Origin of the sequence: Photobacterium ganghwense (assembly GCF_003025595.1) — a bacterium.
Classification (GTDB): domain Bacteria; phylum Pseudomonadota; class Gammaproteobacteria; order Enterobacterales; family Vibrionaceae; genus Photobacterium; species Photobacterium ganghwense.
Map to the genome: position 1 here is coordinate 1 of NZ_PYMI01000014.1, position 57168 is coordinate 57168.

Annotated in this window: 52 protein-coding genes and 5 tRNA genes; 43 read left to right on the forward strand and 14 right to left on the reverse strand. The window is 53.5% G+C overall.

The features are described 5' to 3' along the window. Positions 1–17: 17 nt before the first annotated feature. The 5 genes from C9I92_RS24395 (at position 18) to C9I92_RS24415 (ending at position 573) form a co-directional block, all read left to right on the forward strand. Positions 18–93 (forward strand) — tRNA-Gly (locus C9I92_RS24395). Between the two features lie 35 nt (positions 94–128). Further along, a tRNA-Gly gene (locus tag C9I92_RS24400) sits at positions 129–204 on the forward strand. A gap of 34 nt (positions 205–238) precedes the next feature. Further along, a tRNA-Gly gene (locus tag C9I92_RS24405) sits at positions 239–329 on the forward strand. A 35-nt stretch (positions 330–364) separates the two neighbouring features. Continuing rightward, positions 365–455, forward strand: a tRNA-Gly gene (locus C9I92_RS24410). A gap of 41 nt (positions 456–496) precedes the next feature. Further along, positions 497–573, forward strand: a tRNA-Met gene (locus C9I92_RS24415). An 817-nt stretch (positions 574–1390) separates the two neighbouring features. Here C9I92_RS24415 and queG read toward each other — a convergent pair. Further along, a complete protein-coding gene (gene queG, locus C9I92_RS24420; RefSeq protein ID WP_047887583.1) occupies positions 1391–2551 on the reverse strand; it encodes a tRNA epoxyqueuosine(34) reductase QueG in 1161 nt (386 codons plus the stop codon). 167 nt (positions 2552–2718) lie between these two features. Here queG and C9I92_RS24425 point away from each other — a divergent pair, with 167 nt between their 5' ends. The 12 genes from C9I92_RS24425 to motX all read left to right on the forward strand — a co-directional run bounded on the left by C9I92_RS24425 (position 2719) and on the right by motX (position 15920). After that, complete coding sequence (locus C9I92_RS24425) at positions 2719–4206, forward strand: bifunctional ADP-dependent NAD(P)H-hydrate dehydratase/NAD(P)H-hydrate epimerase (protein ID WP_047887584.1); 1488 nt, start codon at positions 2719–2721, stop codon at positions 4204–4206. An 8-nt stretch (positions 4207–4214) separates the two neighbouring features. Next, positions 4215–4679: a tRNA (adenosine(37)-N6)-threonylcarbamoyltransferase complex ATPase subunit type 1 TsaE gene (gene tsaE, locus C9I92_RS24430; protein ID WP_047887585.1), complete on the forward strand. Its 465-nt coding sequence runs from the start codon at positions 4215–4217 to the stop codon at positions 4677–4679. Positions 4680–4683: 4 nt separating this feature from the next. Continuing rightward, positions 4684–6402: an N-acetylmuramoyl-L-alanine amidase gene (locus tag C9I92_RS24435; protein ID WP_047887586.1), complete on the forward strand. Its 1719-nt coding sequence runs from the start codon at positions 4684–4686 to the stop codon at positions 6400–6402. Between the two features lie 2 nt (positions 6403–6404). Further along, on the forward strand, positions 6405–8609 hold the full coding sequence (gene mutL, locus C9I92_RS24440) for a DNA mismatch repair endonuclease MutL (RefSeq protein WP_047887587.1): 2205 nt from the start codon (positions 6405–6407) through the stop codon (positions 8607–8609). After that, positions 8602–9537 (forward strand): tRNA (adenosine(37)-N6)-dimethylallyltransferase MiaA, encoded by a 936-nt coding sequence (miaA, locus tag C9I92_RS24445; protein WP_047887588.1) that lies wholly within the window; start codon positions 8602–8604, stop codon positions 9535–9537. Before mutL ends, miaA begins: the two co-directional genes overlap by 8 nt. 86 nt (positions 9538–9623) lie before the next feature. Next, positions 9624–9890: an RNA chaperone Hfq gene (hfq, locus tag C9I92_RS24450; protein WP_047887589.1), complete on the forward strand. Its 267-nt coding sequence runs from the start codon at positions 9624–9626 to the stop codon at positions 9888–9890. A gap of 26 nt (positions 9891–9916) precedes the next feature. Then, positions 9917–11206 carry a ribosome rescue GTPase HflX gene (gene hflX, locus C9I92_RS24455; protein ID WP_047887590.1) on the forward strand — a complete coding sequence of 430 codons (1290 nt, stop codon included), beginning with the start codon at positions 9917–9919 and terminating at the stop codon, positions 11204–11206. A 57-nt stretch (positions 11207–11263) separates the two neighbouring features. After that, on the forward strand, positions 11264–12421 hold the full coding sequence (gene hflK, locus C9I92_RS24460) for an FtsH protease activity modulator HflK (protein WP_047887591.1): 1158 nt from the start codon (positions 11264–11266) through the stop codon (positions 12419–12421). Between the two features lie 2 nt (positions 12422–12423). Then, the gene (gene hflC, locus C9I92_RS24465; RefSeq protein WP_047887592.1) at positions 12424–13419 is read left to right on the forward strand and encodes a protease modulator HflC; all 996 of its coding nucleotides are present in this window, start codon (positions 12424–12426) and stop codon (positions 13417–13419) included. Between the two features lie 97 nt (positions 13420–13516). Next, a complete protein-coding gene (locus tag C9I92_RS24470) occupies positions 13517–13711 on the forward strand; it encodes a DUF2065 domain-containing protein (RefSeq protein ID WP_047887593.1) in 195 nt (64 codons plus the stop codon). A gap of 117 nt (positions 13712–13828) precedes the next feature. Further along, complete coding sequence (locus C9I92_RS24475; protein ID WP_047887594.1) at positions 13829–15127, forward strand: adenylosuccinate synthase; 1299 nt, start codon at positions 13829–13831, stop codon at positions 15125–15127. 166 nt (positions 15128–15293) lie between these two features. Continuing rightward, positions 15294–15920, forward strand: coding sequence for a flagellar protein MotX (gene motX, locus C9I92_RS24480; RefSeq protein ID WP_047887595.1), 627 nt, complete (start codon positions 15294–15296; stop codon positions 15918–15920). Between the two features lie 141 nt (positions 15921–16061). Here motX and hmpA read toward each other — a convergent pair whose 3' ends face one another. Next, the gene (gene hmpA / locus C9I92_RS24485) at positions 16062–17246 is read right to left on the reverse strand and encodes an NO-inducible flavohemoprotein (protein ID WP_047887596.1); all 1185 of its coding nucleotides are present in this window, start codon (positions 17244–17246) and stop codon (positions 16062–16064) included. Between the two features lie 105 nt (positions 17247–17351). Between hmpA and nsrR the strand changes: the two genes are divergently transcribed. From nsrR to rplI, 7 genes are all read left to right on the forward strand, one after another. Then, positions 17352–17783, forward strand: coding sequence for a nitric oxide-sensing transcriptional repressor NsrR (gene nsrR, locus C9I92_RS24490; RefSeq protein ID WP_047887632.1), 432 nt, complete (start codon positions 17352–17354; stop codon positions 17781–17783). A 117-nt stretch (positions 17784–17900) separates the two neighbouring features. Further along, on the forward strand, positions 17901–20453 hold the full coding sequence (gene rnr, locus C9I92_RS24495) for a ribonuclease R (RefSeq protein ID WP_047887597.1): 2553 nt from the start codon (positions 17901–17903) through the stop codon (positions 20451–20453). Positions 20454–20456: 3 nt separating this feature from the next. Next, positions 20457–21191 (forward strand): 23S rRNA (guanosine(2251)-2'-O)-methyltransferase RlmB, encoded by a 735-nt coding sequence (rlmB, locus tag C9I92_RS24500; RefSeq protein ID WP_047887598.1) that lies wholly within the window; start codon positions 20457–20459, stop codon positions 21189–21191. 301 nt (positions 21192–21492) lie between these two features. Next, entirely contained in the window at positions 21493–21879 is a 387-nt protein-coding gene (gene rpsF, locus C9I92_RS24505) for a 30S ribosomal protein S6 (protein WP_047887599.1), read from the forward strand. A 6-nt stretch (positions 21880–21885) separates the two neighbouring features. Beyond that, entirely contained in the window at positions 21886–22188 is a 303-nt protein-coding gene (priB, locus tag C9I92_RS24510) for a primosomal replication protein N (protein WP_047887600.1), read from the forward strand. A 16-nt stretch (positions 22189–22204) separates the two neighbouring features. Then, a complete protein-coding gene (rpsR, locus tag C9I92_RS24515) occupies positions 22205–22432 on the forward strand; it encodes a 30S ribosomal protein S18 (RefSeq protein ID WP_002539422.1) in 228 nt (75 codons plus the stop codon). 31 nt (positions 22433–22463) lie between these two features. Beyond that, positions 22464–22916: a 50S ribosomal protein L9 gene (gene rplI, locus C9I92_RS24520; RefSeq protein ID WP_047887601.1), complete on the forward strand. Its 453-nt coding sequence runs from the start codon at positions 22464–22466 to the stop codon at positions 22914–22916. A gap of 96 nt (positions 22917–23012) precedes the next feature. Here rplI and C9I92_RS24525 read toward each other — a convergent pair whose 3' ends face one another. Further along, positions 23013–23768, reverse strand: coding sequence for a DUF481 domain-containing protein (locus tag C9I92_RS24525; protein WP_047887602.1), 756 nt, complete (start codon positions 23766–23768; stop codon positions 23013–23015). Between the two features lie 219 nt (positions 23769–23987). Here C9I92_RS24525 and C9I92_RS24530 point away from each other — a divergent pair, with 219 nt between their 5' ends. From C9I92_RS24530 to C9I92_RS24540, 3 genes are all read left to right on the forward strand, one after another. Next, a complete protein-coding gene (locus C9I92_RS24530) occupies positions 23988–25385 on the forward strand; it encodes a replicative DNA helicase (protein ID WP_047887603.1) in 1398 nt (465 codons plus the stop codon). Between the two features lie 66 nt (positions 25386–25451). Next, positions 25452–26531, forward strand: a complete 1080-nt coding sequence (alr, locus tag C9I92_RS24535) for an alanine racemase (RefSeq protein WP_047887604.1) — start codon at positions 25452–25454, stop codon at positions 26529–26531. Continuing rightward, positions 26531–27862 (forward strand): BamA/TamA family outer membrane protein, encoded by a 1332-nt coding sequence (locus C9I92_RS24540; protein ID WP_248827400.1) that lies wholly within the window; start codon positions 26531–26533, stop codon positions 27860–27862. Before alr ends, C9I92_RS24540 begins: the two co-directional genes overlap by 1 nt. A gap of 212 nt (positions 27863–28074) precedes the next feature. Here C9I92_RS24540 and C9I92_RS24545 read toward each other — a convergent pair whose 3' ends face one another. Continuing rightward, positions 28075–29541 carry a RimK family ATP-grasp domain-containing protein gene (locus tag C9I92_RS24545; protein ID WP_047887605.1) on the reverse strand — a complete coding sequence of 489 codons (1467 nt, stop codon included), beginning with the start codon at positions 29539–29541 and terminating at the stop codon, positions 28075–28077. 75 nt (positions 29542–29616) lie between these two features. On the opposite strand from C9I92_RS24545, the gene C9I92_RS24550 reads away from it, so the two are divergent. Further along, on the forward strand, positions 29617–30729 hold the full coding sequence (locus tag C9I92_RS24550) for a GNAT family N-acetyltransferase/peptidase C39 family protein (RefSeq protein WP_047887606.1): 1113 nt from the start codon (positions 29617–29619) through the stop codon (positions 30727–30729). On the opposite strand, the gene C9I92_RS24555 is transcribed toward C9I92_RS24550, so the two are convergent. After that, entirely contained in the window at positions 30710–31129 is a 420-nt protein-coding gene (locus tag C9I92_RS24555) for a secondary thiamine-phosphate synthase enzyme YjbQ (RefSeq protein WP_047887607.1), read from the reverse strand. The two genes, C9I92_RS24550 and C9I92_RS24555, sit on opposite strands and share 20 nt — an antisense overlap. A gap of 289 nt (positions 31130–31418) precedes the next feature. Between C9I92_RS24555 and pgi the strand changes: the two genes are divergently transcribed. Next, complete coding sequence (gene pgi / locus C9I92_RS24560) at positions 31419–33071, forward strand: glucose-6-phosphate isomerase (protein ID WP_047887608.1); 1653 nt, start codon at positions 31419–31421, stop codon at positions 33069–33071. Positions 33072–33153: 82 nt separating this feature from the next. Here the strand turns inward: pgi and C9I92_RS24565 are convergent, their stop codons facing one another. From C9I92_RS24565 to zur, 3 genes are all read right to left on the reverse strand, one after another. Then, positions 33154–33366 (reverse strand): cold-shock protein, encoded by a 213-nt coding sequence (locus tag C9I92_RS24565; RefSeq protein WP_047887609.1) that lies wholly within the window; start codon positions 33364–33366, stop codon positions 33154–33156. 407 nt (positions 33367–33773) lie between these two features. Continuing rightward, positions 33774–34235, reverse strand: coding sequence for a chemotaxis protein CheX (locus tag C9I92_RS24575; protein ID WP_047887611.1), 462 nt, complete (start codon positions 34233–34235; stop codon positions 33774–33776). A gap of 34 nt (positions 34236–34269) precedes the next feature. Beyond that, positions 34270–34713 (reverse strand): zinc uptake transcriptional repressor Zur, encoded by a 444-nt coding sequence (zur, locus tag C9I92_RS24580; RefSeq protein WP_047887612.1) that lies wholly within the window; start codon positions 34711–34713, stop codon positions 34270–34272. 838 nt (positions 34714–35551) lie between these two features. Here zur and dusA point away from each other — a divergent pair. Next, on the forward strand, positions 35552–36592 hold the full coding sequence (gene dusA, locus C9I92_RS24585; protein ID WP_047887613.1) for a tRNA dihydrouridine(20/20a) synthase DusA: 1041 nt from the start codon (positions 35552–35554) through the stop codon (positions 36590–36592). Between the two features lie 143 nt (positions 36593–36735). Here the strand turns inward: dusA and ypfJ are convergent, their stop codons facing one another. Then, the gene (gene ypfJ, locus C9I92_RS24590; protein ID WP_047887614.1) at positions 36736–37623 is read right to left on the reverse strand and encodes a KPN_02809 family neutral zinc metallopeptidase; all 888 of its coding nucleotides are present in this window, start codon (positions 37621–37623) and stop codon (positions 36736–36738) included. Between the two features lie 484 nt (positions 37624–38107). Between ypfJ and pspG the strand changes: the two genes are divergently transcribed. The 6 genes from pspG to C9I92_RS24620 all read left to right on the forward strand — a co-directional run bounded on the left by pspG (position 38108) and on the right by C9I92_RS24620 (position 43932). Further along, positions 38108–38416: an envelope stress response protein PspG gene (pspG, locus tag C9I92_RS24595; RefSeq protein WP_047887615.1), complete on the forward strand. Its 309-nt coding sequence runs from the start codon at positions 38108–38110 to the stop codon at positions 38414–38416. Positions 38417–38536: 120 nt separating this feature from the next. Beyond that, complete coding sequence (locus tag C9I92_RS24600) at positions 38537–39172, forward strand: TIGR04219 family outer membrane beta-barrel protein (RefSeq protein WP_047887616.1); 636 nt, start codon at positions 38537–38539, stop codon at positions 39170–39172. Between the two features lie 116 nt (positions 39173–39288). Further along, positions 39289–39522, forward strand: a complete 234-nt coding sequence (locus C9I92_RS24605; protein WP_047887617.1) for a hypothetical protein — start codon at positions 39289–39291, stop codon at positions 39520–39522. Positions 39523–39669: 147 nt separating this feature from the next. Further along, positions 39670–41487, forward strand: coding sequence for an assimilatory sulfite reductase (NADPH) flavoprotein subunit (locus C9I92_RS24610; RefSeq protein ID WP_047887618.1), 1818 nt, complete (start codon positions 39670–39672; stop codon positions 41485–41487). Continuing rightward, positions 41487–43178 carry an assimilatory sulfite reductase (NADPH) hemoprotein subunit gene (gene cysI, locus C9I92_RS24615; protein WP_047887619.1) on the forward strand — a complete coding sequence of 564 codons (1692 nt, stop codon included), beginning with the start codon at positions 41487–41489 and terminating at the stop codon, positions 43176–43178. Before C9I92_RS24610 ends, cysI begins: the two co-directional genes overlap by 1 nt. Continuing rightward, complete coding sequence (locus tag C9I92_RS24620) at positions 43171–43932, forward strand: phosphoadenylyl-sulfate reductase (protein ID WP_047887620.1); 762 nt, start codon at positions 43171–43173, stop codon at positions 43930–43932. The genes cysI and C9I92_RS24620 overlap by 8 nt, the downstream gene beginning before the upstream one ends. Positions 43933–44216: 284 nt before the next feature. On the opposite strand, the gene C9I92_RS24625 is transcribed toward C9I92_RS24620, so the two are convergent. Continuing rightward, on the reverse strand, positions 44217–44699 hold the full coding sequence (locus C9I92_RS24625) for a DUF2780 domain-containing protein (RefSeq protein ID WP_047887621.1): 483 nt from the start codon (positions 44697–44699) through the stop codon (positions 44217–44219). A 181-nt stretch (positions 44700–44880) separates the two neighbouring features. Next, the gene (gene bamJ / locus C9I92_RS24630; protein WP_047887622.1) at positions 44881–45501 is read right to left on the reverse strand and encodes a BamJ family beta-barrel-assembly machinery protein; all 621 of its coding nucleotides are present in this window, start codon (positions 45499–45501) and stop codon (positions 44881–44883) included. Positions 45502–45624: 123 nt separating this feature from the next. On the opposite strand from bamJ, the gene C9I92_RS24635 reads away from it, so the two are divergent. Further along, entirely contained in the window at positions 45625–46353 is a 729-nt protein-coding gene (locus C9I92_RS24635; protein WP_047887623.1) for a LysM-like peptidoglycan-binding domain-containing protein, read from the forward strand. Positions 46354–46456: 103 nt separating this feature from the next. Here C9I92_RS24635 and C9I92_RS24640 read toward each other — a convergent pair whose 3' ends face one another. The 3 genes from C9I92_RS24640 to C9I92_RS24650 all read right to left on the reverse strand — a co-directional run bounded on the left by C9I92_RS24640 (position 46457) and on the right by C9I92_RS24650 (position 49654). After that, positions 46457–46927 carry a GNAT family N-acetyltransferase gene (locus C9I92_RS24640; protein ID WP_047887624.1) on the reverse strand — a complete coding sequence of 157 codons (471 nt, stop codon included), beginning with the start codon at positions 46925–46927 and terminating at the stop codon, positions 46457–46459. A gap of 93 nt (positions 46928–47020) precedes the next feature. Further along, a complete protein-coding gene (locus C9I92_RS24645; protein WP_047887625.1) occupies positions 47021–47593 on the reverse strand; it encodes a Crp/Fnr family transcriptional regulator in 573 nt (190 codons plus the stop codon). Between the two features lie 99 nt (positions 47594–47692). Further along, entirely contained in the window at positions 47693–49654 is a 1962-nt protein-coding gene (locus C9I92_RS24650; protein WP_047887626.1) for a bifunctional 2',3'-cyclic-nucleotide 2'-phosphodiesterase/3'-nucleotidase, read from the reverse strand. 395 nt (positions 49655–50049) lie between these two features. On the opposite strand from C9I92_RS24650, the gene cysG reads away from it, so the two are divergent. From cysG to cysQ, 6 genes are read left to right on the forward strand one after another with little or no spacing between them, the layout of a single operon-like run. Then, positions 50050–51474, forward strand: a complete 1425-nt coding sequence (gene cysG, locus C9I92_RS24655; protein ID WP_047887627.1) for a siroheme synthase CysG — start codon at positions 50050–50052, stop codon at positions 51472–51474. Positions 51475–51487: 13 nt separating this feature from the next. Then, on the forward strand, positions 51488–52396 hold the full coding sequence (gene cysD / locus C9I92_RS24660; RefSeq protein WP_047887628.1) for a sulfate adenylyltransferase subunit CysD: 909 nt from the start codon (positions 51488–51490) through the stop codon (positions 52394–52396). Positions 52397–52406: 10 nt separating this feature from the next. Further along, on the forward strand, positions 52407–53837 hold the full coding sequence (gene cysN / locus C9I92_RS24665; RefSeq protein ID WP_047887629.1) for a sulfate adenylyltransferase subunit CysN: 1431 nt from the start codon (positions 52407–52409) through the stop codon (positions 53835–53837). A gap of 5 nt (positions 53838–53842) precedes the next feature. After that, entirely contained in the window at positions 53843–55570 is a 1728-nt protein-coding gene (locus tag C9I92_RS24670; protein WP_047887630.1) for an SLC13 family permease, read from the forward strand. A gap of 25 nt (positions 55571–55595) precedes the next feature. Further along, complete coding sequence (gene cysC / locus C9I92_RS24675; protein WP_047887631.1) at positions 55596–56216, forward strand: adenylyl-sulfate kinase; 621 nt, start codon at positions 55596–55598, stop codon at positions 56214–56216. Between the two features lie 13 nt (positions 56217–56229). Beyond that, positions 56230–56976, forward strand: coding sequence for a 3'(2'),5'-bisphosphate nucleotidase CysQ (cysQ, locus tag C9I92_RS24680; RefSeq protein ID WP_107193937.1), 747 nt, complete (start codon positions 56230–56232; stop codon positions 56974–56976). The last annotated feature ends 192 nt before the right edge of the window (positions 56977–57168 follow it).

A 57168-nucleotide genomic window follows, 5' to 3' on the forward strand; every position in this document is an offset into this window, starting at 1 on the left:
TGCTTAACGGTGACGATGCGACACTAGCTCAGTTGGTAGAGCGCAACCTTGCCAAGGTTGAGGTCACGAGTTCGAACCTCGTGTGTCGCTCCAAATTACAGCTTTCATCGTGCTTAACGGTGACGATTGCGACACTAGCTCAGTTGGTAGAGCGCAACCTTGCCAAGGTTGAGGTCACGAGTTCGAACCTCGTGTGTCGCTCCAAATACAGCTTTCATCGTGCTTAACGGTGACGATTGCGACACTAGCTCAGTTGGTAGAGCGCAACCTTGCCAAGGTTGAGGTCACGCCAAGTTCCTCGAAGATCGGGAACCTCGTGTGTCGCTCCAAATTACAGCTTTCATCGTGCTTAACGGTGACGATTGCGACACTAGCTCAGTTGGTAGAGCGCAACCTTGCCAAGGTTGAGGTCACGCCAAGTTCCTCGAAGATCGGGAACCTCGTGTGTCGCTCCAGTTTATAGCCTTCATCGTGCTTAACGGTGACACAATACGGACGCGGGGTGGAGCAGCTTGGTAGCTCGTCGGGCTCATAACCCGAAGGTCGTCGGTTCAAATCCGGCCCCCGCAACCAAATTCTTGAGAGCTTTGGTCAAGTAACCATTGCACTCCATTGTTGCCGCTCTTGTGCATAAATCAGGAGACCGGCACAGCTACTACTGTGAAGTATTAGTTCCATTGCAGCATTCCTGGGGTATTCGATAACCGGTAGCCTTGTGTGTTGCGTCAATGTTCCATAACGGGAGTTACTGGAACCGAAGAAGCTTTTCAGCTTCAACACATCATCAATGAATTGAGCATGCGATCTGACGATTGCGTGCATTTGTTCACAATTCATGATGCTCTGTGGCCAGTGCCAGATGGCAACATGCGCTCTTTACTTGATAACTGTCTTCGTTCCAGAAAGTTACCAACAGAGGGTATGTGATATCTCAGTCCTTCCTCTTCCAGACAGATAGGCTTCAAACCTTGGCGGCGCTTGGGTTTAAGAGAAGTTTTCGGCAAGAAATAACCGGATCATGCACAGAGTTATCCACATCTATAACTTGTGGGTAAGTCAGTTGATTACGTGTGCCGATAGCGTGTGAACAAGTCTGTATTTATCTTTTTTTTATTTCGATGTCCGGAAAACATATAAAACTTATCAACAGTTTAAGGTGTTGTTTTGTATGGTTTTTTGTTGGGTTGCTCAAGGTTTATATACAACCTGATCCACTATGTGGATGACTGAATAACTTTTTCAGCACCTACCCGTCAGAGCTGTGTTTAATATTTTCATCTGGGTATAAATACGCTCAAATGAAAATGTTTTCCACATTTCCCCATAAGACTGACTCAACTCTCAATCTGTGTTAATCAGGTTGCAACACGATAGCCGGATTATTCGCAGCCTACGCATCGCGTGGCAATCCTTTTTCTACAATACGAATAAGGCGCCGTGTTTTAGCCGGTAAAACCTCAATACGTTGTGCTGTGAGATGAGGGAGCTGATTGGCCTGGTTTACACGTTCATGTTGCTTGCCCAGCGCCCACTGAATGTGAACGTCCAGCAGTTCGTGCTCGCCAAGCCGCTGTTCTAACGCCTGAACAAGCTCTGTGCTATATGGGGCATTACCCATAGCGATGGCGATATTACGTAGCCATTGCACATGTCCGATACGTCGGATCGCAGAACCTTCGGTATTTTTCAGAAATTGATTTTCATCCCACTGAAATAAGGTGGCCAGAGGTTGCTGATACAGGCTTTCCCGGCAGTGGTAGTCTTGCTCTTCCGTGACATCGGCGTAACGGTTGAAGGGGCACACCAGCTGGCAGTCATCGCAACCGTAGATGCGATTACCGATCGGCTCGCGAAACTCTTCCGGAATCACCCCATCAAATTCAATGGTCAGATAAGAAATACAGCGTCTGGCATCAATGACCCCTTCTTCCACAATCGCCCCTGTGGGGCAGCTGGTCATACAGGCCACACATTTACCGCATTGGTTTTCTACCGGGGTGTCGACAGGCAGGGGCAGGTCGATAAGCAGTTCACCCAGAAAGAACCAGGAGCCTGCGTGTTCGTTGAGAATCAGAGAGTGCTTGCCAGTCCAGCCCAACCCAGCCTTTTCAGCCAGAGGGCGCTCCAGAATCGGGGCGGAATCCACGAAAGGGCGATAACCGAACTGACCGACGGCCGCTTCGATTTTTTGCCCCAACTGCTTGAGTCGGTTACGGATGAGCTTGTGGTAGTCACGTCCCAGGGAATAGCGGCTGACGTAGGCGGTATCTGGTTGACCGAGGCTTTGGGCAAATCCCGCTTCGGGTGGCAGATAATTCATCCGCACACTGATCACCCGAACGGTTCCCGGCAACAGTTCTGCTGGCCGGGCACGCATCATGCCGTGGCGGGCCATCCAGTCCATCTCCCCGTGATAACCTGCGTCCAGCCAACGTTGCAGCTGTGCTTCATGACGGCTTAGATCGACATCGCAGATGCCCACCTGCTGGAAGCCTAATTCCTGGCCCCATTGCTTGATGTGGTTGGCAAGATCGCGGTAGTCGATGGTCATTACATAGGATCCCTGGTGAATTGGGGGCGGAAGTCTACCACAATCATGGTGAATGTTGAGGAAAAATTCCGGTAAAAGTCTGTCGGGCGATCTGCGGGATCCATTGTCAGCCGAACGGGATTTCGGCACTATCTTGCAAAGAAAGAACCGGATGAAAGGAGATCGGGATGGCGTCAACAGTGTGGCCGCGTCGGCTCTATACCGCCGCGCAGGTGCGACAGGGTGAGGTTAAGGCTGCCAAAGCTTGTCAGGTAGCAATGTACCAGTTGATGGAGCGGGCTGGTGAGGCGGTATTTGCAACGCTTTGCCGTTCATTTCCGGATGCCCTCCATCTCTTGGTGTGCTGTGGTGGCGGGAATAATGGAGGAGACGGATATATTGTAGCCCGGCTGGCACAAACGGCTGGCTTTCAAGTGTCACTCTGGCAGCAAGGGGATGCTGACCGGCTGCAGGGGGATGCGGCCATCGCGCGGGATGCCTGGCTGGCTGTTGGCGGCACCATTTCAGCACCAGAAGCATCGGTACCCGAAACGGTGGATGTGGTGGTTGATGCGTTGCTGGGAACCGGACTGTCCGGATCCGTACGATCTGATGCGGCCGCTACGATCCTTGCGATCAACCAGAGTGCTTTGCCGGTTGTGGCGGTGGATATTCCCTCCGGATTGTGCGCTGATACCGGCCGGGTGCTTGGGAGTGCGATCCAAGCCAGGATCACGGTCACTTTCATTGGCTGTAAGCAAGGGCTGCTGACCGGGCAGGCCGCCGCGTACACCGGGCAACTGATATTGGCGGGGCTCGGGGTTGCGGCTGCATTTGATGCGCAGCAGCAACCTTCGGTACAGGTAGTTTCTGATAATGATGTCATGCTCGTACTGCCTTGCCGCAAACGGACCGCTCATAAAGGGGATCATGGCCGGATCCTGCTGGCCGGTGGCGATGCCGGGATGGGGGGGGCTATTCGTCTGGCGGCGGAAGCGGCGGCAAGGGCAGGAGCAGGGCTGACGGCGGTGCTCACCCAACCTGACAATGTACTGTCAATTGTGACAGCGGTTCCTGAGATAATGGCGCGGGGCTGGCAAGACAAGGCCCACGAAGCAGAAGAACGACTGCACTGGGCTGATGTGCTGGTTCTCGGGCCAGGGCTCGGGCAAACTGACTGGAGCCGTGCGCTGTATTTCCATCTGGCAGATACCGAGAAACCTATGGTGCTTGACGCTGATGGATTGAACTTATTAGCCCTTTCACCAGACTATAAAAATAATCGTATAATTACTCCTCACCCAGGTGAAGCTGCACGCTTACTCGGTTGCACGGTTGCTGACATTGAGCAGGACCGTTTTGCTGCCACCCATGCCCTGCACAAGCAGTATGGCGGGGTGGTAGTGCTCAAAGGTGCGGGAAGCCTGATTTATGATGGTGTGCAGCATTGGCTTTGCCCGGCAGGGAATCCGGGAATGGCGACGGGGGGAATGGGCGATGTACTGTCCGGCGTGATAGGTGCTTTACTCGGCCAGGGACTATCTCTGGCGGAAGCGGCCCGAATCGGTGTTTGGGTACATGCCCGCGCAGCAGATGCATGCGCAGAAGCCGGGGAGCGTGGTATGCTGCCCAGTGATTTATTCCCCTATATTCGACAACAAGTAAACCCAAGATAAAGAAAAGAATGCAAACATTTGAAACCCTGCTTGCCGATGAACAGGCGACAGTTGCGTTGGGCCAGCAGTTAGCTCAGGCCTGCCAGCGACAAACTACTATTTACCTGCACGGTGATCTGGGTGCAGGAAAAACCACGTTTAGCCGTGGCTTTATTCGTGCCTTGGGTCATACCGGTAACGTAAAAAGCCCGACGTATACGCTGGTTGAGCCTTATGAACTGCCACCTTGGCAGGTGTACCACTTTGATTTGTACCGTCTGGCGGATCCTGAAGAGCTGGAGTTTATGGGTATTCGTGATTACTTCTCGGCGGATGCCATTTGTCTGGTCGAATGGCCGGAAAAAGGGGGTGGCCTGCTTCCTGCGCCGGATCTGGATCTGGACATGCGTTACGAAGGTGAGCAACGCAAAGTCACCATCACAGCGAACAATGAATACGGTAGTGAACTGATCAAACGTTTGGAGTTGTGTTGATAGGATGTCGTTACGGGCTTTATTTCATGCTGTAGTTTTAGGGGCTGGGCTTTTTTGTACCCAGGTGCTGGCCAATGATTTAAGTGGGATCCGGGTCTGGCCGTCGCCGGATGAAACCCGGGTGGTGCTGGATATGGGAGAGGAGGTGGATTACAGCTACTTTACCCTGACCAAACCGGATCGCCTGGTGGTGGATCTCAAAAAAACCACGCTGAAAACCAAATTGCCAATGGCGGTGCAAGACAGCGCCGTTCTGAGCCAGGTTCGTAGCAGTGGCGCACCGGAAGATGGCACCTATCGTTTGGTCTTCGAGATAAAGAAGAGCCTGACCCCCAATGTATTTAAGCTGGCCCCGACGCCGGACGGGCACTATGGGCACCGTCTGGTGGTCGACCTGCCGCACGGCAAGGCCAGTGTAAAACAGGCTGAGCCCGAAGCGAAAAACTCGAACCCGGTGGCGAACCAGAAGGCCATCCTGCCTTTTGGGACGGACGATATTGTTGTGGCCATTGACCCGGGACACGGCGGTGAAGATCCTGGCTCTATCGGGCCAAGCCGTCTTTATGAGAAAAACGTGACCATGGACATCGCGCAAAAGGTAGTGGCGCGCATCAATGCGACCCCGGGGATGCGAGCTGTCCTGACCCGGCGCGGCGACTATTTTGTGAACCTGAATAAGCGTTCGGAGATCGCCCGCAAGAACAAAGCGCATCTGCTGGTCTCAATCCATGCTGATGGTTTCCACAAGCCGCAACCGCGTGGTGCCTCGGTTTGGGTACTGAACACCCGCCGGGCGAACACCGAAATTGGCCGCTGGTTGGAAAAGCACGAGAAGCAGTCAGAGTTGCTGGGTGGCGGTGATGTGCTGTCAGCCAACAATGAAGATCAGTACCTGAGCATGGCCGTGCTGGATTTACAATTCAGCCACTCGCAAAAAGAAGGCTATGATGTGGCCAACCGGGTGCTTAAAGAGCTGAGCAAAGTGACGACGCTGCATAAGAACCGGCCGGAGCATGCCAGTTTGGCGGTACTGAAATCACCGGATATTCCGTCACTGCTGGTTGAAACCGGGTTTATTACCAACCCGAGTGAAGAGCGGCTGCTGAACACGAAAGGCCATCAGCGCAAACTGGCTGATGCGGTTTATCGTGGTGTCTTGGCGTACTTTAACGAAAAGCCGCCGGAAGGAACGCTGTTTGCCTCGCGTAAACAGGGGATCAAACACAAGGTGGCCAAAGGCCAGTCACTCAGTGTGATTGCTGCCAAGTATGACACCAGTGTGTCGGCGATAAAAAGTGCCAACAGCCTTAAGTCCAATAGTGTCAATATTGGTCAGGTGCTGGTGATTCCGGGCAAGCTGCCGCAGTCGATTGCGGCAGCACCGCCGCCGGCTACGCCGGTCAAGTTGGTGACCCACACCGTTAAGCGCGGCGAGTTTCTGGGCAAAATTGCCGCTAACTACGGCGTGTCTGTGGCCAGTATTCGGGAACTGAACAAACTGAAGTCCGACAATGTAATGGTCGGACAGAAACTGAAGATTAATGCGAATCAGGGCAGTCCGGCCCCTCAAACTGAAGTGATTCATCATACCGTGCAGCGTGGTGAATTTCTCGGTAAGATCGCGGCTCATTATGGGGTCAGTGTAAACCGTCTGCGTGAAGTGAATCAGTTGCGTTCAGACAAGCTGGCTGTTGGACAAAAACTTACTATTCCAAGCAGTTAATTATGCCAATTCAGATCTTGCCAGCCCGATTGGCGAACCAGATTGCGGCCGGTGAGGTGGTAGAACGGCCCGCATCGGTGGTCAAAGAGCTGGTCGAAAACAGCCTCGATGCCGGTGCAACCCGGATAGACATCGATATCGATAAAGGGGGCAGCCGGACGATCCGCATTCGGGATAACGGCTGTGGTATTCCCAAGGATGAGTTGTCGCTGGCGCTGAGCCGGCATGCGACCTCAAAAATTGCTACGCTGGATGATCTGGAAGCGATCCTCAGTCTTGGCTTTCGGGGAGAAGCACTGGCCAGTATCAGCTCGGTGTCCCGCCTGACCCTGACCTCGCGCACAGTGGCGCAGGAAGAAGCCTGGTCTGCCTATGCGGAAGGCCGGGATATGGAAGTCCAGCTCAAGCCTGCGGCACACCCGGTCGGCACCACCCTGGAAGTGCTGGATCTGTTTTTTAATACCCCTGCCCGCCGCAAATTCCTCCGCACTGAAAAAACTGAATTCGGCCATATTGATGAGCTGCTCAAGCGGATTGCCCTCAGCCGGATGGACGTCAGTTTTAACCTGCGCCATAACGGCAAAATGATCCGTCAGTACCGGGCGGCAACGACCCAGATTCAAAAAGAGCGCCGGTTGGCGGCGATTTGCGGTGGACCGTTTTTGGACCATGCGCTGGCGGTCGAGCTGGAGCATGGCGGCTTTAAACTGACTGGTTGGATCTGCACGCCGCAAGGTGCACGGTCGCAAAATGATATCCAGTACTGTTATGTCAACGGTCGGATGATGAAAGACAAGCTGATCAACCATGCCATTCGTCAGGCTTACGAAACCAGCCTAGCCCCGGATCAGTACGCGGCGTATGTCTTGTTTATCGAGGTCGACCCGCATCAGGTTGATGTCAATGTCCATCCGGCCAAACACGAGGTCCGTTTCCATCAGGCGCGCCTGGTGCATGATTTTATTTGTCAGGGGCTGCAAAGCGCTCTGATTGAAGGGGCTGGCGAGGCAGCCAATTTTCAGGTGCCGGCGCCACGTGCCAGCGCTCAAGCCACACCGTCGCCCGCTTACCCGGCGTCGCAGAGTGCGTCGTATCAGGTTGAAGAACCCTCAGTATCACTGGCTGCGGCAGCGCGTACGCCGGATTACCCGAACAAAGCACCAACCAAAGACTGGATGCCATCATCAGGATCCGGCACTGGGCGAGCCAGCGCGCCATCGTCAGAAGACAACGGCCGAGGGACCGGACCGAGAGAGCCGTCAGTACCGTCCCGGGAGCAGATGCGACCGGAAGCCTTTACGCGTCCGTCAGGTAGCCCTGCCACGTCGCGTTCGCGAGGCGAAGACGGGCCGTCGCCGCAGGAAGTCGCTGCGTATCAACGTCTGCTGCAAACGGCAGAGTCAGCGGAAAGGCCGGCTAGCCACTATGACAGTGCGGCATCAGCCCGCCCTGCCTCTGAACGCTCGACCTCGGCTGATGTGCGACCGGTGATGTCGTCGCCTTCTGGCCGCGAGCCAAGCTCGTCCGTACGCCCGGCAGCCAGTCAGCCACCTTCGGCTGTGCCGGCGGCAGCGATGCCCGCCCGCGTAACGGCTTCGACTGCGTTGTCGCAAAATGCCGTCGACGGCAGTAACGGGATCGGGCTGGGTAAAGCCCTGTGTATGGTCGCTGGCAAATACCTGCTGTTGAGCCGTGATGAAGGCGTCGCTTTGCTGTCTCTGGAGCGGGCGGCGCATTTGCGTTGCAAAGGCCAGTTGCGGATGGCGCAGTCAGAAGGTCTCAAGCCCCAGCCATTGCTGATCCCGCATGCCTTACCGGTTGAGCCAAGTATGTTAGACTGTGCAGAACAGCACGCGCTCTTGCTCAAACAGCTGGGCATTCAGCTGAAAGCGAAGGGAACGCAACATATCGTGATTTTATCGGTCAGCCAACCGCTGCGGCAGCAAAACCTGCAGCAACTGATCCCGATGCTTTTGGGATACCTGGCGGCCGTGGCTGACGATCCACAAGCCCAGGGCTGGGACAAACTGCTGGACTGGATGAGTCGCCAACTGGTACTGGCACCACAGGCCTTCAGCCTGTCGCAGGCCATTCAGCTGGTTACGGAACTGGAACAGCTGTGGGGCGCTGATCTTGAACACTATTACTCTGAACTGCTGCGCCCGGTTGATTTGGCCGCAGCAATAGAAGCATTTGATTATGACTAAGCCACTTCCACAGGCGATATTTTTGATGGGCCCGACGGCTTCGGGCAAAACTGATCTGGCGATTCGCTTGCGCCAGCAGCTACCGGTCGAGTTGATAAGCGTTGACTCCGCCCTTATCTATAAAGGGATGGATATTGGTACAGCCAAGCCTGATGCCACAGAGTTGGCGCAGGCACCGCACCGGTTGATTGATATTCGTGATCCAGCGCAAAGTTATTCAGCCGCGGACTTTCGTGCTGATGCACTGAAAGAAATGGCTGATATAGTGGCTGCGGGACGGATCCCCCTGCTGGTTGGCGGCACTATGTTGTATTACAAAGCTTTGCTGGAAGGGTTGTCCCCGTTGCCGGCGGCTGATCCGGCCATTCGTGCCGGTATCGAGTTGGAGGCAGCAGAAAAAGGCTGGCAGGCCTTGCACGATGAGCTAAAGCGGATTGATCCGGTCTCCGGAGCTCGCATTCACCCGAATGATCCGCAGCGGCTGTCACGGGCATTGGAAGTTTTTCGTATTTCGGGTAAAACTTTAACTGAGCTTACGAAAACTCAAGGTGAATCCCTGCCATACCGGGTTCACCAATTTGCAATTACTCCCATGGATAGGGCTATTCTACATCGGCGGATAGAACAGCGTTTTGACAAGATGATCGAAGCAGGTTTTGAACAGGAAGTTCGTGCTTTGTATGAACGGGGAGATCTGCATCCGGATCTGCCTTCAATACGCTGTGTGGGGTACCGCCAGATGTGGGAATATTTGGACGGGCAGTGCAGCCTGGATGAAGCGGTGTTCCGCGGCATCTGCGCCACCCGTCAATTGGCGAAACGTCAGATCACCTGGCTGAGAAGCTGGAATGAGTTGACGTGGTTGGACAGTGGGGACGTGGACAAAGCGTTACAAACCGTCACAAACTCAGTTAGATGTGCGGGTTGATTAACGTGTATACTCACTACTGTTTTGCGTATTTTTAATTTTGTTCGTTGCTAACTACAACTACAAACAAATAAGGAAAAGAAATAATGGCTAAGGGGCAATCTCTGCAAGACCCGTTTTTGAACGCTTTGCGTCGTGAAAGAATCCCTGTATCAATCTACCTGGTCAACGGCATCAAGCTGCAGGGTCAGATTGAGTCTTTTGATCAGTTTGTGATCCTTCTGAAAAACACGGTAAACCAGATGGTATACAAGCACGCGATTTCGACTGTTGTGCCGGCGCGTCCAGTAAACCATCACCACGCCGGTGATCGTCAGCCATCTGATCGTGCCCAGGAAAAAACTGAAGAATAATCATTCTTCATTAAGGAGTTGATTGCTTGTTTGACCGTTATGAATCCGGTGAGCAGGCAATTCTTGTTCATATCAACTTCACGCAAGAAGGGGAGTGGGAAGACTTAAGCGAATTTGAAATGCTGGTCTCCTCCGCGGGAGTCAATGCGCTACGTGTGGTAACAGGTAGTCGTAAAACTCCCCACCCTAAATATTACGTGGGAGAAGGTAAAGCGCAGGAAATTGCCGAAGCAGTTCGGGCCGAAGGGGCCGAAATTGTTCTATTCAACCACTCTCTTTCTCCAGCGCAAGAGCGAAATCTGGAGCAGATCTGCAAGTGCAGGGTGCTGGACCGAACCGGTCTTATCCTTGACATCTTTGCTCAGCGTGCACGCACCCACGAGGGTAAACTGCAGGTAGAGCTCGCCCAGCTACGCCATATCTCCACTCGATTAATCCGGGGTTGGACCCACCTTGAACGACAGAAAGGCGGGATTGGCTTACGTGGTCCGGGTGAAACGCAGCTGGAAACTGACCGCCGCTTACTCCGTGAGCGGATTAAGACGATTTTGCGTCGTTTGGACAAAGTGGCCAAGCAGCGTGATCAGGGGCGCCGGGCCCGTAACCGGGCAGAGATACCGACGATCTCGCTGGTCGGTTATACCAACGCCGGTAAATCCACCCTGTTTAACCGGGTGACGGATGCTGGGGTGTATGCCGCTGACCAATTGTTTGCCACGCTGGATCCGACGCTGCGAAAAATTGACGTGGCGGATGTCGGAACCACGATTCTGGCCGATACCGTGGGATTTATCCGGCACCTGCCGCACGATCTGGTCGCAGCGTTTAAAGCAACATTGAAAGAAACCCAGGATGCAACCCTGTTGCTGCACGTGGTGGATGCCAGTGACGATCGCTTCCGTGAGAACATCGAAGCGGTAGACACCGTGCTGGAAGAGATCGAAGCCAATGAAGTGCCTTCTCTGGTTGTGATGAATAAAATCGACAACCTGGAAGGTGCGGAGCCGCGCATTGAACGAGACGATGACGGCGTACCACGTCGGGTATGGGTTTCGGCAATCGACGGTCAGGGTATCGATCTGTTGTTTGAAGCCCTGACGGAACGTCTGTCAGGCACCATGGTGAAGCATACATTACGGGTTCCGCCTCAGTACATCGGCAGGATCCGCAGTAAGTTTTACCAAATGGGCTGCATTATCAGTGAAGAATACGACACTGACGGCAGTCTCAAAATCGATATTCGCCTGCCGTTAGCAGAGTGGTCTCGGTTGCAAAAAAGGGAAAGTACTTCGTTAGATGACTTTATCGTTGCTTAATGGACTGCTAGAGTAATAAAAAAAACTGTCGTCATATCATATTGATGGAGTTCTATAATGGCGTGGAATGAGCCTGGAAACAACGGCGGCCGCGATAAGGACCCTTGGGGGAACAATAATCGCGGTGGTCGTGATCAAGGTCCGCCGGATCTCGATGAAGTTTTCTCGAAACTGAGTCGAAAATTTGGTGGCTTTTTGGGGAATAAAAAAGGGCCTTCAACGGGTGGTAGCGTTGCCGGTTTGGGGGCGATTGCGGTATTAGCTACAGCGGTGTGGGGCTTCTCCGGCTTCTACACCATTGGTGAAGCTGAGCGCGGTGTGGTACTGCGTTTTGGTAAATTCTATGAGATGGTCGATCCGGGCCTGAACTGGAAACCAACGTTTATCGACGAAGTGACACCAGTTAACGTTCAGGCTATTCGCTCGTTGCGTAGCTCAGGTCTGATGCTGACGAAAGACGAGAACGTCCTGAAAGTTGAGATGGATGTTCAGTACCGTGTGGCAGAACCGCAGAAATACCTGTTCAGTGTATCTAATGCGGATGACAGCCTGCGTCAGGCCACAGACTCTGCACTGCGTGCAGTGATCGGTGACTCGACCATGGACGAAGCGCTGACGACTGGTCGTCAGGTGATCCGTTCCAACACGCAGGAAGCGATCGATAGCATCATCCAGAAATACGACATGGGTCTGCTGGTCGTGGATGTGAACTTCCAGTCTGCTCGTCCGCCAGAAGCGGTCAAAGATGCGTTTGATGACGCGATTGCGGCTCGCGAGGATGAGGAACGTTTCGTACGTGAAGCGGAAGCTTACAGCAATGATATCTTGCCGAAAGCGACCGGTCGTGCGGAGCGTATCAAGAAAGAAGCGGAAGGTTACTCTGAGCGTGTAATCAACGGTGCGCTGGGTGAAGTGGCACAGTTCGAGAAACTTCTGCCTCAGTACATGGCGGCGAAAGAAGTTACCCGCAACCGTCTGTACCTTGAAACCATGGAACGCGTGTACGCGAACACCAGTAAGGTCATGGTTGATTCTAAGTCGAGCGGCAATTTGTTGTACCTGCCACTGGATAAGCTGGTCAACCCGACTCAGCAGAAGACTCAGCCAGCCAGCAGCAGCTCATCAGTGAATTACGACATTGAGCTGGAGAAAGTTGAAACCGCTCCGGTCTCTGCTGCGCCGCGTGGCGAGACAGGCCGTCAAGGGAGATATTAATTATGCGTAAGTTAATGATCCCGGTTATCGTGATTTTCATCGCGACGTTGCTGATGTCAATGTTCGTGGTGCAGGAAGGCGAGCGCGGTATTGTGCTGCGTTTCGGTCGTATCCTGAAAGATGCTGATACCGATGTCGCTCGTATTTACGAGCCGGGCCTGCATTTTAAAGTGCCGGTTTTTGACCGCGTACGTACGCTGGATGCCCGCATTCAGACGATGGACGATCAGGCTGACCGTTTCGTAACGTCAGAGAAAAAAGACGTGATCATCGATACCTATGTTAAATGGCGTATTGAAGATTTCGGTCAGTACTACCTGGCGACCGGTGGTGGTGATGCCTCTACGGCACAAGCTCTGCTGAAGCGTAAAGTGGTCGACAGCCTGCGTGCTGAAATCGGTTCACGTGAAATTAAGCAGATCGTGTCAGGTCCTGAGCGTAGCCAGAAAGCCGATAACGCGAACCTGGTGTCTGACGAAACGGCTCCTGCTACTGAGATTGTGGCGGAAGTGGCACCTCGTAAGACAGTGGAAGGCCAGCGTGATCAGGTCATGGCGAACGTACTGGCGGACATTCAGATCAGTGCCAAGAAAGACCTCGGTGTGGATGTGGTTGACTTCCGAATGAAGAAAATCAACCTGCCGGACGAGATCAGTGAGTCTATCTACCGTCGTATGCGTGCCGAGCGTGAGTCGGTTGCTCGTAAGCACCGTTCTCAAGGCCGTGAGAAGGCTGAAGTCATTCGCGCCCAGTCTGAGCTGGAAGTAGCGAAAATTCTGTCTGAGGCTGACCGTGAAGCGCGTGTCGTAAGGGGTAACGCTGACGCACAAACCGCAGAAATTTATGCTCAGGCATTCAACAAGAATCCTGAATTCTATAACTTCCTGCGTTCTCTGAAAGCGTACGAAAACAGCTTTAACTCGAAGAACGACATTCTGGTTGTGGATCCTAACAGTGATTTCTTCCAGTACATGAACGAATCGAAAGCCGCCAACTAAGCGCGGAATCCCGGTTGAAAAGGCAAGACTTCGGTCTTGCTTTTTTTTGCTTTTTATTCAGGCGTATAATTTTCCGGTTTAGCTTAGGAGAGAACGAATGAGTAATGCAATATGGCTGGCCCTGGGCCTGGTGTTGGTCTTTGAGGGGCTGGGGCCGTTGCTGGCTCCTCGGGGGTGGCGGGAGATGGTGAGCCAGCTCAGTCAGCAGGATGACAATACCCTGCGCCGTATTGGCGGGTGCCTGGTGGTTGCCGGGAGTGTGGTCGCTTACATTATGTACACTAGACTGTAATAGGCACTGACGAAGCCTGAGCAGGACTGGCGTGCGCGCGTACATGGTCAAAAAATGACTGCAAGGCGTCGAGTAAGGTGCTAGAATCCCTTTTTAACTACTGATAGACGAAGAAAGATGGCAAACAATGTAGTCGTTCTTGGCACCCAGTGGGGTGACGAAGGTAAGGGAAAGATCGTTGATCTTTTGACCGAAGATGCGAAGTATGTAGTGCGCTACCAAGGTGGCCACAACGCGGGTCATACACTGGTCATTGACGGTGAGAAAACGGTTCTTCACCTGATCCCATCAGGTATTCTACGCAACAACGTGAAATGCATCATCGGTAACGGTGTTGTCCTTTCCCCAGACGCTCTGATGAAAGAAATGGGCCAGCTGGAAGAGCGTGGTATTCCTGTTCGTGAACGTCTGTTCCTTTCTGAAGCTTGTCCGCTAATTCTGCCATACCACATTGCTCTTGATCAGGCGCGTGAACTGGCGCGTGGTAAGAAAGCGATCGGTACAACAGGCCGCGGTATTGGTCCTGCGTACGAAGATAAAGTGGCTCGCCGCGGTCTTCGTGTAGGCGACCTGTTCGACAAAGAAGCCTTTGCTGAGAAACTGAAAGAAGTTATGGCTTACCATAACTTCCAGCTTGAGCATTACTACAATGCTGAGCCTGTTAGCTACGATGACGTGCTGGCAGCGATCATGGCACAGGCTGATATCCTGACGTCTATGGTGATTGACGTGACTCAGGAGCTGGACGACGCGCGTAAGCGTGGTGACAAGATCATGTTCGAAGGTGCACAAGGCACACTGCTGGACATCGACCACGGTACTTACCCATACGTAACGTCTTCTAACACGACTGCTGGTGGTGTGGCTGCTGGTTCTGGTTTTGGTCCTCGTCACCTGGGTTACATCCTGGGTATCGCGAAGGCTTACTGTACTCGCGTAGGTGCTGGCCCATTCCCGACTGAGCTGTTTGACGATGTTGGCGAACACCTGGGTGTGAAAGGTAACGAATTTGGTGCAACAACTGGCCGTAAGCGCCGTTGTGGCTGGTTCGATGCTGTTGCAATGCGTCGTGCAGTACAAATCAACTCAATCTCTGGTTTCTGTCTGACCAAGCTGGACGTGATGGACGGCCTGGAAGAAATCAAGATCTGTACGGGTTACCAACTGGCTGATGGTACGGTTCTGGAAGTATCTCCAATGGCGGCAGATGCATACGAGAACGTCACACCAATCTACGAAACGATGCCTGGCTGGACTGAGAGCACTTTCGGTGTGAAAACTCTGGACGAACTGCCACAGACGGCGCTGAACTACATCGCGCGTCTGGAAGAGCTGACTGGTGTACCGGTTGATATCATCTCTACCGGCCCGGATCGTAACGAGACGATCATCAAAGTTCACCCATACGGTGAATAATCGTCAGGTTTGATGCCTTGTCAAAGCCAGCCTTCGGGCTGGCTTTTTTGTGTCTGTGATTTGGGTTCCGAAATCCTGCCGCGTTACCGTCAGTCCCTGCGGATTTTCCCTAAAGTCTGCGCCCGCTCCGCCGATACACAAGTTACGTTCGGATAGAGAGCCCTTCATGACGTTGCGATCCCTGTTACTTATCACATTGCTGGCTGCCACACCTGCCCACGCATTGGAAGAGGTGGGGGATGCTGTACCTGTGTACACCGACAACGAGCTGAGTAGGCTGTTTGCTGAAAATCGCCATCTGCAGCAGGTGAAAGCGGATGACTGTCAGCTGGTGCAGGACATTGAAGCCCGGGCTATCCGGGTTGAATCGCCGTCTTTCCAGTTCCTTTACGGCGACATGCTGGCCTGGGGGGTGTGTGTCCCGCGGAATGTGACGCTGGGAGTGCACTACATGCAGGCGGCGGCACAGCAAGGCTCTCCGGCAGCGCTGGAGCAGTTAGGGCGCTATTACGCGGAAGGCAAGCTGGTGCAGCAGGATCAGGAGCGGGCGATTCCGTATCTGCGCGAAGCGGCGGCGATGGGGCATGTGAATGCCCGTATTTTGCTGGCGGAGCTGCTGCTGTCTGATTACGGCAGTCCGCTCGATTTTGAGGATGCCTATCGTTGGCTGTATAACACCGCGACGGGCAGTCAGCAGATCCACTCGCGAATCACGAAGCTGAGGCGCAATCTTGAGCAGCGCATGCCGGCAAATGTGATTGCCCGCGCCAAACGGCGGGAGACCTTCTGGTAATACCGGTGGGGAGTCCGACCGTGTGATGGCGATGGCCGAGCATGCCATCCGCGACATGCTGAAAAGACGATGAAAAAGACGCTCTGCGACCAAAAAAAGAGAAGCCAATGGCTTCTCTTTTTCGTTGGAATTACCGAGCGATTACAGGACTTTGTGTGGCCCGAAGCACTCATAGTGCAGGCGTTCTGGAGTCACGCCCAGATCGATCAGTTGACGGGCAACATGCTGCATGAAGCCAACCGGGCCACAGAAGTAAAAGTGCATGGCCGGGTCGCGCAGCTCATCAGCCATCACATTCAGGTCCATCAGCCCCTGATGCTGATAGTCTTCTGCCGGTTGGTCGCTGGCCAGAGGCTCACGGTACCAGGTATGGCTGTGGATATGAGGGTATTGGTGGACCAGGTGCTGTACGCTTTCTTTGAAGGCATGCTGAGCACCGTTTTCCGCGGCATGCAGCCAGCGTACTTCGGCCTGATGAGCGGTCAGGGTTTCCAGCATGGCCAGAGTGGGGGTCAGACCGACACCGGCAGAGAGCAGGGTCACGGGCGTGGTTGGCTCAACATCCAGGAAGAAATCCCCGGCGGGTGGCATAACCTCAATCACCTCACCGACCTGCAGGGTATCGTGCAGATACGATGACACTTTGCCTCCCTCTTCCCGCTTCACGGAAATGCGGTAGCAGTCTGGTTGTGGTGCGGAGGACAGGCTGTACTGGCGAATTTCGCGGTATTCAAAACCGGCTGGTTTGAGGTTAATGCCTAGGTACTGGCCCGGCAGATAATCAGAAACTGGCTGGCCATCGACCGGTTTGAGTACAAAACTGGTGACGACTTCACTTTCCCGGCGCTTTTCAATCACCTCAAACGAACGGGTTCCGCGCCAGCCACCGTTTTTAGTCTCATTTTCCTGGTAAATGGCTTCTTCACGCTGAATGAATACCTCTGCCAGGACACCGTATGCTTCACCCCATGCGTTCAACACGTCATCGCCCGGCGACAGCATTTCATCAATGGTGCCCAGCAGGTGTTGGCCGACAATCGCGTACTGCTCGGCTGTGATCAGGAAGCTGGTGTGCTTGTGGGCAATTTTTTCCACTGCCGGTAAAAGGGCTGCCAGATTCTCGATGTTGTTGGCGTAGGCACAAATAGCGTTGAACAGTGCTTCGCGCTGATCGCCGTTGCGCTGGTTGCTCATGTTGAAAATATCTTTCAGTTCCGGGTTATGGCGGAACATTCGCTCATAGAAGTGGGCGGTCAGGGCTGGACCGGTCTGCGCGATAACTGGGGCGGTCGCTTTAACGATATCAATGGTTTGCTGGCTGAGCATGGCTGGCTTCCTTTAAAGGTGTATTTAGTATGAATGTTATAAGTTGTATCTTATCTGTATCTTTTGGTCAATAACAAGATTAAAATGTCGTCAGGAGGAGTGATTGTGCAACTGACGAGTTTTACTGACTACGGCCTGCGTGCCCTGATCTACCTGGCAACCCTGCCGCAAGGGGAATTGGCCAGCATTACCAAAGTCACCGAAGTGTATGGTGTCTCGCGTAACCATATGGTGAAAATTATCAACAAGCTGGGTCAGCTGGGTTATGTGGAAACGGTTCGGGGCAAGAACGGCGGGATCCGTCTGGGCAAACCGGCCGAGCAAATTATTATCGGTGAGGTTGTGCGGGCAATAGAGCCGCTCCAGATCGTCAATTGCAGTGAAGAGTTTTGTCATATCACCCCGGCATGCCGGCTAAAAGGAGTCCTTTTTACGGCCCGGCAAGCGTTTCTTGAAGAACTGGATAACCATACGCTGGCGGATATGATTAATGACAATCCGCCATTACGGGTGTTACTGGATCAGCCGGTCGCCTGAAGGCGAATCAATCACTTCGAAATCTCATAAGGGAGCCAAAATTTCGACCTGGCTCCCGTCTGTTCACCTAGGGCGCGGATATACTTGAAGTATTTCTTCGCTAACTTGGATCAAAATATGTCAAAAGGTACTACCGATATACCGGTCGACCCTTTTCGCGATCGCGAAGCTTCAAATTACGAAAACCCGATTCCCAGCCGTGAAATGCTGCTGGATGTGATCCGCGGTTATGAAACCCCGGTCAGTCGCGATCAGCTCTTTGAAGCGCTGCATCTCGAAGGAGAAGACCAATACGAAGGCCTGCGCCGTCGCCTGCGTGCGATGGAACGTGATGGCCAGCTGATTTTTACCCGTCGCCAGTGCTATGCCCTGCCTGAACGTCTTGATCTGATTAAAGGGCATGTCATCGGCCACCGTGATGGCTTTGGTTTCCTGCGTCCGGAAGGCAGCAGTGCCAAGGACGACGATCTGTTGCTGCCGCATCATCAGATGCGTGGCGTGATCCACGGTGATTACATTCTGGCGCAGGTGGCCGGCGTTGATAAACGTGGCCGCCGTGAGTGCCGTGTGGTGCGGGTGCTGAAACACTACGAAGGGCAGATTGTCGGCCGTTTCTTTATCGAAGACGGCATGGGCTACGTGGTGCCGGATGATTCACGCATCGCTCAGGATATCGTGATTCCGAATGACCAGCGCCAGGGCGCCCGCATGGGTAACGTGGTCGTGGTGGAAATCACCCAGCGTGCTACCCGTCAGTACAATGCCGTGGGTAAAGTGGTGGAAGTGCTGGGCGAGAACATGGCGCCGGGTATGGAAATTGAGATTGCCCTGCGTACCTATGATATTCCGCACGAGTGGCCAGCTGAAGTCGAAAAACAGGTTCAGGGGCTGAAGGAAGAAGTACCGGAAGAAGCCAAAAAAGGCCGGGTTGACCTGCGTGATTTACCGCTGGTGACCATTGATGGTGAAGACGCCCGTGACTTCGATGATGCCGTGTACTGTGAGCGTAAAAAGTCCGGCGGCTGGCGCCTGTGGGTTGCCATTGCCGATGTCAGCTATTACGTTCGTCCGGGCACAGCACTGGATCAGGAAGCGGTGCGCCGGGGTAACTCGGTATACTTCCCGTCGCAGGTAATCCCAATGCTGCCGGAAGTGCTGTCCAATGGCCTGTGTTCGCTGAACCCGCAGGTTGACCGTCTGTGTATGGTGTGTGAAATGACCATCTCTGAAGCGGGCAACCTGTCAGGTTTCAAACATTACGAAGCCGTCATGAACTCCCATGCGCGTCTGACCTACACCAAAGTCAGCAAAATGCTGGAAGGTGACGAAGAGCTGCGTGAGCGCTATAAGCCATTGGTTCCGCATCTGGAAGAACTGTACAGCATGTACAAGGTGCTGAAACAGGCGCGTGAAGGGCGTGGGGCGATTGAGTTTGAAACGGTCGAAACCCAATTCATCTTCAATGCGGATCGCAAGATTGACCGCATTGTGCCGGCTGAACGTAATGATGCCCATAAGATCATCGAAGAGTGTATGATCATGGCTAACATCGCCTCAGCTCGACTGGTGGAAAAGGCCAAAGAGCCGGCGCTGTACCGGGTGCACGATGCACCGGGAGAAGAGCGTCTGACCGGTTTCCGTGATTTCCTGGGTGAGCTGGGTCTGCAACTGTCTGGCGGCCTGGAGCCATCCCCGATGGATTACGCGGCACTGGCAAACATGATCCATGGTCGTGCCGACCAGGAACTGATCCAGACGATGCTGCTGCGCTCGATGAAGCAGGCGGTATATCAGGCCGATAATATCGGTCACTTTGGTCTGGCGCTGAAGCAGTATGCGCACTTTACCTCGCCAATCCGTCGTTACCCGGATTTGCTGTTGCACCGTGCGATTAAGTACCTGATTGCCAAGCATGAAGGGACGAACCAGGATCGCTGGACACCGACCGGTGGCTACCATTACTCGTTTGATGACATGGACAGCCTGGGCGAGCAGTGTTCGATGACCGAGCGTCGTGCTGATGATGCAACCCGCGATGTGGCGGACTGGCTGAAATGTGAATACATGCAGGATCACGTCGGCGATGAGTTTGACGGGGTAATTGCCAACGTGACCGGTTTCGGTTTCTTTGTTCGCCTTAACGAACTCAATATCGACGGTCTGGTTCACATCTCCAACCTGGCTAATGACTACTACCAGTTTGACCCGATTGGTCAGCGTCTGGTGGGCGACAGCTCCGGGCAGATTTTCCGGTTGGGTGACACAGTGAAAGTGAAGGTGGCGTCCATAAACCTGAATGACCGCCAGATTGACTTTGACCTGGTCGGCAGTAGCCGTAAGCCGCGTCGTGCCGGTAAAACGATGAAAGATCGTGATAACCGTGAGAAAAAACAGCGGATGCGCAAAGCTGAAGGGCTGCAGCGTCAGAGCATGAAAGTGTACCGGGTGGAGAATGGCGAAGCGCAGCAGGACGAGAGTCCGGCTCAGAAAGAGCGCCGTTCGGTACGTCAGCAGCTGAAGCATGGGGCGATCCCTAAGTCGGAAGGTGATAAAGCGCCTAAAGGCAAAAAAGGCGATGCTGACCAAGGCAAAGCCAAGAAAAAGTCGACCAAAGCGCGCAAGAAAAAGCAGCGTTTAGGTAAGAAAGAACGAGTCGCGAAGAAGAAATAAGCAATGAGTAATGACACCATTTTCGGGATCCATGCGGTACAGGCTGTCCTGAACACTGACCCATCCCGCTTTATTGAGGTCTTTGTCCTGAAAGGCCGTCAGGATGAACGTCTGCTGCCAGTGCTGAATGAACTGCAACGCCTGGGCGTGACAATTCAGCAGGCTGGGCGTAAAGCGCTGGACGATAAAGTCAAAGGTGCTGCGCACCAGGGGATTATTGCCCGCGTGCGTCCGGGTAAGCAGTACAACGAGAATGACCTAGATGACCTGTTGGCCAGCCAGGAAAACCCGCTGTTGCTGGTGCTGGACGGCGTGACAGACCCGCATAACCTAGGGGCTTGTCTGCGTAATGCCGATGCCGCTGGGGCGCTGGCGGTGATTGTGCCGAAAGATCGCTCTGCACAGCTGACCGCGACGGCCAGTAAAGTGGCCTGTGGGGCCGCTGAAGTGGTGCCACTGGTGCGCGTTACCAATCTGGCGCGCACTCTGCGTGCGTTGCAGGAAAAAGGCGTCTGGGTGGTTGGGACTGCTGGTGAAGCGACACACGACATTTACCAGAGCAAGCTAACCGGGCCGCTGGCGATCGTTATGGGCGCCGAAGGGGAAGGCATGCGTCGCCTGACCCGCGAGACCTGCGATGACCTGATCAAGATCCCGATGGCGGGTACGGTATCCAGCCTGAACGTTTCTGTGGCAACGGGCATCTGCCTGTTCGAGGCAGTGCGTCAGCGTTCCTGAATAGCATGTAACAGCCGATGGCATGGCCGGTCTGAAGGACTGGCCTGAGTGAGTTGTAAGCGGAGCCTAGGCTCCGCTTTTGCCGTTCTGGCCGGGGGCTGGGCAGCGACATTGCGCTTGAATGTTTTTTGCCTGAAAAAATCCCATTCGGAATGTCGGATATTGGTAAAATTCTCTTGCTTAGGTTGCCCATTCTCTGTACTATTCTGCCTCCAAATTCTCGGTTCTTTTTTTTAGTTCCTTGCTTCTCATGGATGACCGAGCCAAACAGAGAAGCTGATTAATCCGTAAGGAGCAACCCATGCGTCATTACGAAATCGTATTCATGGTGCACCCAGATCAAAGCGAGCAAGTTGCTGGCATGATCGAGCGCTACACTGGTGCAATCAAAGATTCTGGTGGTCAGATTCACCGTCTGGAAGATTGGGGCCGTCGTCAACTGGCTTACCCAATCAACAAGCTGCACAAAGCACACTACGTTCTGATGAACGTTGAAGCTGAGCAGTCTGTAATCGACGAGCTGGAGTCTAACTTCCGCTTCAACGACGCTGTGATCCGTAACATGATCATGCGCACCAAAGGCGCTATCACTGAGCCATCTCCAATGATGAAGGCTAAAGAAGAGCGTGCCCCACGTCGTGAAGAGCGTGCAGAAGCACAATCTGAAGGCGAAGCTGCAGCTGAGTAATATTGCATGACCAATCGTCTGGAGTTGTCTGGCGTTATCGCCAAAGACCCCAAACGAAGCAAGTCGCTGGCCGGAATACCTCATTGCCATTTTGTCCTTGAGCACCGTTCCTGCCAGCAAGAAGCTGATTTACCGCGCCAAGTGTATTGTTACATCAACGTGGTAGTCAGCGGGCAAGGTCAACAAGTTCTCACTCAAGATTTAGCTGTCGGCAGTCACATTAAGGTAGGTGGATTCGTCGCTTACCACACCGGCCGGAACGGTATCGGTAAATTAGTGTTACATGCTGACCACATTGAAAAAATTTAGTTCAGGAGATAAGCCCATGGCACGTTTCTTCCGTCGTCGTAAGTTCTGCCGTTTCACTGCAGAAGGCGTACAAGAGATTGACTACAAAGACGTAGCAACTCTGAAAAACTACATCACTGAAGCTGGTAAAATCGTACCAAGCCGCATCACTGGTACTCGTGCTAAGTACCAGCGTCAGCTGGCTCGCGCTATCAAGCGTTCACGTTACCTAGCTCTGCTGCCATACACTGACAAGCATCAGTAATCGGCCCGGTTTAATTTAAGAGGAAAAGATAATGCAAGTTATTCTACTTGATAAAATCGGTAACCTAGGTAGCCTTGGTGATCAGGTAAACGTTAAAGCTGGTTTTGCTCGTAACTTCCTGATCCCTCAGGGTAAAGCAGTTATGGCTACTAAGTCTAACATCGAGATGTTCGAAGCTCGTCGCGCTGAGCTAGAAGCAAAAGTTGCTGAGCAACTGTCTTCTGCTGAAGCACGTGCTGAGAAGATCAACGCTCTGGAAGCAGTAGTAGTTGCATCTAAAGCTGGTGATGAAGGCAAGCTGTTCGGTTCTATCGGTACTCGTGACATCGCTGAAGCAATCACTGCTGCTGGCGTTGAAGTAGCGAAGAGCGAAGTTCGTCTACCAGAAGGCGCACTGCGCACGACTGGCGAATTCGAGATCAGCGTTCAGCTGCACTCTGACGTATTCGCAACAGTTAACCTGAACGTTGTAGCTGAAGCTTAATAACGTTTTGTGTTAATGAAAAAACCAGCCCTCGGGCTGGTTTTTTTATACCTCAAATTTGGTATCGCTCCGGCGGGCAGGTGACGCGCAGCGGCGTCACATCTTAAACAGCAGACTGATGGTCATCGTGGAGTCACGCTTTTTCAGCCCGTCCGGCACCCAGCTGTTGAGCTTCTGGGTATTACTGAGCTTGATGGCCACGTGTTCGTTGATGGCGGTGGTCAGGTTCAGCTCGGCTTCCAGGGTGCTGTTACTGTTGCCGCCGATCCCGGTGAAGCGGGCATCCAGTTCGACGTCTTTAGACGGCTTCCAAGTCATTTTCGCGCTGCCACGCAGAATCAGCTCATCCACCGTTTCCGGCAGGATGATGTCGTCATCGTCAATCTCATCCAGGTTTGGCTCCTGATGGCGGTAACCCGGACCGGCTTCCACTTCCATCTGGAAAGTTTCCCGGCGCACCAGCTGGTAACCAAGACCGGTTGAGAAGGTGAAATCGGCAAAGTATGGCCCGTAGCGGTCATCAATATAGTTGATGTTGCCCAGCACATAAGTGCGCTGGTTGATCTTCATATCGCTCTGCAGCTCGATCTGCCCTTTGCGCTTATCTTCTTCCCCGTCTTTTTCCGCCAGCAGGTATTTCGCTTCTGCCGTGTGTCGGTACTGGTTTTCTACGTAAGTCAGGCCGATGCGGCTGTTGAGAGTCTGGGAGTCTGAATTGCCGCCTAGCGACTGATAGCCCAGCTCCAGTTCAGTGCTCCACGGGGGAGGGATACGGGTGGGTTCGTCGTCCTCATCGGCAGCGTGCAGGGGCAGGCTGGCAATGAGGAAAAACACCGGCAGGTATCGTGCCAAGCGGCCTCCTTCTGCTAAAAACATAACGGAATGTGAACAGGACGCCGCAGTTTACCCTATTTCTGTTAGCTTTTGGTCAGGAAATACGACCCGGCTTAACGGCACCACAGGCGAGGCGTAAGATGACGGCGTGAACAGACTATATTGGATAGAGGGTCTTACGAAGTGCGAAATAGGGTATAATGCCCGGCTCAGTTCCCGGCAATAATTTCAATTCCTATGGCAGAAAGAAGCAAACCGAAGAATTTCAACGAGTCCAGGGTGGATGAACTCAAAATGGCACCTCACTCGCTCGAGGCCGAGCAGTCCGTTCTTGGCGGCCTGCTGCTGGACAACGAGAAGTGGGACGTTGTCGCTGAAAAAGTCGTGGCGAAAGACTTTTACAGCCGTCCGCACCGCATCATTTTCGAAGGGGTCGCCAGCTTGCTGGAATCCGGCCAACCATTGGATTTGATCACGCTGTCTGAGCATCTGGAGCGGGCAGACAAGCTGGAAGACGTTGGTGGCTTTGCCTACCTGGCGGAGCTGGCAAAAAATACCCCGTCAGCGGCTAACATCCTGGCATATGCCGAAATCGTGCGTGAACGCGCCCTGATCCGGGATATGATCAGTGTGGCTAACGAGATTGCGGATGCCGGTTATGATCCCCAGGGGCGTACCAGTGAAGATCTGCTGGATATGGCGGAAAGCAAGGTATTTGCCATTGCCGAGCAGCGCACTTCTGCCAACGAAGGTCCGCAGAATGTCGATACCATTCTGGAGAAAACCCTGGAACGGATCGAGCTGCTGTACCAGAGCCCGCAGGACGGGGTGACCGGGGTCTCGACCGGGTTTACTGACCTTAACAAGAAAACGGCCGGTTTGCAGGGGTCGGATTTGATCATCGTGGCGGCCCGTCCGTCGATGGGTAAAACCACGTTCGCGATGAACCTGTGTGAAAACGCCGCCATGGAGCAAGAAAAGCCGGTTCTGATCTTCTCGCTGGAGATGCCCGCCGAACAAATCATGATGCGTATGCTCGCCTCCCTGTCCCGGGTTGACCAGACCAAGATCCGTACCGGTCAGCTGGATGACGAGGACTGGGCCCGGATTTCATCGACGATGGGTATTCTGATGGAAAAGAAGAATATGTACATCGACGACAGCTCTGGCCTGACCCCGACCGAAGTGCGCTCCCGTGCCCGCCGGGTGGCACGTGACCACGGTGGCCTGAGCATGATCATGGTCGACTACCTTCAGCTGATGCGGGTGCCTGGGTTGCAGGACAACCGTACCCTGGAAATCGCCGAAATCTCCCGCTCGTTGAAAGCGCTGGCCAAAGAGCTGAATGTGCCTGTGGTAGCGCTGTCGCAGCTGAACCGATCGTTGGAGCAGCGTGCCGATAAACGCCCGGTTAACTCCGACCTGCGTGAATCGGGGGCGATTGAGCAGGATGCCGACTTGATCATGTTCATCTATCGCGATGAGGTCTACCATGAAGACAGTGCCCTGAAAGGGATTGCTGAAATCATTATTGGTAAGCAGCGTAATGGTCCTATCGGTTCCGTGCGTCTGACATTCCAGGGACAGTTCTCGCGCTTCGACAACTATGCCGGCCCGGCGTTTGACGACGAGTAACGGCGCAGACTGACAACAGAAAAAGAACAACCGGTAGATACCGGGCAGTAAACAGTAGGATTTTTGATGAAAGCGGCAACAGCATATATCAACACCCAGGCCCTGACCCATAACCTGAGCCAGATTCGGGCTCAGGCGCCAAACAGCAAGATTCTGGCGGTCGTTAAGGCGAACGGTTACGGCCACGGACTGGACCATGTGGCCCAGAGCCTGCCGGATGTGGATGGTTTTGGTGTTGCCCGTATCGAAGAAGCACTGTCGCTGCGCGCTGGCGGAGTGGTGAAGCCGATTTTGTTGCTGGAAGGGTTTTATGCCCCGTCCGATCTGCCTATTCTGGAAACCAACAACATTCAGACCGTGGTGCACTGCGAAGAGCAACTGGATGCGCTGGAGCAGGCGAGCTTGGAAAGCCCGGTGGTGGTGTGGCTGAAAATTGATACCGGTATGCACCGACTGGGCGTTCGCCCGGAGCAGTACGCCTCATTTGTGGATCGCCTCCATGCCTGTCCGAATGTGGCGAAGCCGCTGCGTTACATGAGCCATTTCGGCTGTGCCGATGAGCCAGCCAGTCCGGTCACACCGGCCCAGATTGAGCTCTTTCTGGAATTGACCAAAGGCTGCAGTGGCGAACGTTCGCTGGCAGCATCGGCCGGAATTTTCGCCTGGCCGGACAGCCACCTGGAATGGATTCGCCCGGGCATCATCATGTACGGTGTGTCACCGTTTACTGAGTCAACGCGCAGCGCGCAGGCATTCAAAATGAAACCGGTGATGACGCTGACGTCGAGTCTGATTGCGGTGCGGGAAGTGAAGCAGGGCGAATCGGTTGGCTACGGTGCCAACTGGACCAGTGAACGGGATACCAAGGTGGGCGTGATTGCCATCGGCTACGGGGATGGCTATCCGCGTATGGCCCCGAACGGGACGCCGGTGCTGATTAACGGCCGCTTAACCCCGATTGCCGGCCGGGTCTCGATGGATATGCTGACGGTGGATTTGGGCCCGGAGGCTACCGACAAAGTCGGCGATGAGGCGATTTTGTGGGGAGAAGGGCTGCCCGCTGAAGTGGTGGCAGGGCACATTGGTACCATTGCGTACGAGTTGGTGACCAAGCTGACGTCCCGTGTGGCGATGGCCTACAGCTGATGGCGCGCATCGTGGCTGCCTTACCCACAGCAACCACCGACAAGGTGTCTGATAAACCGTTCCGGGCCGTGGCTATTGCCGCGGCCTGGCTGTTTTCAGTCGTCGTTCAGGCCAATGATGACGGCATCAAAATCAACACTGGCCACCTTGAAGAAAACGGCGAACTGAGCTGGGCGCGGGATTATGCCGTGGTACCTTTTGCTTTCTACACGGACAACTTCGGGTTTGCTGCCGGGATGGCTGGGGTGGTCAAAGGGGCCTGGCAACCGCAGGCCTCGGTGTTTGGGGCCGGTGTTATGGGTACCAAAGGTACCTGGATGACCTACCTGCGCGGGGACAACTTTCAGCCAGGCGCTGACAGCCGCTGGTTATTGGGGGGCGATGCGTACAACGCCGATTTTCAGGACATTGATTTTTATCTTGGCGCTGCCGCAGGGAATAATTCCAGCGCGGACGATGCCGTTACAGCCAGTGCATACGACGCCCGATACCGGCTGTTTGCCCGCTATATTTTCCCGCTGGGATCGGCCACGGAGAACCCACTGAGGTCGCTGGCTCTTGAGCGGCCGGTAACCGGCCATGTTCCTTGGCAAAGCGGCATTACTTCAGTCGAGTTCCGGCCGTTTTACTTCAGCCGCCGTTTTCATGATTCTCCTCCTTTGCCTGACAGCGAGTTTGCCCCGGCCGACGAAGTCTGGGGGCTCGAAACCCGGCTGGAATGGGACAACCTGAACAACGAACATAACCCGACCAAAGGCTCACTCAGCCAGCTGACGGTGACGGTGGATCCGGGCAGTGATGACCGGGCGAGCTGGTGGCAGTGGGAACTCAGCCAGAGCTGGTTCTGGGACTTAGGACCGGCAGGGGAGGTGTTTGATCAGCAGGTGCTGGCCGTGAATGCTTATCTGTCGGATGTGCCGGGCTGGAACCAGAGCGAGTCCGTAAATGGCAACTCGCTTTATCACCGGCCGCCGGAGTTTGCCCGTGCCAGTCTGGGCGGTTTGTTCCGGCTGCGCAGTTACCAGGGCGGCCGTTTTACCGATCGCAGTGCTATCAGCTACAGCGTGGAATACCGGGTTATGCCGGACTGGCAGCCTCTGGGAGGTTGGCCGGTCTTCAACTGGTATGACGTACCCTGGTGGCAGTGGGTCGTGTTTGCCGATGCCGGGCGGGTTGCTGATGAGTTCAACTTAGCGACCCTCAATAAAGCGATGCGCTGGAGCGCCGGCGGCGCTGTGCGCTTTCAGGTGGAAGGCGTGGTGGTACGTGCTGAAATGGCCTGGGGTGAGGAAGACAGCCGGTTTGCGGTAATGGTGAACCAGCCGTTTTAGTGGTGGGGAGGCACGCTTGGTTTGCGATGGCGGGCAGGAGCTTGAATCTAAACCTCAACATCGACTTTAGCTTTAACCTGGATCCGGCTGGATCTGAGAATCCCTCTTGTCGCCCCTTTGGCAGCGCCCGAATGCCCGATGAGGCTTAAAAAAGGCGAGCGGGTGGCTCGCCATTGTGGGGGTTGGTCGCTTGTCGGTATCGGGTACTGTGCTTAGAAACCGCGTAGCTGAATACGACGCAGGAATTCGGTCATGATCCGGTCGTACAGCAGGTCGCCGAGGAAGGCGTCCTCTACTTTGTGGTCAATACTCGGGTTATCGTTGATTTCAATCACCACCACCTGACCGTCAACCTCTTTCAAATCCACCCCGTATAACCCGGAGCCAATTTGGTTGGCGGCTTTCAGGGCGGTGTCGATCACCGCTTTCGGCACTTGTTTCAGATCCAACGTCTCAAAGCCGCCTGAGCTGACCCGACCGCTGTTGTGGTGCTGATAAATCTGCCAGTGGCCCCGGCTCATGTAGTACTTGCAGGCGAACAGCGGCTGGCGATTGAGCACTCCAATGCGCCAGTCAAAGTCGGTCGGCAAAAATTCCTGAGCCAGAATCAGGGTGCTGCGGGCAAACAGCTTATCCATCTGGGTCAGCAGTTCCTCGCGGTTCTTCACCTTAACCACACCCACCGAGAATGCGCCATCCGGTACTTTCAATACCATCGGGAAACCGATCTCACGCTCAGCCAACTCCTGCCAGTGCGGATCAAAGTTTTTCAGGATCACGCTCTTGGGCGTCGGAACCTTGTGCAGACGCAGCAGTTCAGTCAGGAACACCTTGTTGGTGCACTTCATGATGGATTCCGGATCGTCCATGACGACCAGTCCGAGCTTTTCCGCAGTCTTGGCGAAGCGGTAAGTAAAGTTACCAATGTTCGTGGTCGAGCGGATAAACAGGCCGTCAAATTCCCCCAGACGGGAAAGGTCGTCCGGGGTGATGGTCTGCAGCCGCATTCCCAGGCGTTTGGCCGCTTTCTTAAAGCTGTGCAGGGCCGTGCTGTCTGACGGTGGCATTTTCTCATGCGGATCGACCAGCAGCGCCAGATCATAGCGTGCATTCTTGTTCGGCTTGGGTGAGCGCCAGACCTTGTTCGAGAAGCGCTCCAGTGCTTCGGCAAATTGGTCCTGTTCCGGATCCGTCAGGTCCTGGAACGGGAATGGTGTGATCTGTTCAACCTGCCAATGTGACTCTGAGCGGCGAATGGTGACCTGCATGACTGGCACCATAAAGTGCTCGAACAGGCGACGGGCAATTTTCTCAAAGCCCGGCACCCTGGATTGGCCAAAATAGATTTTTTCTTCCAGACGGTCCCCGACAGCCGGCATATGGTTGGCAAACGCCTTCTCCAGCTGGTCAGACGGTACCGACAACAAGAACGGCTGAGACAGATCATTGATCGTCATTACCCGCGGGATCACCCGGTGACCCCGCGCCTCAGCCATCAGCGAGCAATAATAGCCGCTGCTCATATACCCATAGTCTCGGCACAGGTTGATAACCTGTGTGGTTTTATTCTCGCAAAACGCGCCGTGTTGTAAGTAGGTATCTACAGTGACGACCCTGTCAGAAGGGAAATACTGCCGCCAGTCACTGTCGTTGTCGGTAATAATGAGGACTTTTGTCATCTTTTCACTCACCTATAGCCATTCGGCCAAATTTGGGATTTAATCGATCCAGTCCATTCAAGCGTGAATAAGTCCATGATAGTCCGTATCGCACTGCTCAATGATCTAGCCAGTTTAAATACTCTTGAGGCTCAGCTTTTTGACGGGGACCGAATCGCCCCGCGTCAGATGCGGCGGTTTATTAAATCGCCCCAGAGCGTGTTATTTGTGGCGGAAGAGGAAGGTCGAATTACCGGCTATGGACTGGTGTTGTTTCACCGGGGTACCCAGCTGGCACGGTTATATTCCCTTGCCGTCGATCCCGAGTTCCGTGGCAGGCACATAGCCCAGCAGTTATTGGCTGCGTGTGAAGCGGCGGCGCTGGAAAACGGTTTCAATACATTACGGCTGGAAGTGCGGAATGACAATCGTGCCGCGCGAAATCTTTATGAAAAATGCGGCTATAAACCATTAAAAGTTTTAATCCATTATTACGATGATCTGGCCGATGGGATCCGGATGCAAAAACGTCTCAGTCCGGTCGAGGCCAAGCATTTATTGCCGCTGCCACTGTACGTGCAGACCACGCCTTTTACCTGCGGCCCGTCCTGTCTGATGATGAGCCTGTCCTATCTCGATCCCGATTTTCAGCCGAGCCGGCAGTTGGAGTTACAGCTGTGGCGTGAGGCGACCACTATCTTTATGGCATCCGGTCACGGTGGCTGCAGCGGGCATGGGCTGGCAATGGCGGCGCACCGTCGGGGCTGTGATGTCGAGCTGTGGGCGCAGTCAAAATCCACCCCGTTTATCGACAGTGTCAGGGACCCGAAGAAAAAAGACATTATTGAGCTGGTGCACCTGGATTTCTGCCAGCAACTGGAAGAAGCCGCTGTCCCGGTTGTTGATGCGATGCCATCGGTTGAGCAGATTGAAACCTGGCTGAAACAGGGCATGTGTCTGCTGATGTTGATCAGCACATACCGGTTCAACGGCTGTAAAGAGCCGCACTGGATTGTGCTCAGCGGGGTCAGTGAGCAGTTCTTTTTCTTCCATGACCCCTATGCGGAAGACCGAGCGGACAGCAGCCATCGCGCCCATATCCCGCTAAACAAAGCCGGACTGAGCCAAATTCTGGGGTTCGGGCGCCAGAAACACACCGCCTGTGTTGTGCTCAGGCCGGTAGCGGGGATTACTCCCCTTGCAGGGTAATCACCAGCGTACGGCTGCCGCCGTGGTCACGGTGCTCACCCAGGTAGATCCCCTGCCAGGTGCCTAAGGCGAGGCGTCCGTTCGTGATGGGTACTGTCACACTGTTACCCAGCAGCGACGCTTTGATATGGGCTGGCATGTCATCGTCCCCTTCATACGTGTGCCGGTAGTACGGCGCACGTTCCGGCACGGCCTGATTAAAGTGGGTTTCCATATCACCGCGTACCGTCGGATCGGCGTTTTCATTAATCGTCAGGCTGGCCGAGGTGTGCTGGATAAAGAGATGGGCCAGCCCGACGTTCAGTGAAGCCAATTGTGAAAGGTGTTGTTCAATTTCATCGGTTATCAGGTGAAAGCCGCGTGAGCGGGCGCGCAGCTGCATTTTAGTTTGGTACCACATGTTGTTAACCCTTTTCATTTCTTTGTGACAAACAGCGATGATTGTTAAACATATTGCACTGTTTCCTCTCGATCATTTACTCTTTGTTTTCGTGACCTGACGCAATGAAGGCCATAATGGCTCGCGTCATAATTATTCATAAGTTGTAAAATTACAAAAATTAGACGGCCTCGCAGGTTGAGCTACACTTGGGGCAGCACGGTTTCACAACATTCTTATCATCGGGGATCCCTTGCGGGAGTATGGTTACCCGTAAGTGGATGAACAATTAAAAATCAGGAACTTCACCATGTTGAAAGACATCAATCCAACTCAGACCGACGCGTGGAAAGCGCTGACCGCCCACTTTGAAGATGCACAGGATCTTCAGCTGAGCGAGCTGTTTGCCAACGACAGCGAGCGTTTCACAAAGTTTTCGGCCACGTTCGGCGCTGACATCCTGTTGGATTACTCCAAAAACCTTATCACTGAAGAGACCATGGCAAAACTGTTTGCTCTGGCCGAAGAAACGGAAGTTAAAGCGGCGATTGCTGACCTGTTCAGTGGTGAGAAGATCAACCGAACTGAAGATCGTGCTGTGCTGCACTCAGCGCTGCGTAACCGCAGCAACACACCTATTATGGTAGACGGCGAAGACGTGATGCCAAAGGTGAATGCCGTATTGGACAAAATGCAGGCTTTTACAGCCCGTATCGTTGATGGTGAGTGGAAAGGTTACACCGGTAAAGCGATCACTGATGTGGTGAACATTGGTATCGGTGGTTCAGACTTGGGCCCGTACATGGTGACTGAGGCGCTGATGCCTTACAAAACTCGCCTGAACATGCACTTTGTGTCTAACGTTGACGGCACCCATATTGCTGAAACCCTGAAAGCGCTGAATCCGGAAACCACCCTGTTCCTGATCGCTTCGAAGACTTTCACCACCCAGGAAACCATGACCAACGCGCACTCTGCCCGTGACTGGTTCCTGGCGGAAGCCGGTGATCAAGCGCACGTTGCGAAACACTTTGCGGCGCTGTCGACCAATGCCAGCGCGGTCGCGGAGTTTGGTATCGATACCGACAACATGTTTGAGTTCTGGGACTGGGTCGGCGGCCGTTACTCACTGTGTTCAGCGATCGGTCTGTCTATCAGCCTGGCGATCGGCTACGACAACTTCGTGGCGCTGCTGGATGGTGCCCATGCGATGGACAAACACTTCGCAGAAGCGCCGCTGGAGCAAAACCTGCCAGTGATTCTGGCGCTGATCGGGATCTGGTACAACAACTTCTACGGCGCAGAGTCGGAAGCGATTCTGCCTTATGACCAGTACCTGCACCGTTTCGCCGCGTATTTCCAGCAAGGCAATATGGAATCAAACGGCAAGTGTGTTGACCGTGGCGGCAACCCGATTGACTACCAGACGGGCCCTATTATCTGGGGTGAGCCGGGAACGAATGGTCAGCACGCGTTCTACCAGCTGATTCACCAGGGAACGAAACTGATTCCGTGTGATTTCATCGCTCCGGCGATCAGCCATAACCCTCTGAGCGATCACCATCCAAAACTGATGGCGAACTTCTTTGCTCAGACTGAGGCTCTGGCTTTTGGAAAAACCAAAGAGCAGGTGGAAGCGGAATTTATTGCGGCCGGTAAGTCGCTGGACGAAGTGAAAGATCTGGTTCCGTTCAAAGTGTTCGATGGTAACCGTCCAACCAACTCCATTCTGGTCAAGCAAGTGACACCGGCAGTGCTGGGCTCATTGATTGCGCTGTACGAACACAAAATCTTTACTCAGGGTGTGATCTGGAATATCTACAGCTTTGACCAGTGGGGTGTTGAGCTAGGCAAACAGCTGGCGAACAAGATTCTGCCAGAGCTGAACAGCGCTGATGCCATCAGCAGCCATGACAGTTCAACCAATGGCCTGATCAACGCATTCAAACAATGGCGTCAGTGATCTGCTGGCCGGGCCAATAAAATTTGCCAATAAAAAACGCCGCATTTGTGCGGCGTTTATTTTTGGCGTGTGTAGCGAGGCATTAAGACAACGCAATCACTTCGCTGGCTTGTGGGCCTTTCTGACCATCTGTCACGATAAATTCAACACTTTGGCCTTCGCGCAGAGTACGGCGGCCGTTGTTTTGAACGATAGCGCTGAAGTGTACAAACACATCTTTGCCATCCGCACCTGAAATAAAGCCAAAGCCTTTTTCATCGTTGAACCACTTTACGGTTCCAGTCAGTTTGCTCATGTTACGATCTTTCCTTTGCAATCGAGTATTTCCTTGCTGCCTGATACAGGCAAGCAAAACGACGCTGAGGGTTCATCAATACGTGTCTTGATGCCTATCCAGCATATTCAGTCTAGACTGAATTACTGGGAGTGGGTATTTTTTTGTGCGACTTTTCTGGCAACTTCACAGAAAAATCAACGTGATAATGTTGGCCGTCATGACAGGGAGAGATCACCTGAGCAAAAGGGAATACGTTTGTTCGACTGGAGCGTTGTTAGACCAGGCGGCCACTAGACTTGATGGGCCCGGCAAGGGAAATGTGTCAGGTAAGGCTACTGTGTTTGACAAGTCCAGGCTGAAGGCTGAACAAGGTTACCTCGCCGACGCTGGCCGGCCGCAGGTAACACAGTAGAGGCAGGCGGCAGTTAGTCGAAGCAGATCTCGATGTAGGCTTTACCGTATTCGGAGTCAAACGGCATGATGATGATAGCACCGTCACACTTGTGAGTAATGGTATGGCCACGGCCGGATACCACGGCAGGGGTCGCCATTTCAAACTCGTAGCCTTTATCTGACAAAATGCGTTTGGCACCGCCGGTGACCATATTGGTAATTTCGCCCACCATGTCGGTGACTTCTTCATTGATACCGTGCGGACGTTCGCCCAGCATTCGCTGCATGATTTCCAGTGCCAGCCCTTCCTCAAAAGTGACGGACATTGAGCCTTTGGTCTTGGGGCCGATCATGCCAATCAGTCCGGAGACATCACCACGGGCGACTTCATCGCGTTTTAGTCGAGGTTTTTGTGGAGCCAGCTCCATCGACGCCATCGTTTTGAGTACATTCAAAAGTGACGCTAAGAAAGGGTTTACGAATTCTGCGCGCATAATCGTTACGACTGTCTCTGTCCTGAAATAAAACTTACTTGCTCTGGCATTGTTGGCAAACACCATGGCTTTCAACGACATGGTGAGCAATTTCAAAGCCTTTCTGCTCAGCTCTCTGACGAAGCAGGCGAGCCAGTTCTTCATCGTGGCACTCTTCTACCGTGCCGCATCGATCGCAAATCAGCAGCTGTGAGCAGTGATCAGCATGTCCCAGCAAACAGCAGGCAATATAGCTGTTCGTTGACTGAACCTTGTGCACAAACCCTTGGGCGAGAAGAAAATCGAGAGCACGGTAAACCGTTGGCGGTTTCGCTTGCGGCTCGCTCTCGCGCAGCAGGTCCAGCAGTTCATAGGCACTGATAGAGCTGTGGTGGTCGATAATCAGTTCGAGCACCTTAAGCCGTTGAGGTGTCAGCCTGACTCCCCGTTGCTCACAGAGTTGTCGTGCATTGTCCAGCAACTGCTTTTTATTTGCCATATGACCTCAAATTACAAGCGATAAGAACAGCATACTACCATATTCACCTGTAAACGTATCGCCGATGATGGCAAAAGCCGGTCGTGAGGGAAAGAAAAAATGTGCGTGGTTTCTCATCCATGACACCGTTGAAACTGGGTATTTCTCACTGTCATCCTCTCATATGAATGTACACCTTTGTTCTTGTTGTGTGGCTTTTTGCTGTCCAACTTAAATTGGTTGTAAGTGGATTATTGTAAATTATTGATTTAAATCTATATTTTATGGTGTTCAGCTTTTTGTGCGATTTTTTAGGTGAACTGTCCTTGTTGTTTTTACTTTTATATTAGTGAGTTACTTTGATTTCTGTACCTCTGGTCAGTTATTTATAGTATTTGGCTTACTATGTTCTTTTTAACCCAGTGGGTGTTGTACAGCTTTTTTATGTTTGGTGATGAAAAAGGGTTAGCCTGCCTATCGGTTTAGATTGTGGTGAGTGTAATGTAATGATTTTACGTTGGTTTAAAGGTACGTGCATCTTTTTGGCCTATTGGTGTTAAAAAGCTATTAAAGCTGTACATTGAATGATGGCTGGTTTTTATCTTTATGATTTTAATGGCTAATATTGTTATTTAAAAATGCCTGCTATGTTCTTTTTGCTTTCAGACAGAAGCCAGCATAGAGGCAGAACAGAGAGAGGTATCGGGCTGTAGTGGTGGTTAAAAGTTGGGATAGTTTCGTGAATAAGGTAGAATCCGCACTCTTTCATCGCAGGGGCTGGAAAACATAGCTTACTGCGGTGTGTCCGCTTTGCTTTGAGTGGGACAGAACAGATTTTGCGCAATAGATGAGGTTTTCGATGACAGAGAGTGCCGTGGTGAGCAATCAACAAACTGAAAATAAGCAGGCCGTTCAGTCTGAGTATCCGGCATGCCGTTTTTCCATTGCACCTATGCTCGATTGGACCGATCGTCATTGCCGCTATTTCCACCGTTTACTGAGCGAACATGCTCAGCTGTACACTGAAATGGTGACAACGGGGGCGATTATTCATGGCAAAGCGGATTATCTGGCCTATAACGAGGAAGAGCACCCGCTGGTGTTGCAGTTGGGGGGCTCAAACCCGGCAGATCTGGCAACCTGCGCCAAGCTGGCTGCCGAGCGTGGCTATGACGAAATTAACCTGAATGTAGGCTGCCCGTCAGATCGCGTTCAGAACGGTCGTTTCGGTGCCTGTCTGATGGGGGAAGCTGAGCTGGTAGCCCAGTGTGTGGCCGCTATGCGTGAGGTGGTGGATATTCCGGTCTCGGTCAAAACCCGTATCGGTATTGATGAGCAGGACTCTTACCCATTCCTGACCGATTTTGTCGGCATAGTCAGTGAAAAAGGCGGCTGTCGTGATTTCACCATTCATGCCCGCAAAGCCTGGCTGAGTGGTCTGAGCCCGAAAGAAAACCGCGAAATTCCGCCGTTAGATTATCCGCGTGTGTACCAGCTGAAAAAAGATTTCCCGCATCTGACAATGGGGATCAACGGCGGCATCAAGACGCTGGAAGAGATGGAAGCACACCTGGCTCATATGGACGGCGTTATGGTCGGACGTGAAGCCTATCAGAATCCTTATCTGCTGGCGGAAATCGATCAGCGCCTGTTTGGCAGCGATACCCCAATGAAAAAACGTCGTGCTGTGGTGGAAGCCATGTTCCCGTACATTGAGCGTGAGCTGTCGCAAGGGGCTTATCTGAACCATATTACCCGACATATGCTGGGCCTGTTCCAGAACATGCCGGGCGCGCGTCAGTGGCGTCGACACATCAGCGAAAATGCCCATAAACCGGGCTCCGGTATTGAAGTGCTGGAGCAGGCACTGGCGAAAATTCCTGCTCATCTGGATGTGTAAGGGCGTAGCCCTCTATCTCTATTTCTATCTCTATCGTAACCCTTTTCAGAGAGTGCTTGTGATAGCTCAACGGGTCTGCCAATGCAGACCCGTTTTTGTTAGAGGTGGGAATGTTGAGAGTCAGACACTCATTTAGCGGAAATTTACGGCATTGCGGCAAAGGTATTGCAGTTGTCCGGATCGCCTGACTGGAAGCCTTTTTTAAACCATTCCACCCGTTGCTTCGATGAACCGTGGGTAAACGCATCTGGCTGCACCGCTCGTCCGGCCATTTCCTGTAATCTGTCATCCCCGACGGAGCTGGCCGCCTGCAGCCCCTCCTCAATATCGCCCGGCTCTAACAGCTGCATTTCGTTATGTACATAGTACCCCCAGACCCCGGCATAACAATCAGCCTGCAATTCCAGCATGACGCTGAGCTGGTTGGCGTCGGTTTCGCTGGCCTGTTTCTGCATCTGGGCGACCCGACTGCTGGTCCCCAGCACATTCTGGACATGGTGGCCGACCTCATGGGCGATCACATAGGCAAATGCAAAATCGCCCGGTGCGCCAAGTTTTTTCAGGGCATTCATAAAACTTAAATCAAGGTACACCTTGCTGTCAGCCGGGCAGTAAAACGGCCCGGATTGTGCTTGACCGGCTCCGCAGCCGCCGGTCATGGTCAGGTTGGTATACAACACCAGCTGTGGTTCCGGGTATTGTCCCGGCAGCAGGGCATTCCAGACGGTTTCGGTGGTGCCCAGAATGGCCGCGACAAACTGCGCATTTTCATCCTCCTCCGGTATTCCCTGTTGGGTGCCCGGCTGATTGCTGAGTCCGGAATTTGGCAAGCCCACCTGCGTGACGCCACCGGTAAAATATTGGTAGGCGAGGTAAATTCCCCCAAGCACGAGAATGACTTTCCCGATTTTGGTTTTCAGCAGGAAAGGCAGAAAACGCAGCAGGCCGGCGATGGCCAGACCGGACTGTGCCGGTCCTTGCCCTCGGCGATCATCAATATTGGTACTTCGTTTGGATTGGCGCCAACGCATACTTGCTCCTCGTTCAATCCTGATGGCTCTACCTTAGTCTGGCGGAAGTCCGCCAAATTGCGTATGCCAATTGCGAGATGTTGTCCTGCTGTGATTAGCTGGCTTGTCGGGTAAGCCGATGCCGAGGGGGATATCGTGGTACAGACTCAGGCAGGGAAAGGGATGGCGAATTTAACGAAACCTTAGCCAAAGACGCCGAAGAAGTGAGGATATATACAATGCGCTTGATAGTATCTTTTTGATTTTACGATGATAAATGGATTCTTGAAAATGGCCTGATTTGTGCAGTGGTTCAGCAAGGTAGTCTAGAACAATGCGTCAGACAGCCGACCCTGATAGCTGACCCAGACAATTAGCGCAGGGAGTAGGCTGACTTTCACGATGCTTCAGAATAGATTTCAGATAAGTAATGCCTGTCACCGCGTAGCGGGATGCTGGGGTATAAGCCACAATCAGCAGGGCATAATAAAGGAGAAAATGAACGATGGTTGAATTCTTATTTTTAATGGCGTTTGCCTTTGTCCTGGTGATCACCGGCGTGAGTGCGGTCGGGATGATTCTTGCCATGGTAGTCGGCTTTATCGTCATGGCGGTGGCCGGAATGATTGGCGTGGTGTTTGATTTGCTGCCGTGGATCATTCTGATTGCGGTCGCGGTCTGGGCGTATCGCCGTTACCAGGGACCTCGTAACCTGAGCGGAACAACGGAGCGATTCGGGACTTATTATCGTCATAGCCACCGTCAGTACCGTCGTGGGGATTACCGCCGGTTTGACCGCGATGATCGCCGTTAACCCCTTGTGGGCAATGGGGTCGGAGGAGGCCGGATAAGCCGACACAATTGCGGCTTTCTCAGACATCATCTGTTATAGTCTTCGCCGTTTGATAGACCAATAATAGAGTGGAGACTCATCATGAATAAATTGACGCTAACTGCGCTGGCAGGGGCTATGGCACTGGCAGCAGCAGTACCGGCACAGGCGGATGTGCTGTTGGGCGCAAAAGTGGGTGCGGATGCGTGGTTTACCGATGCCAAAATCAACGACAGCAGTGCGGCCGCTGACAGCCACACTTCTGGCTCTTACTACCTGGCGCTGGAGCACTTCATTCCTCTGGTACCAAACGTGCGTCTGCGTTACACCAATGTGGACAACGGTGCGGTGTCTTTCGGCCAGACGGATTACACGCTGTACTATGAGATCCTGGACAACGACGCGATCGCTTTCGACCTGGGTCTGACAATGGCGAAATTCAATGCCGGTCAGTTCGGTGCCGAACGTTTCAGCGAATGGCAACCAGCGCTGTACGGTAATGTTGAAGTCGGTATCCCGATGACGCCGGTGTCTTTCTTCGGTGATGTAAACTACGGCAACTATGACAGCACCCGTACGCTGGATGCCCTGGCAGGCGTGAAGTGGACGGTGCCGCTGGTGGTGGATCTGAACCTGCGCGCTGGCTACCGCGTGATGGACTATGATTTTGATTTCGTTCGCAATGGCGGCGACTTCAAAACTGACGGTTGGTTTGCCGGTGTTGAAATCGATCTGTAATTGATTGATTCATTTTTATTCTTGAAAAAGCCACGCTGCGTCGTGGCTTTTTTGTTGCCTGTTTTCCGGGTTCTGTACCATTTTTATAGAAGGTTAGGCGGTAGGGAAGAAATCGTATGACATTAACCGAATTACAGCGCCTGTATGATTCGAGCGAAATTGTCGAAGCCGTTATTGAGCCTTCTATTCAGGCGAATGGCTGGATCGTGGAATTTCGTCATCGGCGTGGCGGATTCGTTCCGCTGACTGACGGGGCAGGGAGCGAGAAATGTTATCGCGACATTGATACTGCCACCGAGCGTGCGTTTGAGGTGGGATTCCACCAGGTGCGCATTGCAGATACCTTCTGACTCTTCTGCCGCTGACTCGTCCACTCTCCTGACTCAGCGGCGTATTTCCCCATACAAAAAGTTATAAAACATTCTTATCTATTCTTTCTTGTTATTTCCTTGAGTAGCTAATCTAACCCCTACGCAATGTAAAGGGATCGTCGTGTCATGTTACTTAAGGAACTTTCCGCTCTGGCCAGCCCGCTTAATGATCAGCAAATAGGTCAACTCCAGCAGGCTGTCGCCGAGCTCTCACCACAGCAATTAGCGTGGATCAGTGGATATTTTTGGGGTCTGAGTCAGACTCCGTCAGTCGGGCAGACTGTGCCCGCTCAGCAGCCGGCCGTGGCAGTTGCCAGCCAGCCAGCCGGTAAGTTGACCATCATTTATGCGTCTCAGACCGGCAATGCCAAGGGTGTTGCCCAGGCGCTGAAAGCAGAAGCGGATGCCGCTGGGATCAGCGCGGAGCTGTTCTCTGCTGGTGACTACAAAGGTAAAAATCTGGCCAAAGAAACCCATGTCATCATCGTGGCGTCAACCCATGGTGAAGGGGAAGCACCGGATGATGCCATTGAGTTACATGAATTCCTGCAATCGAAAAAAGCACCTAAGCTGCCGAACCTGCAATACGCGGTCATCGGCTTGGGAGATTCCAGCTACGAATTTTTCTGCCAGACGGCAAAAGATTTTGATGCCTACCTGGCGAAGCTGGGCGCGCGTCCGATGCTGGAGCGTCTCGACTGTGACGTGGATTACGATGCGCCGGCTGCGGCGTGGCGGGCAGAGGCGCTGGATAAAGTGCAGGAGACTCTGGTAACGGCTGACGCTCAGGTGGTCACGCTGCCGGTCGGGCAGGCCGTGGCAAGCGTATCGGCCTACACCAAACAGAACCCGTATGCTGCGACGCTGCTGACCAGCCAGAAAATTACCGGGCGCAACTCAGGCAAAGATGTGCGTCATGTCGAGATTGATCTGGAAGGCTCCGGCCTGACTTATCAGCCGGGTGATGCGCTGGGTGTTTGGTATGACAATGACCCCGTACTGGCTGACGCCATTCTGGCCAAAGCCGGTTTGAGCGGTGAAGAAAGCGTTGATGTGGATGGCCAGGCGGTATCTCTGCGCGACGCGCTGATAAACAGCTACGAAGTGACGGCGGCAAACCCACAGCTGGTGACCCGTTACGCGGATCTGTCCGGCAGCAAGAAGCTGGCCAAGCTGGTGGAAGACAAAGATAAGCTGCGTGAGTACGCCGCCAACACCCAGGTGGTCGACGTACTGGCGGAGAAAAAAACAGCGCTGACTGCCGAACAGCTGCTGGGTTTGCTGCGTCGTCTGACACCTCGCCTGTACTCCATTGCATCCAGCCAGGAAGAAGTTGGTGAAGAAGTGCACTTGACTGTCGGGTTGGTGGAATATGCTCACGCTGAGGAAACCCGTCAGGGCGGTGCGTCCAGCTTCCTGTCCCGTCGTCTGGAAGAAGGTGAGTCGGTAAAAGTCTTTGTTGAGTCGAATAACCATTTCAAACTGCCTGCTGACGATAATACTCCGGTGATCATGATTGGTCCGGGGACGGGAATTGCGCCATTCCGGGCCTTTGTGCAGGAGCGTGATAACCGTGGCGCTGAAGGTAAGAACTGGCTGTTCTTTGGCGATCGGACATTTACCGAAGACTTCCTGTACCAGGTGGAATGGCAGAAATACCTCAAAGACGGTGTCGTGAACCGGATTGACGTGGCTTTCAGCCGCGATCAGGCCGAGAAAGTGTACGTGCAGCACCGCCTGCTGGAGCATGCAGCCGAAGTCTGGAAATGGCTGCAGGACGGCGCCCATGTTTATGTGTGCGGTGATGCCAACCATATGGCGAAAGATGTCCACGATGCTCTGCTGACCATTGCCGAGCAGCAAGGCAACCAGAGTCGTGAACAGGCCGAGCAATACCTCAGTGAACTGCGTAAGAACAAGCGTTATCAAAAGGATGTCTACTAATGAGCGAGCAAAAACTATCAGATAACGAACGCCTCAAGCGTGAAAGTAACTTCCTGCGCGGGACCATTGCTGACGATCTGCAAGACCGGATGACTGGCGGCTTTACCGCTGACAACTTCCAGCTGATCCGCTTCCACGGCATGTACCAGCAGGATGACCGGGATTTCCGTGCCGAGCGTGCCAAACAGAAGCTGGAGCCGCTGCACAATGTGATGCTGCGAGCCCGTATGCCGGGCGGTATCATTACTCCGCCGCAATGGCTGGCGATTGATAAGTTTGCGGAAGAACATTCACTGTACGGCAGTATCCGTCTGACGACCCGCCAGACGTTCCAGTTCCACGGGGTGCTCAAGCCAAACATCAAACTGATGCACCAGACCCTGAACAAGATTGGGATCGACTCGATTGCCACCGCCGGTGACGTGAACCGTAACGTTCTGTGTACCAGCAATCCGGTGGAATCCGAGTTGCATCAGGAAGCCTACGAGTGGGCGAAAAAGATCAGTGAACACTTGCTGCCGAAAACCCGTGCGTATGCCGAGATCTGGCTCGACGGTGAAAAGCTGGAAAGCACGGACGAAGAGCCGATTCTGGGCAGCACCTATTTGCCACGGAAGTTTAAAACCACGGTCGTGATCCCGCCGCAGAATGATGTGGATGTTCACGCCAATGACCTGAACTTTGTTGCGATTGCGGATAACGGCAAGCTGGTCGGCTTTAACGTCCTGGTGGGTGGTGGCCTGGCGATGACCCACGGGGATAAAACCACATACCCGCGCCGTGCGGATGACTTCGGATTTATCCCGCTGGAGAAAACGCTGGAGGTGGCGGCAGCGGTCGTGACGACCCAACGTGACTGGGGGAACCGCTCGAACCGTAAGAATGCGAAAACCAAATACACCCTGGATCGGGTTGGGGTGGATGTCTTCAAAGCCGAAGTGGAAAAACGTGCCGGGGTGGCCTTTGAGCAAAGCCGTCCGTATGAATTCACCGAGCGCGGCGATCGTATCGGTTGGGTGGAAGGTATCGACGGTAAGCACCACCTGACACTGTTTATTGAAAATGGCCGTTTGTTGGACTTCCCGGGTAAACCGCTGAAAACCGGGGTCGCAGAAATTGCCCGTATCCATCACGGTGACTTCCGCATGACCGCTAACCAGAACCTGATTGTGGCTGGTGTGGCGGCAGAGGATAAAGCGACGATCGAAAAGATCGCCCGCGATCACGGCCTGATCGATGATACGGTCAGTGAGCAGCGTAAAAACTCCATGGCGTGTGTGGCGTTGCCGACCTGTCCGCTGGCGATGGCTGAGGCAGAGCGTTTTCTGCCGGAGTTTGTGACGGACGTTGAACAGCTGCTGAGCAAGCACAGCCTGCCGCAGGAAGAGAACGTGATTTTGCGGGTTACAGGCTGCCCGAACGGCTGTGGCCGTGCGATGCTGGCGGAAATCGGTCTGGTCGGTAAAGCGCCGGGCCGTTACAACCTGCATCTGGGCGGCAACCGTAACGGGACCCGTATTCCGAAGATGTACCTGGAAAACATCACGGTTGAGCAGATCATGGCTGAACTCGACAGCCTGATCGGCCGCTGGGCGCAGGAGCGTCAAGACGGTGAAGCATTTGGTGATTTCACCATCCGTGCCGGAATTATCGAGCCGGTGCTGATCTCTAAGAGGGATTTCTATGCCTGATGTGAAACTTGCCGCGTTGCTGGAGAAAAGCAAAGTCGAGCAGATCCTGGAGCTAGCCAGTATCAATGCTGAGCTGGAAGGGTTATCAGCGCAGGCGCGGATTCGCTGGGCGCTGGACAACCTGCCGGGGCAGTTCGCGCTGGCGTCCAGCTTCGGTATTCAGTCGGCGGTGATGCTGCATATGGTCACCCGCGAGCAGGCTGATATTCCGGTGATTCTGACTGATACCGGCTATCTGTTCCCGGAAACCTATCAGTTTATTGATCAGCTGACTGAGCGTTTGAAGCTGAACCTGCATGTGTACCGGGCGGAACTGACCCCGCAATGGCAGGAGGCACGCTTTGGCCGCCTGTGGGAGCAGGGGGTTGACGGCATCAAACAGTACAACCGCATCAACAAAGTCGAACCGATGCGCCGTGCACTGGATGAGCTGAATGTCAGCGCCTGGTTCTCTGGACTGCGTCGTGAACAGTCATCGACCCGGGCAACGCTGCCGGTACTGGCGATCCAGAATGGTGTATTCAAGTTCCTGCCGCTGATTGACTGGACGAATCAGGACATTGATGCCTATCTGGCGCAGTATGATCTGCCGTATCACCCGCTGTGGGATCAGGGTTACCTGTCGGTTGGCGATACCCACACGACCCGTAAGTGGGAGCCGGGCATGAAAGAAGAGGAAACACGCTTCTTTGGCCTCAAGCGTGAGTGTGGGCTGCATGAAGATGATGTGGAAACCGATGGTTCCGGCATCTGACAGGCGCAGTGATGTGGCTTGGCATGTAAGTTGGTGATCTAGTGACCTAGTGATTGGGAAACTGGGTGACGAGACCCGGAGAGTGGGTAGTAGGGTTCAGTAATACGGGGGCTTTGCTGCGTTGCTCTGATGACGACTTCGAGACTTGCACCTGTCCTTAACACGCGGAGATGAAAAAGCCTTACCTGTTCGCAGGTAAGGCTTTGTTATTTTTACATCCCGCTGACAGAGGCTACAGGGCAGACAGGTATCTTGCCGTCGCGTGTCACACGGAGGCAAACGGCTTATTGTGCCGCTGGAGCCCAGATGTTACCCAGTGACTGCAGCAGGCCGGCGCTGGCACCCTGGTTACCCAGGAATTGCAGGACAACCGGGACAAACTGGCTGACCATGCTGGCATCCATACCCAGTGCGGCAAAGATTTTGTTGATGGTTTCCATGTTACCCAGCAGAGCGCCAATGCCCGGAGGTAGGCTGCCAGTCAGGGCTTCTGCACCCGGAATCATTTTGGCCAGCTCTGTGGCTTGTGATCCAGACAGTTGGCTGGTTGCGGCGGATAGCAGGGCACCAGCACCACCGGCGGCTTGCTCCGGCGTTACGCCCAGCTGAGTGCTCAGCAGGCTGGCCAGTGGGTTCTCGGCAACCGCTTCAGTGGTTTTGCTGCCGAACAGATCCGTCAGGCTGAAAGCTGAGCTGGTGGCTGGCATCATGAGCAGACCAGTCAGTGAGCCGATAACAAGGATACGTCGAGACCAAGTTGCTGACATCTTATTTCTCCAAGGGTGGTCGTCTTCTGGGCAAGGCCAGTATCGACCGGGTTAATAAACCTTTTGCCGGTGAGCATCGGGAAAAGGCTGGGGGATATCTGACAGGCAGATGGTACTAAAATTCAGTCGGGACGATCAAAAAACGGTGCCGAAGCACCGTTTTTGGTCTTCCTCGGAAGGATTACAGGATATCCAGAAGTTCTACTTCGAATACCAGAGCAGCAAATGGAGGGATAGCTGTACCCGCACCACGCTCGCCGTAGGCCAGATCGTGAGGGATGTACAGTTTCCATTTAGAGCCAACAGGCATCATTTGCAGGGCTTCAACCCAGCCTTTGATCACGCCTGTTACTGGGAATTCTGCTGGTTGACCGCGCTTAACAGAGCTGTCGAATACAGTACCGTCAGTCAGCTCACCGTGGTAGTGAACGCGAACTTGTTTGTCTGCTGTAGGGATGTCACCCTGACCTTCAACCAGGATCTCGTACTGCAGGCCAGATTCAGTCACTGTAACTTCAGGGCGTAGTGCGTTATCTTTTAGGAACGCTTCGCCTTCCGCTGCTGCTGCTTTCGCTTGCTCTTGGCGAGCAGCTTCGGCACGAGTGTGAAGTTCACGCAGGGCATTGTTGATCTCGTCTACTTCGATTTCTGGCATGTCGCCAGTCAGTGAAGTCGCGATACCTTTAGCAATGGCTGCCACATTCAGGCCTTCCAGGCCGCTTTGTGCCAGCTGTTGGCCCATTTGAAGACCGATACCGTAGCTTGCTTTAGATTCAACTGTATCTAGTTTTACGTCAGACATGGTGTCATCTCTTTGGTAGAGTGAATGAAGCAGGCAGGATAACAGTTTCACCCCCTGAGGGTAAACCATTGTGACATGCTGTCTTGAGTCAAGCATGAATTGGAAAGCGCTGGAGTGTTGTTTATGGGACAGGCCAAACGCCGCACACAAAAGAAAACAGAATTTACATGGCCCCGCGTCACGTTTGATAAGGCCTCGCTGCTGGCAATGCGGGAAAAACTGAAAACCCGACTGGCACCGGTAACGGAAAAATGGCAACAGTTACCGCGCTTCCACCGTCGTGCGCTGATGGTGCTGGCACCGTTGCTGGCTATTCTGCTGATGCTGCCGAGCCGTGCGCCGGTCCCGGCTGAAAACAGTGACCCGGTGCGACGAGAACTGTCACTTCAGTTGAATGAGCCTCAGCCGGAACAGGTGGTGGTTGGTGATCGTGCAGAACCGGCTTCGCCGAAACGGGAGGTGGTCGAGCAGCGTCTGCGGCCACTCAATCCGCCACCGGCCGCTCAAACCAAGCCGGTCCCGGCAAAACCAGTAGCTGCTTCTGGCCAGGCGACCCAGAACGCCTCGGCGTCTGCTCCGTCGTCATCGCAGCCGTGGGTGCAGTACAAAGTGAAAAGTGGTGAAACGTTGGCGATGATTTTCCGTGAACGTTCGCTGCCGCTGGCGGATCTGTATGCCCTGGCCGCTATTGAAGGAAAAGACAAACCTCTGAGTCAGGTTCAGGCAGGTCAGTTGCTGCGTTATCGGCAAACCGCTGGCGGGGGACTGGATGCCTTGCAAATCGAAGGGCGCAGCGGTGAGCCGGTGATGTTTTTCCGCCGCTCCGACGGCAGCTTTGTGCGTAGCCAGTAGCCGGCGCATCAGCCAGATAGTCGTATCCCCTGGCTCTCACTTCCCGGAAGACCAATAAGCAAAAAGCCACCGAACTGTCGGTGGCTTTTTGCTGGTAGGACGCTCAGGGCTGGTCAGCATTGACCGCCTTGGGTAGCCGCATATCAATATGGGGAATACCGTCTTCCAGGTATTCTGCCGAAATCGGCTCAAATCCGTAACGACAATAATAAGGCTGGAGGTGTGACTGGGCGCCGATATCAATAGTTTGACCGGGCCAGTGATGTTCTGCCAGGCGCAGACCTTCAGCCAGTAACCGGTGACCAAGCCCGTTGCCGCGCGCCGTGGCTGCGGTGGCAACCCGGCCAAGGCTGACGTTGGGGTAAGTCGTGCCCGGTGCCAGCAAGCGCAGATAGGCAACCAGCTGGTTGTCCTGATAGCCCAGAAGGTGACGCGTTCCCGGGGCGCGATCATGATCGTCCAGTTCCGGATAAGGACATGCTTGCTCCACCACGAACACATCGCAGCGCAGTTTCAGGCAATCGTATAGCTGGTGGGTGGTCAGTTGATCAAAACTCAGGCAGTGCCACTGCATCTTCTCTCCTCGTTACCATATCTCATCGCTCAGGATGCGGTCAGCATAATGCATACTGACCGCCTGTGCATTTACAAAAGCGAACTATCACGGTTACGGGTGCGGTGAATCCTGGCGCTTGCGGATTCGGCTCAGGCTGGTCGCGGTCACGCCCAGGTAAGAGGCCAGCTGGTAATCGGTCACCCGTTCCAGCAATTCCGGGAAGCTATCGCAAAACAGTTGTAAGCGTTGCTCCGGACTGTGGAGCAGCATGAATCGCTCCTTATGTTCCTTGAAACGAAGCTGACGTTCGAGCAGTCGGACATACAGGGGATTGCGTTGCTCTCGCCAATGATTGAGCAGGCTGATTGGCAGGGCTAGCAGGTGGCTGGCCGACAGGGTTTCCAGCAAATACGGTGAGGCTGAGCCGGTCAGCAGGCTCTCAAAGCCGATCAGGATGTCCTGATCCCAGTAAAATTCCTTGCTGAACTGTTTTCCCTGGGGAGTCAGGTAGCAGGCGTGGCAAACGCCATCAATCAGAAAATAGACGGAGTCAGGGGCGGCGCCCTGATTGAGCAGAACATGGCGAGTCGGCAACTCGAGCGGACTGGCAACCGCCAGGGCTTCGTTCACTGTTGCGTCACAGGCTCCGTGTTCGCGAAGAAACTCGGCGAAGACCGCATGCATGGTGATAAACCTATCTAGGGTGATAATGCCGGAATCATAGCAAAAAAATACCGCAGCAGAAGCTGCGGTATGCAGTACATTTTCTTATGGCTGGAGCCGTTATTTTTGCAGGTCGATGCGGTAAACCGCAAAGCCGACTTTGTCGGTACCGACCTGTTTCATCGGGTACTGGCCTTTGCTCTGAATAAATCCGGCTGCTTTTTCGCCCGGTGCAGTTTCAAACGTGATATTCAGGCGTTTGTCACTCTTGAGCGGCGTGAAGTGCCAGTTGTTGTCTGCGCTCGGGACGACCTGCCCGCGTTCTTTACTGATGCGGGAGATGTAGTCAGCAACAACCGTGCGGTTTTCATCCGGGGAAGCAAAGGCAACGTAAGCTTCGCCAGTGCCGGCAAACTTCCCGCTGTAGGCACGGTAGTTGTTGGTGGCAATAATGAACGGCTGTGCCGGGTCGACCGGTTTACCGTTATAAGTCAGGTTCCCGATCCGTTCTGCTTGCGCGTTGATCAGTTTACATTCACCGTCGTAGCGGGCGGGTTGGGACACATCGATGCTGTAGTTCACACCGTCAATGACATCGAAGTTATAGGTGCGGAAACCATCCCAGTTAATTAGTCCCTGCGGTTGCTCGGATTGGGTATCAATCTGGTTAAACTGACCGGCGGAACACTCCAGCCATTCCTTCACTTCTTTGCCGGTGACTTTCATCGCCACCAGGGTATTCGGGTACAGGTACAGATCGGCGGCATTGCGGAATGTCAGCTGACCGGATTCCACTTCGGTGAAATTGGTTGGATCGTTACCACGACCGCCGGCTTTAAATGGTGCGGCGGCGGACAGAACCGGAATGCCGTCCAGGTCGGGATCGCCCTGAATAAAGCGCTCAACATAATCTTTCTGTGCCAGATTGACGATCTGCACGGTCGGATCATCCTGCACCAGTGCCAGGAAGCTGTACATCACATCGCTGGCCTGGCCGATCGGCTGGTTCACAAAATCCCGGGTCCCTTTGTGTTCGGCTTTGATCGCATCAACCAGTTTCGGGTCAGCCTCAACCAGCGCTTCACCTTTGTATTTGTCAAAAATCGGCCGGGCTTCGGTCTGAGCAGCGGTGACTTTCCAGCTCTCGCCGTCTTTTTCCAGTACCAGATCCATAACCCCCAGGTGATCGCCCCAGCGGCCCGGCATCACGGCAGCGACACCATTGATGGTGCCTTTCTCGATATCGGTGTTAGGTAGCTGCGCGAACGCCTCGCCCGGGAAAACCGCATGGGAGTGCCCAAAGGCGATAGCGTCAATCCCCTCGACTTGCGTCAGGTAGTAGACCGAGTTTTCCGCCATCACTTTGTAAGGATCTGCCGAGACTCCTGAATGCGGAATAGCCACGATGATGTCCGCCCCTTCGGCCTTCATCTGCGGGACGAATTTTTCTGCGGTTTGCTTGATGTCTTTGGCTTCGACTTTGCCTTCCAGGTTCTTCTTATCCCAGATCAGGATCTGCGGCGGCACGAAACCGATGTAGCCGACCTTGACGTCATGCTCGCCACCCTCGGTATCTTTGAAGGTGTACGATTTGATGAGGTAAGGCGTAAACAGGTTCTTGCCGGTTTTCAGATCGTACACGTTGGCATTGATGTACGGGAAGCTAGCTCCCGCCAGGGATGCCTTGAGGAAATCGAGTCCATAGTTGAACTCATGGTTCCCCAGGTTGCCGACCTCGTAGTCCAGCAGGTTCATGGCTTTATAAACCGGGTGCACCTCGCCGTTTTTCAGGCCCTTGGCTGCCATGTAATCGCCCATTGGGCTGCCCTGAATCAGGTCACCGTTGTCGACCAGAATGCTGTTGGTGACTTCGCCGCGAGCCTGCTGCACCAGCGTGGCGGTACGCACCAGACCTGTTTTCAGGGTCGGCTTGTCTTTGTAGTAGTCGTAATCCATGACATTGGTATGAATGTCAGTGGTTTCCAGAATGCGAAGCTTAATGGTATCGGCCATTGCAGGACCGGCTGCTGCCAGCAGGCCGCTCAGAATAGCGATAGACAGAGGTTTGGCTGAGAGCTTCATGGATATCTCCGTGATCACAGGAAAGAGGAAAGCGTGCATAAGGTAGCAAAAAGTGTGTACATGTTTGGTGACATGATTGCCTTAATGTGCCGGAGATCTCTATTTTCTTTCCGTGCCGGGGAAATATGCCGACGCATTCAGTATCGGGAGGCCATCACAGCCCACCGGATGCTAGGCCAAAAAGTGATAGCATAGTTGAAAAAAGACTAACCGTAGCCGCTGGTTAGGCGACAATTCCCATCATCTGCAGGATTTTGCCTATTCTGGCTCCCTTCCCGTCCCATTCCGCCCGTAGCTCAAACATTTTGGAATAAAAAATGAAATTTTAGAATTTCAGGTCATATTTACGCCCCTCTATAGTGCTCCTAATTAACGAGATTGCGGGAGCACGGAACATGGATTATCTGCCGATATTTGCTGACTTAAAGCGTCGACCATGCCTGGTGGTAGGCGGAAATGATATTGCCTGGCGCAAAACCCGCATGCTGCTGAAAGCCGGTGCAGATGTCCGGGTGATTGCCGAAGCGCTGTCTCCGGAATTCCAGTATGCCGTTGAGCAGGGTCAGGTGACCCATATCGGTACCATTTTCTCGCCCAGCGATCTGGACGGCATTTTCCTGGCGATTGCCGCCACCGAGCGAAAAGCCGTGAATGCACTGGTCTACCAGTCTGCCAATCAGCGGCAGGTACTGGTAAACGTGGTGGATGACACTCAGCGATGCAGCTTTATTGTGCCGTCGATTGTGGATCGCTCCCCGATTATCGTCGCTGTGTCGTCTTCCGGTCAGGCTCCGGTACTGGCCCGCCTGGTACGTGAGCGACTGGAAGCCCTGTTGCCGCAGCATCTCGGCACGATGGCCACCCTGGCCGGGCGTTTTCGCTCTCGCCTGACAGAAAAAGTGACCTCTTTTGCAGAGCGTCGCCGTTTCTGGGAGCAGGCGTTCGCCGGACGCTTTGCCTCTTTGGTCGCCAAAGGCGATCACGCAGCTGCCGAGCTGGAGCTGGAAGCGTTGGCCAACGGGGTGGAATCCCGTGGTGAAGTGGCGCTGATTGGGGCCGGTCCCGGTGATGCCAGCCTGCTGACGCTACGAGCCCTGCAGCTCATGCAGCAGGCCGATGTCGTGTTGTATGACTATCTGGTGTCAGACGAAGTGATGGATCTGGTTCGCCGGGATGCGGAACTGATCAGTGTCGGTAAAAAAGCCGGGTTCCACAGTGTGCCGCAGGAAGAGACCAACCGCCTGTTGGTGCAGTATGCGTCGCAGGGCAAACGGGTGGTACGCCTGAAAGGCGGGGATCCGTTTGTGTTCGGGCGCGGTGGCGAAGAGCTGGAAGTGCTGTTCGATGCCAATATCCCGTTTGAAGTCGTGCCGGGCATTACGGCCGCAGCCGGGGCAACGGCCTATGCCGGGATCCCGCTGACCCACCGTGACTATGCCCAAACTGCCATGTTCGTGACCGGTCATATCAAGCCGGACGGCAAACAGTTGGAATGGCACACGCTGGCACGGGGCAATCAAACTCTGGTGATCTACATGGGGCTGATGAATTCTCTGGATATTCAACTAAATTTAATTAGACATGGACGTGCTCCAGACACCCCGATTGCTATCATTGAGCGTGGTACCCAGCGTTCGCAAAAAGTATTTAAAGGTCAGCTGTCTGAGCTGGCTGATCTCGCTCAACAAGCTGCCTCACCGTCGCTGATTGTGGTTGGTGAAGTGGTAAACCTTTCAGAAAAACTACATTGGTTCGGCAAGCAGGAACAGCAATTGCATAACACGTTTGATGAGCAATCAACGGTTGTGAAGCTGGCTTAGCATGGAGAGAGTAATGGACCCTAAACGACTTACCCACCTTAAGCAGCTGGAAGCGGAGAGCATTCACATCATCCGTGAAGTCGCTGCGGAATTTGATAACCCCGTCATGATGTACTCGATCGGCAAAGATTCATCGGTCATGTTGCATCTGGCACGTAAGGCCTTTTATCCGGGCAAGATTCCGTTTCCATTGCTGCACGTGGATACCGATTGGAAATTCCGCGAAATGATCGAGTTTCGTGATCGTACGGCGCAGAAATACGGCTTTGAATTGCTGGTGCATAAGAATCCGGAAGGGCTGGCGATGGGGATCAACCCATTCACTCACGGTTCGTCAAAGCACACCGACATCATGAAGACTCAGGGGCTGAAGCAGGCGCTGAATAAATACGGTTTTGACGCGGCCTTCGGCGGCGCGCGCCGGGACGAGGAAAAGTCTCGTGCCAAAGAGCGGGTGTACTCGTTCCGTGACAAAAACCACACCTGGGATCCGAAGAACCAGCGTCCGGAATTGTGGCATACCTACAATGGCCAGATTAACAAAGGGGAAAGCATCCGAGTCTTCCCGCTGTCGAACTGGACCGAGCTGGATATCTGGCAATACATCTATCTGGAAGGGATTGAAATCGTGCCGCTGTACCTGTCGGCCGTTCGTCCGGTGGTTGAGCGTGATGGCATGCTGATCATGGTGGATGATGATCGGATGGAACTGAAGCCGGGTGAGCAGATTGAACACAAGAGCGTCCGTTTCCGTACCCTTGGCTGTTACCCGCTGACCGGGGCTATTGAGTCTGAAGCGAATACCTTGCCAGGCATCATCGAAGAGATGCTGGTGGCAACGTCCAGTGAACGTCAGGGACGGGCGATCGACCACGATCAGTCCGGTTCGATGGAGCTGAAGAAGCGTCAGGGTTATTTCTAAGGAGAGCAGGATGAACAGTGTAATTGAACAACAAGTGGCTGAGTTAGGCATTGAAGCCTACCTGGATCAGCACCAGAACAAATCCCTGCTGCGTTTCCTGACCTGTGGTTCGGTGGATGACGGTAAAAGTACCCTGATTGGTCGACTGCTGCATGACTCGCAGCAGATTTATGAAGATCAGCTGGCCGCGATTCACGCTGACAGCCAGAAAGTTGGCACGACCGGTGATAAACCGGATCTGGCGTTGCTGGTGGACGGCCTACAGGCTGAACGCGAACAGGGCATCACAATTGATGTGGCGTATCGCTATTTTTCTACCAAACAGCGCAAGTTCATCATTGCCGATACCCCGGGGCATGAGCAATACACCCGTAATATGGCAACCGGTGCATCGACCTGTGATGTGGCTGTGATTCTGATTGATGCCCGTAAAGGGGTACTGGATCAAACCCGACGCCATTCCTACATCGCCAGTCTGCTGGGGATCCGCCATTTTATCGTGGCGGTGAACAAGATGGATCTGGTGGGCTTTGAGCAATCGCGCTTCGATGCCATCCGGGATGAATACCTGACATTTGCAGCCCAGCTAAATGCTGAACTGGATATCAAGTTGGTGCCGTTGTCCGCGCTGGATGGTGACAACGTGGTGGAGCTGAGTGACAGCACCCCTTGGTATGACGGGGAATCTTTGCTGTCACTGCTGGAAACGGTGGATATCAGTAAAGATCGTCAGTCCGGTGAATTCCGTCTGCCGGTGCAATATGTCAACCGCCCGAATCTCGATTTCCGTGGGTTCGCTGGTACGGTTGCATCCGGCGTGGTACGTGTCGGGGACGCAATCAAAGCATTGCCATCCGGTAAAACCTCGATCGTGGATCGCATTGTGACTTTTGATGGTGATCTGCCGCAAGCGGTTGCCGGTCAGGCCGTGACTCTGACTCTGGCCGATGAGATTGATATCAGCCGTGGTGATACCTTGGTACCGATAACCAGCAACGTGGCGCTGAGTAACCGTCTGCTGGCGGATGTGGTCTGGATGGCGGAAGCGCCGCTGCAGGTCGGTCGTCAGTACGATATTAAAGTCGCGGGCAAGAAAACGGTCGGTTCGGTCGAAGTCATTCGTCACCAGGTCGACATTAATAACCTGCAAACGTTTGAGACGCCTGAGTTGCCGCTGAACGGAATAGGCCTGTGTGAAATCAACCTGACTGAGTCCATTGCGGCAGACAGCTACGCACAATGCCCGGATACCGGTGGGTTTATCTTCATTGACCGACTGACCAATGTCACGGTTGGTGCGGGGATGGTACGTGAAGCACTGGCTGAGCAACACACGGCCACCACGGCCCAATATTCAGCTTTTGAGATTGAATTGAATGCTCTGATCCGTAAGCACTTCCCACACTGGGATGCCAAGGACATCAGTAAGCTATTGGGGTAACGCACATGGGATGGGAACAGGGAATGGTTTTCGCCATGTTGTTGGTCATCATCAGCTGTTTGCTGCTGACCCGAATCAAACCTGCGTTCCTGTTTGCAGGCGCCGCGTTTATCGGGTTCCAGTTAGGTTTGATTGATTTACCGACACTGGCGGGGAATTTTACCAATTCGTCGTTACTGACACTGGTGCTGTTGATCCTGGTTTCCATTGCTTTGGAGAAAACGCGGTTGGTGAGCTGGGTAGGCCGCCAACTGTCTCAGGGCGGACAATCTACCGTTGTCGCAAAACTGGGCTTATCAACAGCGTTTCTTTCCTCATTCACGAACAACACCGCCGTGGTGGTATCGCTGATTGGCGCCATCAAGCGTAATCAGCGTCATGCGCCTTCTCGATTGCTGATCCCGCTGTCGTATACGGCAATCCTCGGTGGCACGCTGACCCTCATCGGCACCTCGACTAACCTCATCGTTAACAGCTTTGTTGAAGACGCCGGGTTGCCGAGTCTGGGCTTTTTTGCTCCGACGGCTATTGGTGTCGCGGTATTGGTGGTCGGGCTGGTGATTCTGATCCCTCTCAGTTACCTGTTACCGGTGCATGAGGAGCAGGGTCAGGATGATCTGCCGTACTTTCTGGAAGCCAAGATCAAAGCAGATTCGCCTTTAGTGGGAAAAACCGTTGCGGAAAACGGGCTGCGGGCTTTGCGTCGGCTCTTTCTGGCTGAAATCCTGCGTGACGGCAAAACACTGGCTCCGGTGTGTCCGGATACCCGGCTGCAGGCCGGTGACACTCTGTTGTTCTGTGGAGATGTCGAAAGTGTTACCACTTTGCAGGAAATCAGTGGATTACAGCTGTTCGGCCAACACCATTTAAATGGCCAGTCGATGCTGGAAGTGATCGTCAGCCAGTCGGCGGGGATTTGTGGAAAAACCCTGAAAAGCGCGGAATTTCGTGAAAAGTTTGATGCCGTTGTGGTCGCCATTCGCCGGGGCCACGAACGTCTGGCTGGTGGGTTGGGGAATATTGAGCTGCGTGCCGGGGATACTCTGGTGGTGGTGCCGGGTAAAACGTTTCATGAAAAACAGCGTTTGCTGAACCGTGAATTTGTGCTGGTCAGCGGGCTGGATTCCAGCGCTAAGCTGGATGGCAAAAAGAGTGCGGCTGTCCTGTTTGGGTTTGCGGCGGTCATTCTGGCTTCATTGTTTGACCTGTTGCCAATCATTAAAGGCCTGGCGGCATATTTGGTCATGCTGGTGGTGAGTGGGGTGATCTCGTTTGCCGAATTAAGACGCCGTTTCCCGGTCGACATCGTTGTGATTGTGGGCTCAGCCCTTTCGTTAGCGCAGTTGATGCTGTCTAGTGGGCTATCTGAAAGTATGGGTAACGTACTGATGTCGGCTTTTAACGGTTGGGGCATCTACGGCGGCTTGATTGCTGTGTATTTCATGACCTTGGTGCTCACCGAGCTGGTGACCAATAATGCCGCCGCGGCTCTGGCTTTTCCAATTGCATACAGTCTGGCACTAAGTTACGGGGTCGATCCGATGCCTTTTATTATGGCGATTCTGTTTGGAGCCAGTGCCAGTTTTATTTCGCCTTACGGTTATCAGACCAACCTGCTGGTCTACACCGTGGGCAATTATAGGTTAAAAGATTATTTTCGAGTTGGGCTACCGGTCTCCTGCGTATATTCCGTGGTTGTGCTGGCGTTGATCCCACGCCTCTTTCCATTTTAAGTATTGATGACAAACGGAGTTGATAATGACCTCGGCTGTACAGACTCATGATAATGACAACGTGGTGTGGCACGCTCACCAAATTGACAAAGCGTTCAGATCACAACAGAAAAAGCAGCAACCTTGCGTATTATGGTTCACCGGATTGAGCGGTGCGGGAAAATCCACCGTGGCCGGAGCGCTGGAAACTCGTCTGGCTGAATTGGGTTTTCATACCTATCTGCTTGATGGTGACAATATCCGCCATGGCTTGTGCAAAGATCTGGGATTTTCGACAGAAGATCGCCGGGAAAATATTCGCCGGATCGGCGAAGTGGCTAAGTTGATGGCCGATGCCGGATTGATTGTGCTGAGTGCGTTTATTTCCCCCCATCGTCAGGAACGACAACTGGTGCGTGACATGCTCCCGAGCGGTGAGTTTCTGGAAGTCTTTGTCGACACACCATTAGAGGAATGTGAAAAGCGTGATCCCAAAGGCTTGTATAAAAAAGCCCGCGCAGGTCAAATTAAGCACTTTACTGGAATTGACTCTGAGTACGAAAAACCTGAGGCACCAGAAATTCACCTTCAGGCTGGCGACTATACTGTCAGCGAGCTGGTGGATCAGTGTGTGGCTCAACTTAAACACAATCAGATTATCCGTTAGTAAGGAGTAACGAGTGGGGAATCAACTGTCGTCTTTATATGACATCGCAATTGCTGCCGGCAAAGTGATCATGGAGCATTATCACAGTCAGGTACAGGTAACAGAAAAAGCGGATAGCAGTCCGGTTACTGAAGCTGACTTGGCAGCCAATGCCCTGATCATTGAAGAGTTGGAAAAGCTCACTCCTGATATTCCAATCCTGTCAGAAGAATCGGCGCATACCCCGTGGCAAGAAAGGCAGAAGTGGGAGCGGTTCTGGCTGGTTGACCCTCTTGATGGCACAAAAGAGTTCCTTCGTAAAAACGGTGAGTTTACGGTGAACATCGCTTTGATCGAGCAAGGCAAGCCAGTGTTGGCTGTGGTGCATGCCCCGGCATTGAACAAAAGCTGGTTAGGCGACGGTTCTCAGGCCTGGCTGGAAACGAAAGCGGGACGCGAACGGATTCGGGTCCGACCTGCAACGGTTCCTACAGTGGTTGGCAGTCGTTCCCATCCGAGTCCTGAATTGGCAGGGTTTCTGGAAAACTTGGGCGAGCATAAAATGGCAGAGGTCGGCTCGTCTCTTAAGTTTTGTATGGTAGCGGAAGGGCGTGCTCAATATTACCCAAGGCTCGGCCCAACGATGATGTGGGATACGGCGGCGGGTCAATGTATTGCGGAAAGTGCAGGTGCTATTGTCTTGGATAAGGAAGGGCAACCTCTGCAGTATCACCGGGAGGAACTGTTAAATCCTTCTTTTATTGTTTCTCTGACAGTTTAAATCGATCATTTCCTTCAAACAGGGCTGACATTGTCAGTCCTGTTTGCATTTTGACGTTTGAAATTGTGATTTTCGGCTAAGCTTAATGAGATTTTTGAGGTAAACACTCTCAATAATTGCTGGTATTTTGTGTTTTTAACCGGTTAATGTTGTTTTTCTCATCAAGTGAGAAGAAAAGACAATATTTTACCT

What these genes read in the sequence shown, in the direction of transcription:
- queG (WP_047887583.1), bottom strand. Translation starts at nt 2,551, where the DNA reads ATGACCATCGACTACCGCGATCTTGCCAACCACATCAAGCAATGGGGC.
- C9I92_RS24425 (WP_047887584.1), top strand. Translation starts at nt 2,719, where the DNA reads ATGGCGTCAACAGTGTGGCCGCGTCGGCTCTATACCGCCGCGCAGGTG.
- tsaE (WP_047887585.1), top strand. Translation starts at nt 4,215, where the DNA reads ATGCAAACATTTGAAACCCTGCTTGCCGATGAACAGGCGACAGTTGCG.
- C9I92_RS24435 (WP_047887586.1), top strand. Translation starts at nt 4,684, where the DNA reads ATGTCGTTACGGGCTTTATTTCATGCTGTAGTTTTAGGGGCTGGGCTT.
- mutL (WP_047887587.1), top strand. Translation starts at nt 6,405, where the DNA reads ATGCCAATTCAGATCTTGCCAGCCCGATTGGCGAACCAGATTGCGGCC.
- miaA (WP_047887588.1), top strand. Translation starts at nt 8,602, where the DNA reads ATGACTAAGCCACTTCCACAGGCGATATTTTTGATGGGCCCGACGGCT.
- hfq (WP_047887589.1), top strand. Translation starts at nt 9,624, where the DNA reads ATGGCTAAGGGGCAATCTCTGCAAGACCCGTTTTTGAACGCTTTGCGT.
- hflK (WP_047887591.1), top strand. Translation starts at nt 11,264, where the DNA reads ATGGCGTGGAATGAGCCTGGAAACAACGGCGGCCGCGATAAGGACCCT.
- hflC (WP_047887592.1), top strand. Translation starts at nt 12,424, where the DNA reads ATGCGTAAGTTAATGATCCCGGTTATCGTGATTTTCATCGCGACGTTG.
- C9I92_RS24470 (WP_047887593.1), top strand. Translation starts at nt 13,517, where the DNA reads ATGAGTAATGCAATATGGCTGGCCCTGGGCCTGGTGTTGGTCTTTGAG.
- C9I92_RS24475 (WP_047887594.1), top strand. Translation starts at nt 13,829, where the DNA reads ATGGCAAACAATGTAGTCGTTCTTGGCACCCAGTGGGGTGACGAAGGT.
- motX (WP_047887595.1), top strand. Translation starts at nt 15,294, where the DNA reads ATGACGTTGCGATCCCTGTTACTTATCACATTGCTGGCTGCCACACCT.
- hmpA (WP_047887596.1), bottom strand. Translation starts at nt 17,246, where the DNA reads ATGCTCAGCCAGCAAACCATTGATATCGTTAAAGCGACCGCCCCAGTT.
- rnr (WP_047887597.1), top strand. Translation starts at nt 17,901, where the DNA reads ATGTCAAAAGGTACTACCGATATACCGGTCGACCCTTTTCGCGATCGC.
- rlmB (WP_047887598.1), top strand. Translation starts at nt 20,457, where the DNA reads ATGAGTAATGACACCATTTTCGGGATCCATGCGGTACAGGCTGTCCTG.
- rpsF (WP_047887599.1), top strand. Translation starts at nt 21,493, where the DNA reads ATGCGTCATTACGAAATCGTATTCATGGTGCACCCAGATCAAAGCGAG.
- priB (WP_047887600.1), top strand. Translation starts at nt 21,886, where the DNA reads ATGACCAATCGTCTGGAGTTGTCTGGCGTTATCGCCAAAGACCCCAAA.
- rpsR (WP_002539422.1), top strand. Translation starts at nt 22,205, where the DNA reads ATGGCACGTTTCTTCCGTCGTCGTAAGTTCTGCCGTTTCACTGCAGAA.
- rplI (WP_047887601.1), top strand. Translation starts at nt 22,464, where the DNA reads ATGCAAGTTATTCTACTTGATAAAATCGGTAACCTAGGTAGCCTTGGT.
- C9I92_RS24530 (WP_047887603.1), top strand. Translation starts at nt 23,988, where the DNA reads ATGGCAGAAAGAAGCAAACCGAAGAATTTCAACGAGTCCAGGGTGGAT.
- alr (WP_047887604.1), top strand. Translation starts at nt 25,452, where the DNA reads ATGAAAGCGGCAACAGCATATATCAACACCCAGGCCCTGACCCATAAC.
- C9I92_RS24540 (WP_248827400.1), top strand. Translation starts at nt 26,531, where the DNA reads ATGGCGCGCATCGTGGCTGCCTTACCCACAGCAACCACCGACAAGGTG.
- C9I92_RS24545 (WP_047887605.1), bottom strand. Translation starts at nt 29,541, where the DNA reads ATGACAAAAGTCCTCATTATTACCGACAACGACAGTGACTGGCGGCAG.
- C9I92_RS24550 (WP_047887606.1), top strand. Translation starts at nt 29,617, where the DNA reads ATGATAGTCCGTATCGCACTGCTCAATGATCTAGCCAGTTTAAATACT.
- C9I92_RS24555 (WP_047887607.1), bottom strand. Translation starts at nt 31,129, where the DNA reads ATGTGGTACCAAACTAAAATGCAGCTGCGCGCCCGCTCACGCGGCTTT.
- pgi (WP_047887608.1), top strand. Translation starts at nt 31,419, where the DNA reads ATGTTGAAAGACATCAATCCAACTCAGACCGACGCGTGGAAAGCGCTG.
- C9I92_RS24565 (WP_047887609.1), bottom strand. Translation starts at nt 33,366, where the DNA reads ATGAGCAAACTGACTGGAACCGTAAAGTGGTTCAACGATGAAAAAGGC.
- C9I92_RS24575 (WP_047887611.1), bottom strand. Translation starts at nt 34,235, where the DNA reads ATGCGCGCAGAATTCGTAAACCCTTTCTTAGCGTCACTTTTGAATGTA.
- zur (WP_047887612.1), bottom strand. Translation starts at nt 34,713, where the DNA reads ATGGCAAATAAAAAGCAGTTGCTGGACAATGCACGACAACTCTGTGAG.
- dusA (WP_047887613.1), top strand. Translation starts at nt 35,552, where the DNA reads ATGACAGAGAGTGCCGTGGTGAGCAATCAACAAACTGAAAATAAGCAG.
- ypfJ (WP_047887614.1), bottom strand. Translation starts at nt 37,623, where the DNA reads ATGCGTTGGCGCCAATCCAAACGAAGTACCAATATTGATGATCGCCGA.
- pspG (WP_047887615.1), top strand. Translation starts at nt 38,108, where the DNA reads ATGGTTGAATTCTTATTTTTAATGGCGTTTGCCTTTGTCCTGGTGATC.
- C9I92_RS24600 (WP_047887616.1), top strand. Translation starts at nt 38,537, where the DNA reads ATGAATAAATTGACGCTAACTGCGCTGGCAGGGGCTATGGCACTGGCA.
- C9I92_RS24605 (WP_047887617.1), top strand. Translation starts at nt 39,289, where the DNA reads ATGACATTAACCGAATTACAGCGCCTGTATGATTCGAGCGAAATTGTC.
- C9I92_RS24610 (WP_047887618.1), top strand. Translation starts at nt 39,670, where the DNA reads ATGTTACTTAAGGAACTTTCCGCTCTGGCCAGCCCGCTTAATGATCAG.
- cysI (WP_047887619.1), top strand. Translation starts at nt 41,487, where the DNA reads ATGAGCGAGCAAAAACTATCAGATAACGAACGCCTCAAGCGTGAAAGT.
- C9I92_RS24620 (WP_047887620.1), top strand. Translation starts at nt 43,171, where the DNA reads ATGCCTGATGTGAAACTTGCCGCGTTGCTGGAGAAAAGCAAAGTCGAG.
- C9I92_RS24625 (WP_047887621.1), bottom strand. Translation starts at nt 44,699, where the DNA reads ATGTCAGCAACTTGGTCTCGACGTATCCTTGTTATCGGCTCACTGACT.
- bamJ (WP_047887622.1), bottom strand. Translation starts at nt 45,501, where the DNA reads ATGTCTGACGTAAAACTAGATACAGTTGAATCTAAAGCAAGCTACGGT.
- C9I92_RS24635 (WP_047887623.1), top strand. Translation starts at nt 45,625, where the DNA reads ATGGGACAGGCCAAACGCCGCACACAAAAGAAAACAGAATTTACATGG.
- C9I92_RS24640 (WP_047887624.1), bottom strand. Translation starts at nt 46,927, where the DNA reads ATGCAGTGGCACTGCCTGAGTTTTGATCAACTGACCACCCACCAGCTA.
- C9I92_RS24645 (WP_047887625.1), bottom strand. Translation starts at nt 47,593, where the DNA reads ATGCATGCGGTCTTCGCCGAGTTTCTTCGCGAACACGGAGCCTGTGAC.
- C9I92_RS24650 (WP_047887626.1), bottom strand. Translation starts at nt 49,654, where the DNA reads ATGAAGCTCTCAGCCAAACCTCTGTCTATCGCTATTCTGAGCGGCCTG.
- cysG (WP_047887627.1), top strand. Translation starts at nt 50,050, where the DNA reads ATGGATTATCTGCCGATATTTGCTGACTTAAAGCGTCGACCATGCCTG.
- cysD (WP_047887628.1), top strand. Translation starts at nt 51,488, where the DNA reads ATGGACCCTAAACGACTTACCCACCTTAAGCAGCTGGAAGCGGAGAGC.
- cysN (WP_047887629.1), top strand. Translation starts at nt 52,407, where the DNA reads ATGAACAGTGTAATTGAACAACAAGTGGCTGAGTTAGGCATTGAAGCC.
- C9I92_RS24670 (WP_047887630.1), top strand. Translation starts at nt 53,843, where the DNA reads ATGGGATGGGAACAGGGAATGGTTTTCGCCATGTTGTTGGTCATCATC.
- cysC (WP_047887631.1), top strand. Translation starts at nt 55,596, where the DNA reads ATGACCTCGGCTGTACAGACTCATGATAATGACAACGTGGTGTGGCAC.